This window comes from Silicimonas lutimaris (assembly GCF_047314965.1).
Taxonomy (GTDB): domain Bacteria; phylum Pseudomonadota; class Alphaproteobacteria; order Rhodobacterales; family Rhodobacteraceae; genus JAVJUV01.
In genome coordinates, this window is the sequence record NZ_JBLBVK010000024.1 from 1 (window position 1) to 41,874 (window position 41,874).

Sequence of the window (41,874 nt, forward strand, 5' to 3'; positions counted from 1 at the left end):
CTGGCTCTGGCTCTGGCTCTGGCTCTGGCTCTGGCTCTGGCTCTGGCTCTGGCTCTGGCTCTGGCTCTGGCTCTGGCTCTGGCTCTGGCTCTGGCTCTGGCTCTGGCTCTGGCTCTGGCTCTGGCTCTGGCTCTGGAAGCATCTTCGCCAGCGCCTCCGGCGCAACCTCTTCTTCCGGGGCAGCCGGAGTTGGGTTTTCGGCCGCAATATCTTCGGCGACGCCGCCATCCTCGACAATCGCCTCCAACCCCTCGTCGATCTTCGACGAAGACTTGAACAACCGCTCCTTGAGCTTCGAGAAAAACGCCATGCCGCCTCCTTCGCTAAGCCTCAACTAAGCCGTTGCGAAGCAAGATGGAAGACGCCGATTAACCCGCCAGCTTCATCAGCCGCGACGGCAGGTTGTTGGCCCATGCGCTGATCGTGCCCGCGCCAAGGCAGACCACCATGTCGCCCGGCCTGGCCTGTTCGCGCACCAGACGTTCAAGATCGTCCTCGCTGGTCACCGCGCGGGCATGGCGATGCCCGTGACGGATCAGACCGGCCACCAGATCGTCGCGCGAGACACCCTCGATCGGTTCTTCGCCCGCGGCATAGACCTCGGCGATGCCTACGACGTCGGCATCGTTGAAGCAGGTGCAGAACTCTTCGAACAGGTTCGAAAGGCGCGAATACCGGTGCGGCTGGTGCACCGCGATCACCCGGCCGTCCGTGGCCTGCCGCGCGGCTTTCAGCACTGCGGCGATCTCGACCGGGTGATGACCGTAGTCGTCGATGATCGTCACACCGCCCACTTCGCCCACGCGGGTGAAGCGCCGGTTCACGCCCTTGAAATTCGCCAGCGCCTCGCGAATCTCGGACCCCTTCATCCCGAGATGCCGCGCGACGGCGACAGCGGCCAATGCGTTGGACACGTTGTGATCGCCGGGCATCGGCAGGGCGCAGCCCTCGATCACCATCTCGTCGGCCGACAGCGCCACATCGAAATGCGCGACACCCTTCTCGTAGCGCAGGTTCACCGCCCGCACGTCGGCCTGCGCATTGAACCCGAAGGTGACGACGCGGCGGTCGGTCACGCGCCCGACCAGCGCCTGAACTTCCGGGTGATCGGTGCACAGCACCGCAAGGCCATAGAACGGGATGTTCGAGACGAAATCGGTGAAACCCTGGCGCAGGTTCTCGATCGTGCCCCAATGCTCCATGTGCTCGGGGTCGATATTGGTGACGATCGCGATCGTCGCGGGAAGCCGGTTGAAGGTGCCGTCCGACTCGTCGGCCTCGACCACCATCCACTCACCCGCGCCAACACGGGCGTTCGAGCCATAAGCATGGATGATGCCGCCGTTGATCACGGTCGGATCGATGCCGCCCGCGTCCAGCAGAGCTGCGACCATCGTGGTCGTGGTGGTCTTGCCATGCGTGCCCGCCACCGCAACGTTCGAGCGCAGCCGCATCAGTTCCGCCAGCATCTCGGCCCGCCGTACCACCGGCAGACCCATGCGCCGCGCTTCGTCCAGTTCCGGGTTGCCCTTCTTGATGGCGCTCGAGATCACGATTACCTCGGCCCCCTCGAGGTTCTCGGCCCGCTGACCCTCGAATACGGTCGCGCCCTTTTCCTCCAGACGATCCGTGATCTTCGATCTCTTCAGGTCCGAACCCTGCACGGTGTAGCCGGCTTCGATCAGAACCTCGGCGATCCCCGACATGCCGATACCCCCGATCCCCACGAAGTGGATCGGACCCATCTCGGTCGGAAGCTTTGTGACGGCGGCGGCGTTCATGTTCTTTTCTCCGCTAACTGCTCGACAAGGGCGGCCAGCCTGTCGGCCGCATCGGGAATACCCTGGGCCAGCGCGTTCTCGCGCATCCGCGCGGCGGCTCCGGGGTTGGTCAGAATGGCGAGGATCTGCTCCGATAGAGAGCCGGGGTCAAGCGCCGATTCAGGGATCAGGACCGCGGCGTCGGCATTGACGAGGCCGCGGGCGTTGGCGGTCTGGTGGTCCGCGGTCGCGGCCGCATAGGGGATCAGGATCGACGGTCTCCCGATCACGCTGATATCGGCCACCGACGAGGCGCCCGACCGGCTGATGACAAGCTGCGCCTCGGCCATGCGGCCGGGCACATCGTCGAAGAACGGCTTCACCTCGGCGGGTACCTCCGCCTTGTCATAGGCGGCGATCACGCGGGCCATGTCCTCGTCGCGCGCCTGATGACTGACGCGAAGGTTGGCGCGCAAGGGCCCCGGCAGACGCCCGATGGCCTCCGGAACGACATCGGAGAGAATGCGCGCGCCCTGCGATCCGCCGATCACGAGGATCGACATGGGAATGTCCCCGGGCGAGATATAACTCGCCCCTGCCCGCTTCAGGATCGTTCCCCGCACTGGGTTGCCCGTGTGGAGACCCTCGACACCCTCGGGCAAGTCCGTCGGCCATGTGCCGCAGGCCACCGCGTCCACCCGACGCGCGAACACCGCGTTAACGCGCCCAAGCACGCCGTTCTGTTCATGGATCATCCGCGGCACGCGCAACGCCCACGCGGCGGCCAGCGCGGGGATCGAGGGATATCCCCCGAAGCCAGCCACCACGGTCGGGCGATCGACAATGAACCGAACCAGCGCCGCGAAACCTCCGGCAAGAATACGGACAGGAACAAGCAGCTTGGCCACCAAACCGCCCCGCGCGAAGGTCGCGCTGGCAACCTGGCGGATGGCGACAGCGTCGGGAAAACCGCCGGTATAGCGCGCGCCGCGCGCATCGGTCGACAGCGTCACGCGCCAGCCCTTCTCCAGCATCGCCTCGGCCAGCGCCTGGGCCGGGAACATGTGCCCGCCCGTGCCGCCCGCGGCGATGACCAGATGCGGCTGTTTCACCTTCCGCTCCTGACGAGATAGTCTCGAATTTCACCCTGCGGCCGCACCCGCGTCAGCGCCAGCAGCATGCCCACCAGGATACCGCCCGCGATCAATGATGATCCGCCGTAACTGACGAAGGGCAGCGTCATGCCCTTGGCCGGCAAAAGCCGCACGGCCACGCTCATGTTGATCATCGCCTGCACGGCAAAGGTGCAGGCCAGCCCCGTGCCCGCCAGACGGATGAACGGATCGCGCTCACGCATCAGCCGGAACAGCGAGCGCAGGACGATCGTGGCGTAGAGAAGGATGATCACCAGAACCAGCAGCAGTCCGTATTCCTCGGCCGCAACCGCGATGATGAAATCCGTATGCGCGTCGGGCAGCGACCATTTCACCGTGCCCTCGCCCACGCCCACGCCAAAGAAACCGCCTTCGCGGATCGCGTTCGCTGCATAGCCAAGCTGGGTGGTCGGATCGACCTCGGCCGACAGGAACCCGTCGATGCGGCGCGCGAAATGTTCGGAGTTCTGATAGGCCACCCCACCGCCGACCACGGTCAGGCCAGCAATCGCGGACAGGATGTAGAACGGAGCCCCGCCTACGAAATACATCACGCCCCAGGCGAAAAGGATCAGGCACGCCTGCCCGAAATCAGGCTGCAGGGCCAGAAGCATCGCGATGAAAAGCGCAAGACCGAAGGAATAGCTCTTTCCCGGCGGCCCGGCGATCTCGTTCGACGCCGCGATCATCCAGCCCGCCACGACGATGAAACCGGGTTTCAGGAATTCGGACGGCTGGAACGAGCCGAAGCCCAGCGAGTACCAGCGCACGGCGCCTTTGCCATAGTCCGTTCCGAACAGCGGCAGGAACAGCAGCGCAACGAAGGAGAGCGCGAAGCCGATAACCGCCAGACGGCGGATCGTCCGGGGCGACATCAGCGTGAACGCGAACATGGTCACGATCGCCATGCCCCCGAACGCAACCTGGCGCTCGACGTAATGGAACGCACCGAACCCGTTGCGCTCCGCCAGGGGCGGCGATGCGGCCAGCCCAAGAAGCAGGCCGATCCCGAACAGGATCAGCACGCAGCACATCGACCACTTGTCGATGGTCCTCCACCATCGCGGGATAATCGGCTCTCCGTCCCGTGTGGGGACAGAGCCATATACCATTTCCGTCATGGAACCTGCTCGTCTGCCTCGTTCCGCCCGTTTTCCGGGTCTGAAAGTGATTCTAGCGAATCAGGGCCGATGTTGCCAGCGAAACATGGCAAACCGGATGGAAGCCCACCTCCGCCCGGGGAAACGTCTCGGCGGTTTCCCGCACAGCTTCATTTTCAGGTCGGGAACAATGCAAACCCGCCTTGCCGATTGGTGCCACCAACCTTGAACAACCTGCGCACGGCCCGGCCTCCGGACAAAATGTTGACAAAATCACGCCATTTTTCGGCATCAGCCTGAACGCAATAAAAAAGCCGCGCCGACCATTTTCGGGACCGCGGAAGAAATTGCCGAGGACAGGATGGACCAGACCCTGCTGAACGATGCCGCGCGCGCCCTTCACCTTCTGGGCCTCGCACTGGGCTTCGGGGTGGCCATCGTCGCGGACATGTCGGCCGCCCGGCTTTTCATCAGGCCGCTCGACGCCCGCGAAATCGCCACGCTGCACCGCTTCCACCGGATGGTCGCGCTTGGCCTCGTGCTGTTCTGGATCAGCGGGCTTGTCCTCCTCTGGCTTCGCACCGGGTTCGATGTCGCGAACTTCTCGCCGAAGCTCCTGACCAAGCTCGGAGTCGTCACCTTCCTGACCGTGAACGCCATACTGATCGGCCGCCTCGGCCTGCCCGTGATCGAGGCGTTGCAGGGCCGCCGGTTCGGCGCGCTGGCCGCGGGCCCCCGAATCCAGATGGCCGCCCTCGGCGCACTATCGACAGCCGGATGGATCAGCGCCCTCGCGCTCGGCGTTTTCAGCCATCTGAAGAAGATGGAGTGGAGCCTGCTCAGTGAGATCGTCGGGATGATCTATCTGATCGCCCTGACATGCGCCTTCATCGCCGCCTGCGCCGCCCCCATTGTCGACAGGTTCCTGCAAACCGCGGGCCCGATGGAACCCGCCACCCGCGGCTAGCCTGTCCCGGTCTCCATGCGGTGTGCGAATTCCTGCATGCGGGATTTCAGGCGCCCGTTCAGCCTGGCCTTGGCCAGCCGCAGGGATTGCACCAGCAGCCGGGACGACAGGGTCGTCGGGCGCAACTCCATCGACACCAGCAGCCGGGTTCGCGTTCGCGAGAGGGCCACCATGTCGACAACCGTCATGCAGACAACGCCGCCCGAACTCGACTCGATGGCATAGCCTTGCCCTTCGTCGACAGAGACAAGCTCCGAGAGAATGACATGCTCGCGCCCGCGCCAGTTCGCCCGGGCCGTCCAGCGCTTGCCGGGGCCTGTGTCGGGCGCGTCGGGATCCCGCTCGACCGCAACACCACGCTTCTCGACCTGTCGTTCGATGGCGGGAAAATTGCTGGCGGCGGCATAGACCGACTGGATCGGCGCTTCGATGTCCTGGCGGTTCGAGAGTTTCATGCCGCAGAATGTGGGTCAGCGATGCGTATCGGCAAGCCAGCGCTCGATCAGAAACCGGGCGATGGCCCCTTTGCGGGCCGGTTTCATCTCGGGATGCCGGCCGGCGAAGGCCTCCAGCATGTCCTCGCGCGTCACCCAGCGGGCATCCTCGATCTCGGCAGGATCGATCTCGATCTCCGCGCTCACGGCCTCGCCATGGCACCCGAACATCAGGGACGACGGAAACGGCCAGGGCTGCGACGCCAGGTAGTCCACCTGCCCCACCTTCACGCCCGCTTCCTCGAAAACCTCGCGGCGCACCGCCGCCTCGATGGTCTCGCCCGGCTCCACGAAACCGGCCAGAAGCGAGTACATGCCCTCGGGCCAGAACGGCGCGCGGCCCATCAGAACCGAATTCCCGCGCGTGATCAGCATGATCACCACCGGATCCGTGCGTGGAAAGTGATGCCGGTCGCAAGCGGGGCAATCGCGCTGCCAGCCGCCCATGGCGATCATCGTTTTCGCGCCGCAATAGGCGCAGAACCCATGCGTCTCGTGCCAGCCCAGGATCGCCTTGGCCGTCGCCACCAGTTCCGCGCCCCGCGGCGTCAAGGCCGTCATATTGGCGCGCAGTTCGGCAAAGACGGCGCCCTCGACCTCGGGATGCGCCTGCTCCGAGGCATCGACGAAGGCGCCCAGCGTGTCCGGCACCTCGGTCGGCTCCCAGTTCGAGATGTCCCGTGCAAAGCACGGCCTGGTCTCGTCTAGCCCGAGGAAGACCGGAGCTTCGTCCGCCGTGCTGAACGCCGGGTGATCGGATGCCAGGAACACCGGAGCACGGGTCTCCGAATTCAGAAGCGGCTTCCCGCGCCAGACCGGCAACACTCCTGCCTCCGCTCCATTCAGCATCGCCGCCAGTTCCTCTGGCTTGCTCCGCAGATGCGCCGCCCGGTCCAGCCCCGAGCCTCCGAATGTCACTGATTCTGCCAGTCTCATGCACCGATCCGCCCTTTGCCAAAACGATGTGCCACGCGCCGTCGGGATTGGCAAACAGGGGATTTCCTCGCAGTTTCAGGCGAGTTGCCGACCATGGCCCGGCAGGACAGGATGGGTCACCAAAGATTCCGTTATGTGTTACACCGCTGTCATGCTCCCATCGCACCATAGTTCAGAACTCTCAGGGAGCCTGTCATGCCGCATTTCCGTGTTCCGGCCATGAGCCGCCGTTCATTTCTCAGCACCACCGCCGGCGCATCGCTTGTCGCACTACATCCGTTTTCCGCCCGCGCCGCCGCCGGTCAGGCGCATCTCAGGATCATGGAGACGACCGACCTGCACGTCCATGTGTGGCCCTACGACTATTACTCCGACCGCGCCGTCGACACCGTGGGGCTTGCCCGCACCGCCGCCCATATCGCCGACATCCGCGCCGAGGCCACGAACAGCCTCCTCCTCGACAACGGCGATTTCCTTCAGGGCAACCCGATGGGCGACTACATCGCCTATGAACGGGGCATGAAGGACGGCGACATGCACCCGATCATCACCGCGATGAACACCGTGGGCTTCGACGCCTCGACACTGGGCAACCACGAGTTCAACTACGGGCTCGACTTCCTGATGAAATCGCTGGCCGGGGCGAATTTCCCCATCGTCAGCGCAAACGTGGTCAAGGAGCGCGGCGCCAGTCCCACCGCCGACACCACGCTGATCAAACCCTATGTCATCCTTGACCGTGAACTGACCGACGGCGCCGGCGAAAGGCACCCGATCAAGGTTGGCCTCATTGGCTTCGTGCCGCCCCAGATCATGAACTGGGACCGCAAGCATCTCGAAGGCAACGTCACCGCCCGCGACATCCTCGAGACCGCACGCGCCTATGTGCCACAAATGCGCGAGGAAGGTGCCGATATCATCATCGCGCTCTCGCACTCCGGCATCGGCTCGGCCGATGAGACCGACCTGATGGAGAACGCCTCGGTTCCCCTCGCAGCAATCGACGGTATCGACGCGCTGGTCACCGGACACAGCCACCTCGTCTTCCCCTCGCCCACCTATGCCGACTATGCCGCCGTCGACGCCGAGACCGGCCTGATTCACGGAAAACCCGCCACGATGGGCGGTTTCTGGGGCTCGCATCTCGGCGTGATCGACCTGATGCTGGAACGCGAGGCCGGCGAATGGCGCGTCGTCAACCAGTCGGTCGAGACGCGGCCCATCTCCAAACGCAACGAAGACCGCTCGATCACCGCGCTGGTCGAAAGCGAGCAATCCGTGCTCGACGCCACGGCAAAGGATCACGAGGAAACGCTCGCCTACGTCCGCCGCGCCGTCGGCAAGACCGCCGCGCCGCTACACTCCTACTTCGCGCTGGTGGCCGACGACCCTTCGGTCCAGATCGTGAGCCAGGCCCAGACCTGGTACATCTCCGAGATGATGAAGGGCACGCCATACGAAGGCCTGCCCATCCTCTCCGCCGCCGCCCCCTTCAAGGCCGGTGGCCGGGGCGGACCCGACTATTTCACCGACGTTCCCGCCGGCGACGTGGCGATCAAGAACGTGGCCGACCTCTACCTCTACCCCAACACCGTGCGCGCGGTGAAAGTCACCGGAGCAGAGGTGAAGGACTGGCTCGAACGCTCGGCCGGCATGTTCAACCAGGTGACGCCTGGCAGCACGGACCAGGCGCTTCTGAACCCCGAATTCCCGTCCTACAATTTCGACGTGATCGACGGGGTGACCTACCAGATCGACCTCAGCCAGCCCTCGAAGTTCGGTCCCAAGGGCGAGCCCCTGAACCCTGACGCCAGCCGCATCGTGAACCTGATGTACAACGGCCAGCCGGTGACCGCCGACATGGAGTTCATCATCGCCACCAACAACTACCGCGCCTCGGGCGGCGGCAGCTTCCCCGGCGCGATGGGCGACACGATCATCTTCGAAGGGCCCGACACCAACCGCGACGTGATCGTCCGCTTCATCGTCGACCAAGGCACGATCCAGCCCTCGGCCGACGCCAACTGGACTTTCGCCCCACTGCCCGGCACCGAGGTTCTGTTCGAGACCGGCCCGAAGGCGGCGGACTATGTCGATGACGTCAAGGGCGCCGACATCGCACCTGCGGGCGACGGCGCCGACGGCTTCGCGCTCTACCGGCTGAAGCTCTGAAACACCGGGCGGGGGCAACCCCGCCCGATCCGCAAGGCGCGTTCAGCCCGACAGAAACTCTGTCAGTGTCTCGATATAGGTCTCCCACACCTTATTGCCGGGGTAAGGGAAATGGTTGGCCGTCTCCAGGATGACCAGTTCGGCATCCGGGATACCGGCCGCCAGCTTTCGCGCCTCGGACAGGGGATGCACCGCGTCGCCCCGCGCATGCAGGATCAGCGTCGGACATTTCACCTGGCTCAGCAGGTGCGCGACCGACGCGTTGTTGATCGCGTCCCGGTCCTTCAGCATGACATCCGGCGGGCAAGCCGCCTGCATGTGTCGCACGATGCGCCGGACATCCTCCAGCGGACCTTCCGGAAAATAGGACGTGATGAACGCCGTCGCGAAGGCGCTCTGGCTCTCGGCCCAGCCTTCGGCGACCATCGACTTCAACGCCTCCGGCCCTTCTGTCTGGCCGCGCCGCGACCGTCCGTCGGCATAGCCGCCGACGATCGCAAGCCGGGACAGCCGCTCGGGATAGCGGGCCGCGAACTCGATCGCGGTCAGCACGCCACCTGACATCGACACGCCCGCGAACCGGTCGAACCCTGCGGCATCCGCGACTGCGGCGGCATCGTCGGCCTGCACGCCGAAATCGTAATTCGGCTCCACCCGCTCCGACTGGCCCGACCCAAGCCCGTCGAACCGCAGCAAACGGAACCGGCCCGACAACTCGTCCACGAACGCCCTCTCGGGCGGGTTGCTCCACTCGAATTCCAGATCCATCGTCAAGGGCGGCGGAAACCGGATCAGCGGGGGACCTTCGCCACTGATCGCATAGGCCAGCTGGTGTCCATCCCGGTTGCGCGCATAGCGAATCCGCTGAACGCCCGGACTGGCCGCTTTGGGAACGGGTCTCACCTCCGGGGCGCTCGCCTCCGCGACCAGCATCAGCCCCCGCCGTGAAACCGTCTTGATAATTGCCTGCTGCTTCCCGTCATCACCAACGGCCTTACGCGCCGCCGCGATACAGGCCGAAATGGCGGACTCCGAAATCGCACGCCCCTGCCACAGCGCTTCAACCAGTTGGTCGCGGGTTACAAGCTCCCCGGCATGATCGGCCAGAAGCCGAAGCAGGTCGAACACCAGCGGCTCGACGGGAACGGCGTCCTGCCCCCGCGTCAGCGTGTGACGCGAAACATCCAGCACGCAATCGGCAAAGCGATATTCCATGAAAGCCACTCTACAGAACAATTTCCGCACGTCTTCCCGGAAATCACAGGGAAAAGACAGGGTTTTCCCAAGGGTTTGGTCAAGCGGGGCTTTCCCGCGCCCGCTACACCTCGGGTATCAACCAAGGAGACGCGCCATGATGCCCCCGATGAACACCGATCTCTTGAAGCATCTGCCCGAAAGTCACCGCATCCGCACGACGCACACGCGCGAGGCGCTCCGCCTTGCCCGCAAAGCCCGCCGCGCGAAATGGGCCGAATGGCTCGCCACGCTTGTCCGCCTGCGCAAAAAGGCCCGCCAGCCGCTCGTTTCGCTCAACGGACAGACGGCGTCCCGCTAAGCTCCGCACCGATCCAGCCTGGCCTCATCCGATCCACCTCGTTCAACGTAACAGGGAAAAGGGAGACGATGATGTACCGCACACTTGCATTTGCCGCAGCGCTCGCCACCTCCACGGCGGCCACTGCAAACCCGATCACAGGCACGTTCGCCTCGATCGACGGGGGCGAGATCCACATCGAGGACTGGCGCGGCCAGCCCGTTCTCGTGGTCAACACTGCATCGCTTTGCGGCTTCACCTACCAATACGACGACCTGCAGGCGCTCTACGACGACTACCGCGACCGGGGCCTCGTCGTGCTGGCCGTCCCGTCCGGCGATTTTCGGCAAGAACTCGAGAGTGAAGCCGAGGTCAAGGAATTCTGCGAGGTGAATTTCGACCTCGACCTGCCGATGACCGAGATCACCTCGGTTCGGGGCGACAGCGCCCACCCCTTCTTCGCCGCCGTTCGCGAGGCAACAGGGTTCGAGCCCGCATGGAACTTCAACAAGATCCTGATCTCGCCCAAGGGCGAAGTCGTCGGAACATGGGGCTCGCTCGCCAAGCCGCAAAGCCCCACAATCACCCGCGCAATCGCCCCCTATCTGGACTAGTCCCGCCGTCCGTTAATCTTCTGAAAACCTTCGAAGGGAAAAAGCAACGCGCGCACCGTTCATCCTCGCCTGCCCGACAGTTTGCCATACGTTTTGCCGACGCTTTGCCGACCGCGCAAAACGCCAGAGTCTCAGAGGATTAGTGCCAGGCACCCCTGCGGTGGCGTCAGGCGCCGAACGGCGCCCACCGAACGTTGCGCGCCACGAAAAGAAACCTCTTGACCTCAACTGAACTTGAGGAACTACGAAGTCGCGGCAAACTCGCGAAAAGGAGATGCCTGAATGGCCGCCGCAAGACTTGAACACGTCAACATGACCGTCACCGACCCCAAGGCCACAGCCGCCTGGATAGAACGGGTTTTCGGCTGGAAAATCCGCTGGGAAGGCCCCGGCATGACAACCGGTTACACCGTGCACATCGGAGATGACGACAGCTATGTCGCCCTGTTCACCTACCCGGAAACCCCTGAGCCGAAGAAGAATTCCTACGTCACCAAAGGTGGCCTGAACCACTGGGCCGTGGTGGTCGACGATCTCGACGCCGTCGAGGAACGGGTCAGGGCCGAAGGCTTTTCACCAAAGAACCATGCCAGCTACGAGCCGGGCCGACGGTTCTACTTCGACGACGCCGACGGCATCGAGATCGAAGTCGTCCAGTACGGCTGATTTCATTTGCCCGAGCGCCCGGCGCGGATCTATAGCGGCGGAATGCACACCGTTGCCACCCCTCCCACGCCGCGCGCCAGCGTCGGCGGTCAGGTCCGCTCTTTACTGAGCCTGGGCCTGCCGCTGATCGGCAGCCATATCGCGCAGGTGCTGATCGGCGTCACCGACACGGTGATGCTGGGCTGGTACGACATCATTGATCTTGCAGCACTTTCCGTGTCTGCACCCATCTTCTACATCGTTTTCATCTTCGGATCGGGCTTTGCCTGGGCGGTAACGCCCATGGTCGCTTCCGCCCTTGCCCAGAACGACGAACGCCAGGTCCGCCGCGTAACCCGCATGGGCCTCTGGCTTTCGGTGTTCTTCGGCATCCTCGTGATCCCGGTGTTCTTCTTCGCCGAAGCAATCCTTCTTGCCATCGGGCAAGAGCCCGACGTGGCCGGGCAAGCGGGAATTTACATGCCGTTTCTTGGCCTGGGCCTGATCCCCGCCCTGATGGTGCAGGTCCTCAAGAGCTATCTCTCCGCGCTGGAACTGACCCGGGCCATCCTGCTGGCCGTCATCGGGTCCGCCCTCCTGAATGCCGCCGCCAACTACCTGTTCATCTTCGGAAATTTCGGCGCCCCGGAACTGGGAATCGCAGGCGCCGGCATCGCGTCGCTCGTCAGCCACATCACCAGCCTTGCTGCTCTTTGCATCTATGCGGTTCTCAAGCGCCCCGATCATTCGCTCTTCCGCAATCTGCACCGCCCGGACCCCGAGATCCTTCGCGCCGTCTTCACCATCGGCCTGCCCATCGGATTCACGCTTCTGGCCGAAGTTGGTCTCTTCGCTGCCTCCAGCATCATGATGGGCTGGCTGGGCGCCGTCTCCCTTGCCGCGCACGGGATCGCACTTCAGATCGCCAGCCTCACTTTCATGATTCCCCTCGGCCTAAGCCAGGCCGTCACCGTACGCGTCGGCCGCGCCTGGGGACGCAACGATCTGGCGGAAATGCGCGCCGCCGCCCTTGCCGGCATGATCCTTGCCGGTATCGCCGTCGTGATCACCATCTCCGCCTTCCTCCTCATTCCCGAGCTCCTGATCGGCCTGTTCATCGATCCGGGCGATCCCGCGCGCCCGGCGATCCTGGCCACAGGCATCTCGCTTCTGGCAATGGCCGCTCTCTTCCAGCTTGTGGACTTCGGGCAGGTGATGGGGCTGGGCATGCTTCGCGGTGTTCAAGACACCCGGGTGCCGATGCTGATGGCGATCGTCAGCTACTGGCTGATTGGCCTTCCCGTCAGCTATGCGATGGGCTTCACCGCGGGTTGGGGCGGCGTCGGCATCTGGCTGGGACTTTCGATCGGGCTGGCTGCAGCCTGCGTCGGAATGCAGACCAGGTTCTGGCGCAGATACGGGCTCAGTCGGCCTTCGTCCTGAGCCATTCCATCACGTGTCCGCGCACCGATTGCTCGCCGCTCTCGCGGGCGACATCGATAAGCTTCCGCACCTCTTCCAGATTGACCCTGCGGATCAGATGCTTGACCGGCCCGATCGATGCTGGCCGCATCGACAGGGACCGCAGCCCCATGGCCGCAAAGCACATGGCCTCGATCGGCCTGCCAGCGTCCTCGCCGCAAAAGCTGACCGGCGTGCCCGTCTGGTCGCAGCGGCGCACGATCTGTTCGATCAGGCTGAGATAGCTCACGTTCAGCGTGTCATAGCGCCGCCGGACGCGTTCGTTCTCGCGGTCTGCGGCAAAGAAGAACTGCTTCAGGTCATTGCCGCCAATCGAAATGAAATCGGCCATTTCGTAGAACTGGCGCGGTGCGAAGGCCAGACTTGGCGTCTCCAGCATCGCACCGATCTCAAGCTTTTCGGGCAGCACATGCCCCAGTTTGCGTTCGCGTTCGATCTCGTCCAGAAGATGCTGCCGCGCCGCCTTGAACTCGTCGAACTGCGCGATGAAGGGGAACATGACCGTCAGCGGACGGCCATTGGCGGCTCGTATCAGCGCCTGCAACTGCATGCGCATGACACCCTTCTTGTCCAGCCCCACGCGGATCGCGCGCCAGCCCAACGCCGGGTTCGGCTCGTCCTCGCGCTTCATGTAGGGCAGCACCTTGTCCGACCCGATATCCAGCGTCCGAAAAACGACGCGCTTGCCCTTTGCCGCGTCCAGCACGCGCGAATAGATGGCCGCCAGCTCGGCCCGTCGCGGCACGGTGTTCCGCGCAAGGAACTGCAGTTCGGTCCGGAACAGACCAACGCCTTCAGCCCCCGAATTCGCCAGCGAAGGAAGCTCGGCAATCAGGCCCGCGTTCATCTGAAGCGAGACGACAACGCCATCGGTCGACTCCGCCGGCAGGTTCCGAAGACCCGCATACCGCTCCTGAGCCTTTGCCTGCATCGCGATCTTGTCGCGGAAGGCGGAAACCACGGTATCGTCAGGACGCAGGTGGACCACGCCCTGATCTCCGTCGACCATGATCGGATCGCCGTTCAATGCCTCTGACGTGATCCCCTCGGCATGGACGACAAGGGGAACCGCCCACGCCCGGGCGACGATGGCGGCATGACTGCCCACCGACCCCTGCTCCAGAACGATCCCCTTCAACTGACCCCGGCCATATTCCAGAAGCTCAGCCGGTCCGATGTTGCGGGCGACAAGGATCGGATCCTCCGGCATTTTCGCGCCGGTGTCCGAGCCCTGCCCGGTCAGGATTCTCAGCAATCGGTTCGACAGGTCATCCAGATCCTGCAGCCGTTCCCGAAGGTAAGCGTCCGCAGCCTGCCCCAAGCGGCGCCGCGCGGTGGACTGCTCCTTTTCGACGGCGGCTTCGGCTGACAGGCCCGCCCGGATGTCTTCTTCCATCCGCTTCAGCCAGCTGCGGGAATTGGCCATCATCTGATAGGCCTCCAGCACCTCACGATGGTCACGATCGGCGGCGTCGGTACCGACCTTGTCCAGCATGTCCCCGACGGAAACCCGCAACTGGTCCACCGCCGCCTGCAGACGTTCGACCTCGACGTCGGGATCGTCGGCAACCGGGTTCGCGACAACGACACGCGGCTCGTGCAGCCAGACATGGCCTTCCGCGACGCCTTCCTGCCCGACGCCGCCCCGGAACATTCCTGGATTCGTGTGCCGCGCGCGCAGGGCTTCGCCTTCGCCGACGAAGGCGCCAAGTTCAGTCATCTCGGCCAGCACCATGGCCACGACTTCAAGCGCATAGACTTCGTCTTCAGAGAACGCCCGCGCTTCGCGCGACTGCACGACCAGAACGCCCAGCTTGTCGCCCAGCCGCTGGATCGGCACGCCGCAGAACGACGAAAAGACTTCCTCGCCCGTCTCCGGCATGTACCGAAAGCCCTTGGCCGAAGGGGCGTCCGCCTCGTTCACCACGCGGCCGTCTCGCGCCACGCGACCCACAAGGCCTTCGCCCAGCCGCATGCGGGTCTGGTGAACGGCGGCGGCCTTAAGGCCTTCCGTCGCACAAAGCTCCAGAGTATCGGCATCCCGGAACAGGTAGATCGAGCAGACCTCGGTGCGCATCGAGTGCGCGATCAACTTGGTGATACGGTCAAGCCGGGCTTGGCCTGCGCTGGATTCGGCCAGCGTGTCTTTCAGCCTCCTGAGAAGCTTGCGGCTTTCACTATCGCCCGTCTCCGACATTCGTCCGCTCTGTTCACCCCGATGCGTTCTGCACCAATACTTTCACTAGATCACATGCTGGACCGAAGCAAAACGTGAAACCCGAGGGATTCACACAAGTCATCGACTAGCTTTCGCCTAAAAACCGGGCGAGAACGCTTTTTCGCGAGATTTGGCCAAGCGCCTGGCCGTTCTCGACCACGGCGACGGGAACGCCGCTTTCCAGAACGGAACGGATCACTTCATGGATCTCGTCATCGGGACCGATTGCACCGGTCGCGCGCTCGTCAACCGGCTCCATCACGTCGCGGGCGCAGAGAACCCCAAGCGGGTTCATGTGGCGCACGAAATCCGCCACGTATTCGTTTGCGGGGTTGGTGTAGATGTCGCGGGGTGTGCCCCATTGCACGATACGTCCGCCTTCCATGATGGCGATCTTGTCACCAAGCTTGAACGCCTCGTCCAGGTCGTGGCTCACGAAGATGATCGTCCGGTTCAGGCGGTCTTGCAGCTCCAGCAACTCGTCCTGAAGGCGCGTGCGGATCAATGGGTCCAGCGCCGAGAATGGTTCGTCCATCAGCAGAATGGGAGCCTCGGTGACAAAGGCCCGCGCCAGCCCGACGCGCTGCTGCATGCCACCCGAAAGATCGCCCACCTTGCGGTCGGCCCAGTCCGAAAGGCCGACGAGTTCGAGCTGCGCATCCACCTTGGCTCGGCGCTTGTCCGCTGGCATGCCACCCAGTTCCAGGCCAAGCCCGACGTTGTCACGCACCGTCCGCCAGGGCAGCAGGCCGAATTGCTGAAAGACCATGGCGATCTGCGTCAACCTGATATGGCGCAGGGTCTTGGTGTCGGCATTGGTCACGTCCACCTGCCGCTCGCCGTCTGCAACGATGACTTTGCCCCGAGCGACCGGATTTAGCCCATTGACGGCCCGCAACAGCGTCGACTTGCCCGACCCGGAGAGGCCCATCAGCACAAGAATCTCACCCGGTTCCACGCTCAGCGAGCAATTGTGCACGCCCAGAACCTGCCCGGTTTCCTGCTGGATTTCCCCACGATCCTTCCCCTGATCCATAAGGGGAAGCGCCAGTTCCGGCCGATCTCCGAAGACGATCGAAACGTTATCGAATGTGACGGCGCTCATTTCTTTTCAACCCTCAGCATCCGATCCAGAACGATCGCGACCACGACGATGATAAAGCCCGACTCGAAGCCCAATGAGGTATTCACCTGGTTCAGAGCCCGCACAACGGGCACGCCCAGCCCGTCTGCTCCCACCAGTGCAGCGATAACAACCATCGACAGAGACAGCATGATCGTCTGGTTCAGCCCCGCCATGATCTGAGGAAAGGCATAGGGCAGCTCGACCTTCCACAATGTCTGCCGCCCTGTCGCGCCAAACGCCTGCGCCGCTTCCAGAAGCGGTTGCGGCGTAGAAGACACCCCGAGATGCGTCAGCCGGATCGGCGCGGGAAGTACGAAAATCACCGTTGCGATCAGCCCCGGCACCAACCCGATGCCGAAGAACACGATGGCCGGGATCAGGTAGACGAAGGTTGGCAACGTCTGCATCAGGTCCAGAACCGGCCGCATCGCCGCATAGAGCCTGGGCCGATGCGCCGCCGCGATACCGATCGGCACGCCGATCCCCATGCAGACCACGCAGGCCGACAGCACCAGCGTCAGGCTCTCCGTCGTCTCTTCCCAATAGTCCTGGTTCAGGATGAAGAGAAACCCGAAAAAGGTCAGCAGGGCCGGTTTCCAGCTGCGTTGCAAGAAATAGGTCAACGCCGTGAAGGCAAGGACGACGACCAATGGATGCGGCGTCTGCAGAACCCAGAGAATGCCGTCGATCAGCGCCTCGAGGAAATCCGACATGGCGTCGAAAAAGAAAGCCCCGTTGATCTGCAACCAGTCGAAGGCGGTCTCGGCGACATCTCCGACGGGAATCTTGTTCTCGGTCAGCCATTCCATGTTCTTGAAATCCACCCCTGTCCCGCGAACGCAGCGTGTCGGACCGGGACCCGCCGCCGCGCTTCAGGCCCATCCTGTGGCATTCCGCGGATCGGGTCTACCCACGAATTACCAGAGCAGTTTGTGGGTCTTCGCGTCCCGACCGTGAGATCCCCAACCCGGGGATCAAAAGGCGCCTGCAAACCCCCAGCAAAGCCAGATCAGACCGACGGCCAGTGAAATGGCGCCAATGACATACAGAACGAAACCTGCCCGGTTCGCCGTCGCCCCCGAGAATGAGAAGCCGCTCTCGCCGGACAAGGCCCTAAGCAACATCGCCAGCGTCGACGCCCAGACGAAGAGGACGACCAGCCCGGAAGCCACCCAGGCATGGGTCGGAGAAAGAGAAGACAGATGCACTGTTCCCCCAAGTGCGATCAGGAAAATCCCCCGTGCGGAGCCTCCCGCATGCAGCAGGTGCCAGTCGTGCGGATCGCCGTCCCGGATCAAAACGCGATAAAGCGCGAGCCCGCCAACCGAGCTGATAAAGACGATCAGCAGCCCATTCAGAACCAGAAAAGCGCCAAGGGAGGCCATTGTGCGAATTCTCCGCAAGTCCCGCCGGACAACATGATGGTCCATGAAGCCTAGTATTCGCGCCGAAGACCTCGTTGACGCAGATCAACCCGGTCGAGTGGGACAGCGCTTGCCCGGCCCGCCCCCAACGTAAAGGGCCGGGAACGATGCCCGGCCCTTCACAAGTCAGAGGTGCGGCATCAGAGACCGAGCGCAGCCTTCACAGCCGCCATTGCGTCGCCGCCATCTTTCGTGGTCACGCCATTCAGCCAGCCATCCAGCGTGCCGGGATTGGCCTTCAGCCATTCCGTTGCCGCCTCGGCCGGGTCTTTCCCGTCGTCAAGGATCGCGCCCATGATCTCGTTTTCCATCGCAAGCGAGAATTCCAGATTGCCCAGCAACGCACCGACATTCGGGCACTCGCTCACATAACCGGCCGCCGTGTTCGTATAGACCGTCGCGCCGCCGAGGTCAGGACCGAACCAATCGTCGCCGCCTTCAAGATAGGTCAACTCGAAGTTGGCGTTCATCGGGTGCGGCTCCCAGCCCAGGAAGACCACCGGTTCACCGCGGCGATCGGAGCGGGCAACCTGTGCAAGCATACCCTGCTCCGACGACTCGACCACTTCGAAACCGTTCAGATCGAAAGCGTTCTGATCGATCATGTCCATGATCAGACGGTTTCCATCGTTGCCCGGCTCGATGCCGTAAATCTTGCCTTCAAGCGCATCCTTCTGCGCGGCGATTGCGCCGAAGCTGGTGATTCCAAGGTCGGCGGCAGCCTTGTTCACGGCCAGCGTGTACTTGGCGCCTTCGAGGTTCGCGCGCACCGTGTCGACGGTTCCCGCATCGCGATAGGGCGCGATGTCGGCTTCCATGGTCGGCATCCAGTTGCCCAGGAAGACGTCCACGTCCTTGTTCGCAAGCGATGTATAGGTCACAGGCACGGACAGAACCTTGATGTCGGTCTCATAGCCCAGCGCTTCCAGAACTACCGTCGTGGCCGCCGTCGTGGCCGTGATGTCGGTCCAGCCCACATCCGAAAACGTAACCGTGTCGCAATCGGCAAAGGCCGGTGCCGCCGCCATGATCGCCAGAGCGGACAGAGTTGATTTCAGGCGCATCTTGCACTCCCTGTTTTGTTGATTGACGAGTCAATTAAAAACCCAGATACCCCATGTGGGGCAGCTGTGGAAAGAAGAACATGCCGAAGCTCGGAATGGAACCGATAAGACGCGCAGCGCTGATCGACGCGACCATCGCCGAGATCGGCGCGGCCGGCTCCCTGGATGTCACCGTATCGCAGATCGCCAAGCGTGCCGGCATGTCGTCCGGCCTTGCCCACCACTATTTCGGCGGCAAGGACGACATCCTTCTGGCCGCGATGCGCCGGATCATGGCCGACTATGCGCGCGAGGTACTCGGACGGCTTGCAGCCGCCCGCACACCCGAAGACCGCCTTGCCGCGATCGTGGTAGGCAGCTTCGCGCCATCGAACTTTCGCGCCGACGCCGTCTCCGCGTGGCTGAATTTCTACGTTCTGGCCCTGTCTTCCGACGACGCGCGCCGCCTGCACCGGATCTATGCCGGACGGCTGCGTTCCAACCTCCGCCACGCCCTGCGCCCGCTCGTCGGCGATCTGGCTTCTGATCTGGCCAATCGTACGGCGGAACTGATCGACGGTGTCTACCTGAACCAAGGCCTCAGCGCCGCCGAGCCGAACAGTACGGCGGCCGCCGCGACGGTGATGGCCTCCCTGAAGGTTGCGCTGGAGGCACAGGCCAGATGATCGCCGACTACGTCATCGTCGGTTCCGGCTCTGCCGGTTCCGCACTTGCCTACCGGCTGTCCGAGGCCGGACACACCGTTATAGTCGTCGAATACGGCGGAAGCGATGCCGGACCCTTCATCCAGATGCCCGCCGCCCTCTCCTACCCGATGAACATGGCGCGCTACGACTGGGGCTTTCAAAGCGAACCCGAACCGCATCTGGGAGACCGCCGCCTTGCCTGCCCGCGCGGCAAGGTGATCGGCGGCTCTTCCTCGGTCAACGGCATGGTCTATGTGCGCGGACACGCCCGCGACTTCGACACCTGGGCGCAGATGGGTGCCGGCGGCTGGTCCTACGGCGACGTGCTCCCCTATTTCAAACGCATGGAATCCTGGCACGGCGGCGAAGCCTCCGATTGGCGAGGCACCGGTGGCCCGCTCCATGTGACGCGCGGTCCACGGAAGAACCCGCTCTACCACGCCTTCGTCGAAGCCGGCCGCCAGGCCGGGTACCAGGTCACCGACGACTATAACGGTGAGAAGCAGGAAGGCTTTGGCGCCTTCGAGCAGACCGTCTGGAAAGGGCGCCGCTGGTCGGCGGCCAATGCCTATCTGAAACCCGCGCTTCGCACCTTCAACTGCCGTCTCGTGAATGGTCTGGCCGAACGGGTCATCATCCAGAACGGCGTCGCCACTGGCGTCGCCGTACGGCAGGGCGACAGCGTCACAGAGGTAAGCGCCCGCCGCGAAGTCGTCATCGCGGCATCCGCCATCAACTCGCCCAAGCTGCTGATGCTGTCGGGGATCGGACCCGCCGAGCACCTGCGGCAGCACGGCATCGACGTGGTGGCCGACCGTCCCGGCGTCGGCGGCAATCTTCAGGATCACCTCGAGGTCTATTTCCAGGTCAAGTCGAAGAAGCCGGTCACACTCTACCGCCACTGGAACCCGGTCTCGAAGGCCCTGATCGGGGCAGAGTGGCTGCTGACACGCCGCTGGCTGGGCGCATCGAACAACATCGAGTCGACCGGTTTCATCCGCTCCCGCGCCGGCGTGGAATATCCCGACATCCAGTTCCACTTCCTGCCCATCGCGGTCCGTTACGACGGCAAGGTCGCGGCCGAGGGCCACGGCTTCCAGGCCCATGTTGGCCCGATGCGCTCCAAGTCGCGGGGGGCGATCACGCTGAAATCAGCCGATCCCGCCGCCGCGCCTTCGATCCGGTTCAACTACATGTCCGATCCCTCGGACTGGGAAGATTTCCGGACAGCGATCCGCCTGACCCGCGAGATCTTCGCACAGCCCGCCTTTGAGGAATATGCAGATCACGCCATCCAACCGCCCGATAGCGCCACTTCGGACGAAGCGCTCGACGACTTCATCCGTGAGCATGCCGAAAGCGCCTATCACCCCTGCGGAACCTGCCGGATGGGTACCGCCAACGACCGGAACGCCGTGGTCGACCCCGACTGCCGTGTCATCGGCGTGAAAGGGTTGCGCGTCGCCGACAGTTCGATCTTCCCGCAGATCACCAATGGCAACCTGAACGCGCCATCGATCATGATCGGAGAAAAAGCCGCCGACCATATCCTGGGCCGGCGGCTTCCGAAAGACGAAGCCCAGCCCTGGATACATCCGGACTGGGAGAGGTCTCAGAGGTGATCAGACGATGATTAGGGTCTCGTCAATTACCATCAGGTCCGCATCGCCAAGCACAACGTCATCCAGAATAATGCCTCCCGAAAGCGTATTTTCACCGACCTCTTGTGATAGAACGACCGTTGTGTAACCGATGTCGTTCAGCGACATGAGCGTCCAGTCCGCCAGATACGGGTCCGGGTCCCGCACAAGCAGGCTGTCCCCGTAAAGAAGGCCTGTCATCAGCTCATTCGAATAGGCCGCCTCGTCCCAGTGTCCGAATGCCGTGCCATCGCCGAAATCAGTTTCGACGATGATCCACCCCTCGCCGCCCTCTGATTTGTACTCTGCATTCCCAGCCGCACCAATGTACTCAGCCGTCGAGTAATCGTCGTTCTTGCGCTTTGTATTGGCTCCGAATTCCTCGACAACGAGTAGACGTAATTCATCCCAAAGCGTTCCGATGCCCAGAACGTGCAGCATTTCGTGCAGAACCACCGCGTCCCAGTTGCCATCTGTATAAAGCTGCTCGGCATCGGCGACATCGAACATCATCAGTCCCAGGGACGGCGTGCCGTCGTCTCGCTGCGAAAGATCGTCAAAACCGGCACCACCAAGGATGTTTCCCGCTCCGTCGATGGCCGGAAGATAGGCCTCGATCAGCAGGTCATCGATGTCCACGGTTAAGCTGGCATCGTAGGTGTAAGAAACACCGAGCATATTCTCCAGGTCGTTCAAGATAATCGAACTCAGGAAGTCAGCAGCCGCCCCGAAGGCGTCCATCAGGTACCGCGGCCATTCATCGTAGAACTCGATGACAATGTTGAAACCTGATCCGTCCTCGCTGCCGCTCGTATATGTCGCGGCAAGGGTGGGAGGAACAGTTTCAACGGGTGGTTCTTCCGGCTTTGGTTTTCCCCCTGGGGTACCATCCGGCTTGGCAAACGTCAGCTCGTCGGTACTGGACAGGGCATCCCTAACCGCCGCAGTCGCATTGCCACCCGGCACGGAAACGGCCGCATGGGCGACAGCACTTTCTGAAATGAACTCGAAGACATCCACCGGCAATTCCGGCATCGACGCATTCGTCGGCGGAGTTTCCAGGTCCGGCGGAACATCGTCGGGCGTATCCTGCGCCTCGACCACCCCCTGCGGATCAGGAATCTCACCCGAACGCGACGGAAAATCCTCGAAATGGACGCTCAACACATCCTCGAATACGCGCGCAAAATCAGCGGAAAATACACCTCGGCTCATGACCACATCCCCTTGCAGATCTTCTGAGAGAAGAGTTACCCCAAGGTCACTTTAGGCCAATTGATGCCATTTACCTAATTTTTTGCGGAAATTGATCGTTTCCGTATTCAGGCTGCCTTGTCCAGGCCGAACGCGTCATGCAGCGCCTGGACCGCCAGTTCCATGTACTTGCGGTCGATCAGGACAGAGACCTTGATCTCGGACGTCGTGATGACCTTGATGTTGATGCCCTCGTCGCGCAGGGCCGCGAACATCTTCGAAGCCACCCCCGCGTGGCTGCGCATCCCGATGCCCACGACCGAAACCTTGGCGACATCCTCGTCTGTGACCAGCTCGGAATAATTCACCTCGCCCTTGGCCTTGACGTCCTCCATCGCCTTCTTGGCGCGCGCCACCTGGTTGACCGGCAGCGAGAAGGTCATGTCGGTGCGCCCATCCTCCGAGATGTTCTGCACGATCATGTCCACGTTCACGCCGGCATCCGCCAAGGGGCCGAAGATCGCGGCGGCGACGCCCGGACGGTCGGCGACCGACAGAAGCGTCATCTTGGCTTCGTCGCGGCTGAAGGCGACCCCGGCGACCACGTTGCTTTCCATGATGTCCTCCTCGTCGCAGACCAGCGTGCCTGCGCTCCCGTCGATATCGTTGTCCTCGAAGCTGGACAGAACCCGCAGCTTGACCTTGTAGCGCATCGCCAGTTCTACCGACCGCGTCTGCAGAACCTTGGCACCCAGCGAGGCCAACTCCAGCATCTCCTCGAAGGCGATCCGGTCCAGCTTGCGGGCTTTCGACGTGATCCGCGGGTCTGTCGTATATACCCCGTCCACGTCCGTATAGATGTCACACCGCTCGGCGCCGAATGCCGCGGCAAAAGCCACCGCCGTCGTGTCCGAACCGCCTCGGCCCAATGTCGTCACTCGGCCTTCCGGGCTGATGCCCTGGAAACCTGCGACCACGGCAACCTTCATGCCCTCGCCGAACTTGGCGTTGATGTTGTCCGTACCGATCTCTTCGATCCGGGCCGATGCATGGGCGCTGTTCGTCTTCAGAGGCACCTGCCAGCCGGCCCAGGACCGCGCCGGGATGTCCATCTCCTGAAGTGTCAGCGCCATCAGGCCCGCCGTCACCTGCTCGCCCGACGAGACCACCGCATCGTATTCGCGCGCATCGTAGAGCTTCGAGGTCTCCTCGACCCAGCCCACAAGCTCGTTCGTCTTTCCGGCCATCGCCGAGACAATGACGATCACGTCATAGCCATTGGCAACTTCGCGCCCAACGCGCTTGGCGGCACGGCGAATGCGGTCAAGATTGGCGACGGACGTACCGCCGAATTTCATGACGAGAAGCGGCATGTCCGTCCTCGGGTGGGCGTTTCAAATATCGCCTGCCTCTTAAGGCCGGGCCGTCCGGTACGCAAGATGCAGCTTCCGCCGCCGCCCCGCGTCAAAACGCGCGACCGGCTGGTATGGAAGTTATTCACCATCATGCATATGTTGTCCGCGAATTCGGCAGAAAGGTTCCAGTATGATCCGCTTTATTGCGCTTGCCCTGTCTCTCGCCGCCGCTCCGGTTTTCGCGGGTGAGATCACGGTCGAAGATGCCTATGCCCGTGCCTCGCGCCCGGGTGCGCCAACCGGCGCGATGTTCATGACCATCCGCAATTCCTCGGATACAACCGACCGACTGCTTGCGGCCCAAAGCCCCGTCGCGCAACTCGTCGAACTTCACACGCATATCGACGACAACGGCATCATGCGGATGCGACCGGTCGAAGACGGCTTCGAGATTCCGGCTGACGGCGAGCATATGCTGATGCGCGGCGGCGACCATGTGATGCTCATGGGGCTCACGCAACCGCTTGAAGACGGAAAAACCGTGCCCCTGACCCTCGTCTTTCAGAATGCAGGCGAGATTTCCGTGGATGTCATTGTCGACAATTCACGTCAGCAGGGCCAGCACGGGATGGGGCATGGCATGGGCCAGGGGAACTGACCCTCAGCCCTGAAGCAACCCGTCAACCCACCTGGGCACCACTTCGGTGGCCGGGCCCACAATATGCTCGTCGAACAGGTCGGAAATATCCGAGGCAAGAAGGTTGATCTCGACGGTACGCGCGCCATGGCGCTTGGCCTCCGATACAAACCCCGCCGCGGGGTAGACCTGTCCGCTTGTCCCAATCGCCGCGAACAGGTCCGCCGACGCCAGGTGCCGCGCGATTTCATCCAGGTATTGAGGAATCTCACCGAACCAGACGATGTCCGGGCGGGTCGTCGTAGAGCCGCAGGATGGGCACTGATCGGCCGAAGACATCTCGTCCGGCGCGTCCCAGCGGGCCTCGCATGTCCAGCAGCAGGCAAGGTCGTGCCGTCCATGCATGTGAAGCGCCTCGGATCCTGCCGCGGCGTGCAGACGATCGACATTCTGAGTGATGATCAGAACCGGCCCGTCGTGTTCGGCCTGCAGCCTTGCCAGTGCAAAATGCGCTGCATTTGGTTTGGCTGCGCGCGCATTCTTCCTGCGCATATTGTAGAAGGCATGCACCTTGTCGGGGTCTTTGGCAAAGCCTTCGGGTGTGGCCACCTCTTTCAGATCGACTTTGGTCCAAAGACCGTCCTTGTCCCGGAATGTTCCAAGCCCGCTTTCGGCAGACACACCGGCGCCTGTCAGAATGACAATCTTCATCCCTGATTTCCCTGTTCGTTCTCCCATGTTAATCGGAGAAAAACGATGGAGGAAGCCTGTGCGCGTACTTTGCGTCTGCCTCGGAAACATCTGTCGCTCTCCGACCGCCGAGGCCGTCCTGCGTTCAATGGCCCCGGACCTCGTGCTCGATAGCGCGGGGACCAGCGGATGGCATATCGGCGACCCGCCCTATGGGCCCGCGATCGAAGCAGCGGCCAAACGCGGATACGATCTGACCCCCCTTCGCGCACGGGCTTTCGTCGCCGAGGATTTCACGCGGTTCGACCTGATACTCGCGATGGACTCGAATAATCTTGCGGACATCGAACGGCTCCGCCCGACCGGATCGCCGACGAAGGTCAGCCTCTTCCTCGACTATGCCGACGGCCACCAGGGTCAGGATGTGCCGGACCCCTACTACACGCGGGATTTCGACGGCGCGCTGGATCTCGTGGAACTGGCGGCAGAAGGCCTGCTTCGGTCTCTCTCCCGATCCTAGCGGCGGCAGAGTGTCTCTGCGGCCAAACCGAAATTCTCGTACCGCTCCCAGAAGACTTCGTCCCGGCGATTGCGCGACTGTCGCACTTTTTGGGCCCGGTTTGGATCTGAAAAAAACGTCGCGGCAAGCCGCTGGTCGCGCGGTGTCAGGGTCATGTTCGCCGCGTCCTGAATGCATCGGCACAAGGCGCGCTGTCCCAATGCCCGATCCGAATTCAGACAGGCTTGCTCGATCAGGCTGGCCGACGCGGGCAACCCCGAGAGGATTCCCGCCAACGCAACCCCAAGAACGACCCGACGCTGCATCCCTACCCCTTGGAACTCAAAGTCCTTGGCACAAAATCGTCTTCCGGAGCGAGGGTGCCAAAATCCGAGGCCACGGTCGAGTATTTTTGCTGAAATTCAGCTCGATCAAAGGCAAAACGCCCAATAAGCAGTTCGCCCTCAATGCGACTTTACGGAAACACAATTTCCACAAAATTCTTTGCATAATATCACCGCTCCCCTTCGATGGGGGCTTTTGAAGTAACCAGTGCCCCAGTCCGATGTGCGATTGGGCCGGAATTGAGACTGAAAATGAATAGACGTGCGGTACTGGTTGCAGGTTTTGCGACGTTCTTCCTTGGCGCCTGCAGCGGCAGCTGGGGGGTAAAGTACTCCGGCGCGCCCGACAAATCGCAAACACGAGGCTGGAAGCTCTCCACCGTGAAAGTCGTTGTTCCCGACACTCTGACCGTCAGCGAAGACAACACCTTTGCCCCAAACGCAGATATCGTCTGGCACGGCGAGGAGTTCGGAGACCGGAAGGCTCAAGTCCGTGCCATAATGAAGGAAGGCCTCTCGAAAGGCGCGCGCGGCCTGAAAGGGAATCGACCGGTTGTCTTCTCGGTGCGGGTCATCCGGTTTCACGGCGTAACCCCCATAGCAGTCGACCGGGCGCCCGGGGCCGTCCACAATATCAAGTTCGCCTTGCAAGTGCTGGATGCCCGAACCGGACAGCCGTTGACCGAGGCGGAACTTATATCGGCCGACCTCGAAGCCAACGTCGGCACCGCCGCAGTGGTTGCCGCGATCGAGGGAAACACCCAGCGGGTGCGGATCGTGCGCCACCTGGCTGCCGTCACCGAAGGCTGGCTCGGCCTCGGTCCCGATCAGCGTCGCACGTTTGAAGGTTTCGGCCGTTAGGTCCAGACACCATCCGGCTCGCTTGAAGACGTCCTGGTCCGGCGATAGTGTCCGTGCGACATGAAGCTCTTCGTCGGCCTAGGAAACCCCGGCGCGAAATACGCGCAGAACCGCCATAACATCGGGTTCATGGCGGTGGACCGCATTGCATCCGATCACGGCTTCGGCCCATGGCGCTCCAAGTTTCAGGGTCTGGTCAGCGAGGGCCAGCTGGGCGGGGAAAAGGTTACGCTCCTGAAGCCCGAGACCTTCATGAACCGGTCCGGTCAATCCGTCGGCGAGGCCATGCGCTTCTACAAACTTGCACCCGAGGACATCGTCGTCTTTCACGACGAGATCGATCTCGCGCCCGGCAAGTTGCGGGTCAAGCAGGGTGGAGGCCATGCTGGTCACAACGGATTGCGATCCCTGCATGGCCACATTGGCGACGCTTACGGACGGGTGCGCATGGGCGTCGGCCATCCCGGCCACAAGGACGCGGTGCCGACCTTTGTGCTGAAGGATTTTCCCAAGGCCGACCAGGACTGGCTCGACGACATGCTGCGCGGCATCTCCGACGGGGCCGAGGCGCTCGCCAAGGGGGATACCGGCAGGTTCCAGAACGCCGTCGCCCTGCGGCTGAACCCGCCCAGGTCTTCGAATACACCATTGCAGAAACCCGAACCAGCACCAGCGCTGGATGCGAGTGCCGAGACGGCACCGGAAGACACCCGTTCTCCGCTCCAGAAACTCGTCGACAGGTTCAGGTGACGGTCCGCGACGCCTTCCGTAACCAGGCGTCGCACTGCGCGGCACTTGGTTCTCCGTTCATGGCGCGCCTGATGACCCTTGCCGCAGACCGGCTGCAACCCGGCACGCCTGTCACGGACCGCATCTTCAGCTGGCCCGGCGACGCATCCGCAAACGCGGACAACGTTCCGCTGCGGCTGGGCGGGGCGCTTCATGCCCTTCGGCTGCAGGGCAAGGCGCTCGCCGAGGTCTACCCTCCCGGCACGCCGGACGACGACAGGCTCTGGGGCGAAATCGAAAGCGCCATGTCGGAACACGGCAACACCATCCTCGGATGGCTCGACAATCCGCCTCAGACGAACGAAGTGCGCCGCGCGGCCGTCATTCTTCCCGCTCTCGCAGTTCTGCACGACGCTTTCGGCCTTCCCGTGGAGCTGCTCGAACTGGGCACCAGCGGCGGGCTGAACCTGCGTGCGGACTTGTTTCGCCTGAACCTTCCTGACGTCTCCATCGGCCCATCCGACGCACAGGTCGTGCTGTCCCCAGAATGGCGGGGCGGGACGCCACCCACGAAACTGCCCCCGATCATGCGCCGTGCCGGCGTAGACCTGTCTCCGCTCGATCCTGCCAAACCCGGCGACCGGCTTCGGCTGCTCGCCTACCTGTGGGCGGACCAGCCCGAGCGGCTGACGCGCACCCGCGCCGCCATTGAAATCGCCCGGACCACGCCCGCCGAAATCTCCGCCGGCGATGCTGGCGAATGGCTGGAGTGCGAACTTGCCTCGCCTGCGAAGGATCGCCTGCGCGTCGTCCTGCACACGGTTGCCTGGCAATACTTCCCGTCGGAAACCCGGGTCCGTGCCGAAGCGGCAATGCGATCCGCGATCGGCCCGCTTGCCCGGATCTCGATGGAATACGACGGCGGAATAGGGGCCGGGGTGACATTGACGACTTGGCCCGATGGCGTGTCGAAACAGATTGCGCGCGCGGACTTTCACGGACGATGGGTCGAATGGATGGTGTAAGGCCAGCACAGCGTGCTGGACCAAAGGGCCGCCCGCACTAGTTGCAATCTCAAACAAGGGAGCAATCAGGTGGAAAGAGACCCCTCGATCAACGTGCTGGGTGAGCGGCTGGAGCCATGCTCGACCAAGCCGGTTACGGGCTATTACCGTGACGGATGCTGCAACACGTCGGCCGATGATCATGGAAGTCACACTGTCTGCGCGGTCATGACGGCCGAGTTCCTTGCCTACTCGAAATATGTCGGCAACGACCTATCAACCCCGCGCCCGGAATACGGCTTCGGTGGCCTCAAACCGGGTGACAGGTGGTGCCTTTGTGCGTCCCGGTTTCTGCAGGCGGCTGACGAGGGGGCTGGCCCAAAGGTTCACCTCGCCTCAACCCACAGGCGCGCGCTGGACATCGTTCCACTGGAAGTCTTGATGGATCACGCCTGCGAGGACTGAGCGTCCGGTTCATCCTCGACAAGCTCATCGATGAACAGGCTCAGCAATTGCGAGCGCCCCGACACGCCGGCCTTTCGATATATGGCGTTCGTCTGCGCCTTGATCGTCCCCTCGCTCACACCGCGAAAATCGGCGATATCCTGGGTTGAGAATCCCTTGATCGCGAACATCGCCACATCTCGCTCTGCCGGAGTCAGCCCCCATTCGGCGAAACGCTCGTCAAGAATGTCACGAAATGCGCTGCGCGCCCTCCGCAGGGCTTCCTCGGCTTTTGCGCTTCGAGCTCGGGCCTGCTGCAAAGCCATGGCGCCTACGATGACACCCAGAAGAAGACCGACAGCGGCACCGATTTCGATCAACTCCACGAAAGTCCAACTGATCGGCGCGATTGGAAGACCAAGCACCGAAATGACGATTTCCGATACGAAAAAGGCGGCACACAGAACCTGGACCACGAGAACGGAGGCGACGAAATATCGATTGTTCACGCGCCGTCTCCGCGTTGTCCTATAGCCTTCGTCATCTGCGGCCCGAGCCGCTGGAATAGGCTCTGCAGTTGATCCTGTCAGTCATCGTCGTCCGAGTCGGACGAGCCCGAGCCGCTGTTGTCCGATTCGTCGTCATCCGAACCGCTGCCCGAGTTCGACGACCCGGACCCGCTGTTGTCTGACTCGTCATCGTCGTCGTCGTAATCATCATCGTCGTAATCATCATCGTCATAATCGTCGTCGTCCCTGTCGTCCCGTCTGTCATCGTCACCGCCTTCGCTGCGGCGCAGGAAACGGATGTAGTCGCGAAGAATGACCCCGGTATTGGGATTGATGACGATCTCGCGCTCGGCATCCGGACGCTTGGCGACAAAACGCATGCGTCCAAGAAGCGTTCGACTGATACGAATTTCCGAGTATCCGTCATCTCGCAGAAGTGTGACGATGCGGTCGCGCGCTCCGGCGGCGTCCGCCAGCGCTGGCGCGGGTGCAAGGGCAATCGCAATTATGAACAAAAGGCGTTTCAGCATCGTCTGGGAACCATCTGCGGGCCCAGCCCAAAAGGCAAGGCCCGCGCTTGTTTATCGGCCTAGCTTTTCCACTCAGTCTTCGTCGTCTTCGTCGTCATCGGAGCCCGATGACCCCGAACCGCTATTGCTCTCGTCGTCGTCGCTTTCATCGCTATCGTCTTCATCGTCATCCTCATCATCGTCCGAACCACGTCCACTGTTGTCTTCGTCGTCGTCCTCATCGTCCGAACGTCCGCTGCGGTCGCTTTCATCGTTCTCATCGTCATTCAGGAAATCGCGGCTGCGGGTGTCGATCTCGACACCGCTCCGCCCGGCCTCGGAAGCGCTCGCCGCCTCGACCTCGCGTTTCAGAAGCTCGCCTGTTTCCCTGTCGTAAATGAGTTCAAGCTTCTCCGTGCCACGGATCGCCTCGACCTTGACTTGCGTCGGACCGTTCTTGATTTCGATGAAATCATAACCTTCGGCCTGCAGAGTAGCGACGATCTCGCGGTTGAAAGCGCTGTTGGTCGCGGGAACTGCGCTCACGTCCAAAAAGTTACGGTTCCTGTTGCGGACCTGCACGCCACTGCGCCCAATTTCGTCTGCTTCCGCCCGCTCGCGCTCCTGCTTCAGAATGCGGCCCGTGGAGCGGTCATAGATGACCTCCAGCTTGTCTGTGCCGCGAATAGCCTCGACCTTGACCTGTCCGATCCCGTCCTGGATCTCGATGAACTCATAGCCAAGGTCCTGCAGGTTCGAAACGATCGAATCCGTAAAGCTGTCAGCATACGCGGCACCCACCAGTGTGGTGAAGGCGGCAGCAAGGGTCAGTTTGCGATGCATGTCATGTCTCCTCGTAAAGGTTTGGATCATTGGATTTGAACGCAATCCTTCAAACCCGCACCTTCGACATCCACCATTCTCCCCAGGTTTAATCCCGGCGCTATAAACTCGGGGACCACGCCCATAAACCTCGGTTATAGGCCCCCAAAAAACTAGAAAGCCCGGCCTTGGGCCGGGCTTTCCTTCAGAATTTTCCAGAGATCAGTGCAGTTTGGCCTGAACAACCTTGATCGCGTCGTCCACCAGCGAACCGGCCTTGGCAGGCGTCATCTCTTTCGCGATGACTTCACCAGCAGCAGCGACGGCGATACGGGCGGCCTCATCGCGAACCTTCTTGATGGCGGCGGATTCGGCCGAAGCGATCTGTCCCTCAGCCGCCTGAACCCGGCGCTCGATCGATGCCGCAAGGTCCTTCTTGGCCTGCTCAGCCGCCTCGGTAGCGCTTTCCTTCGCAGCCTCAACGATCCGGTTGGCCTGTTCCTGAACTTCACGCTGCTTGCGCTCGTAGCTGGCCAGCAGAGACTGGGCTTCCTCGCGAAGCGCCCGCGCTTCGTCAAGTTCCGACTTGATGCCTTCGGCGCGCTTGTCCAGAAGCCCGCCGAGAAGGCCGGGCACCTTGAAGTAGAACAGTACGCCAATGAACAGGAAGAACGCGATCGCGACAATGAAATCCGTGTTCGACAGCTTGTAGAAATCAGCCGAGAACGGGTTCTTCGATGCGGCCAGAACCGGCGTAGCGGCCGTCATGGCGATCAGGGCAAGTATGTTTCTCATCATGCTCACCCCTTCACCCGCGCTTCGACAGCAGCCGTGATCGCGGCTTCGTCTGCATCGACGCCCAGAGCGGCGACGACTTCTTTGGCGGTATCCTTGGCCACCGTGCGGACGGCTTCGATTGCGCCTGCCCGGATCTCGTCGATCCGCGCTTCGCTCTCTGCGGTGCGCGCGGCGATCTCCGCATCGGCCTTCTTCATCGCCTCGGCGACCTCGGCCTGCATGGCAGCTTTCGCCTCGGCCGCGATCTGGCCGGCCTCGGCGCGTGCATCGGCCAGCGCCTTTTCATAGGCAGCCTCGGCCTCTCCAGCTTTCTGCTTCAGCTCTTCCGCCGCTGCGATATCGTTCGTGATCGTGCCCTGCCGCTCGGCCAGAACCGAAGCGATCCGGGGCAGCGCGATCTTCGACAGCACGAGATAGATCACGACAAGCGTCACCACGAGCCAGAATATCTGGTTCGGGAACGTCGAGAAATCCAGCTGCGGCATGCCCGCGCTTTCGGCCCCGTGCGCTGCGTCGGCAGCGCCGTGTGCGGCCTCTGTTGCTTCTGTCGCCATGGCGACCTCCTCAAACCTTGGTCAGACAACCGGGGTGCCCGCGAAGGGCACCCGGCGCGTAAGGATGGCGAGGTGCCTTAGACGGCGAACATCAGCAGAAGCGCGACGAGGAACGAGAAGATCCCCAGGGCTTCCGAGAACGCGATACCGATGAACATCGTGGCGGTCTGGCCACCGGCTGCCGACGGGTTGCGCAGGGCGCCCGACAGGAAGTTGCCAACAACGTGGCCCACACCAACAGCAGCGCCGCCCATACCCGTACAGGCCAGACCAGCACCAATGTAAGCGCCCATTTGTACGACATCACCTTCCATGTTCTCTCTCCTTACGATGGAATTTCAGTGTTCAGTTGTTCAAGATCAGTGGTGCGGATGCAGCGCATCCTTGAGATACACGCACGTCAGAATTGCGAAGACATAGGCCTGGATGAAGGACACCAGGACTTCCAGTGCATAGATCGCCGTGATCGCGATGATCGACAGCGGCGCGATCGCGACGACCGCGGCGAAGGCCGCGAACACCTTGATCACCGCGTGACCGGCCATCATGTTGCCGGCAAGTCGGATCGAGTGGCTGACCGGCCGCACGAAGTAGCTGATGACTTCGATGAGCGCCAGGATCGGCCGCAGAACCAGCGGGGCCGAAGAAATCCAGAACAGGCTCAGGAAGCCCGCACCGTTCTTCACGAAACCGATGACGGTCACGGTGATGAACACGGCCATGGCCATGACAGCGGTCACGGCGATGTGGCTGGTGGTCGTGAACGACAGAGGCAGAAGGCCAAGGAAGTTCGAGAAGACGATGAACATGAACAGCGTCATGATGTACGGGAAGTACTTCAGACCATCCTTGCCCGCCACGTCCTCTACCATCTTGAAGATGAAGCCATAAGCCAGTTCCGCGATCGACTGGATGCGGTTCGGCACAATGGCGCGGCCGCGCGTGCCCAGAACCAGCAGACCGACGATACTCAGGATGGCCAGCGCCATCCAGAACGTCACGTTGGTAGGCGTGTACCAGCTGATCGGACCGTCGCCGAACAACGGCTTGACGATGAACTGATCCATCGGGTGGAAAACCAGCCCGCCTTCTTCCGCTCCGTGCGCTTCTTCCGCCACGTCAGTCCCTTTCACTCTCGCGCCCGGACGTCTCCGGGGCATTCATCTCTCTGGCCGAGCGCAGCATCACGTTGACGCCAGCCGCAAGGCCCAACAGGGTGAACAGGATCATCATCCACGGCGCGCTGCCGAAAACCTTGTCCAACCCGAACCCGACGCCGAACCCGATCAACAGGCCCGTAACCAGTTCGATCACCAGTCGCCACGCCATCTGCGCTTGACTGTAGTGCTCGTCCTGGTGGCGCTTCGGCGTCTCGACTACGCGCTTCTCGGCAAGCTTTGCCTCAAGCGCTTCCAGTCTAACCTTCCGATCCTGATCGGTCTCGGACATGCCAAAGCCCCGCATTGAGAACTTCGCGTGGTGTCTATGTCGGAGACTTCAAGGAGTCAATCGCGTGAATATTGGATTAAGTGACTGTTTTAATTCAGGTATCCAATATGCGCCCCAATGTCGCGCCGCCATGTATATTCAACCTTTCAGTTGAGCTTCGGCCTGAACAGGCGACCGTCCACAAGCAAAAGGCCCAGAAAGATCGATGCCATTCCAAGAAAATGCGCGAGGCCCAGCGTTTCGTCCAGCACCAGCCAGCCTATCAGCAAGGCCGAGACCGGCGCCACGAAGGTGACCGTGGATGTCTTCGTGGCTCCCGCCCTCGGCATGATGGTGAAGGCGACAATGAATGACACGCCGGTTAGGAACACGCCCAGGATAAGGATCGAGATCCAGGACGAGGTCTGTATGCGATCCGGGACGCCCTCGATGACCAGGACCAGCGGGCTGAGCATCAGGGCCGCGAAGGTAAACCCCCACGTGGCCACCACCGACATCTCGATCCCGCGCAGGATCCGCACCCAGTTCATCGCGCAAGCAAAGCTGACCGGGGCAAGCACGATCACCAACGTTCCAAACAGGACGGACTCTTGGGTGGATTTCATCGCCGGGAATGTCAGGAACACGATTCCCAGGAATCCCGCCAACACGCCCAGCGACTTCAATAAAGTCGCGCGTTCGCCCCCAGGCCAGAAATGGGAAATGACGACGACCATTACCGGCGTCAGGGCATTCACGATCCCGGCCACGCCGGACGCGACATACTGTTGTCCCAAGGGGTAGATCGCGAATGGTATCGCGAACATCAGCGCCCCCAGGACCATCAGCGCAGCAAGGTCCCGCGGCAAAACCGCGCCGCTCCGGCCGGTCGCCAAAAGATAGGCCCAACCCGTCACTGCCGCCACCGACACCCGTGCCAGCGATACGGAAAGGGGACCAAGGTCACGCAAGAGCATATCATTGAAAAAGAACGTGGTGCCCCAGGCGACGCCGAGGGTCAGGATGATGATCCAGTCGCGATCCATTTCGAACCCCCGGTCAAGCCGCTCCACCAATACACGTCCCCCCGCACCCCGCAACGCATTTCCGCCGGACGCGCCGGAGGGCCGAGCCCGGCGAATAATCCGTTGACCGGTTGATTTCCCGCCGCTACGCGAAGACATGCCCGCAGGCCCGACACTGGACACAGTCTTCTCGGCTCTGGCCGATCCAACCCGACGCCGCATCCTGACGATGCTGCTTGAAGACGACATGGCCGTCACCGACGTGGCGGACCCCTTCGAGATGTCGCTGGCCGCGATCTCCAAGCACCTTGGCGTCCTAACCCGCGCCGGACTGATCAGCCAGGAACGGCGGGGCCGCGTCACATGGTGCAAACTCGAGCCCGAAGCCATGCGCGAAGCATCCATCTGGATGCAAAGCTTCGGCCAGTTCGAGGCAATGGACCTCGACGCGTTCGAGCTGTTCCTCGCCCGCGAGCTGTCCGGACAGGGTGAGGACAGCGCCTGAAACTGCGTTGCCGATCGGACACGGCGCAGCGGCATCAGGCGCGGACCTATCCCTGCAAGGCAGGCTTTTCTGCTAAATCATCGCCGGGGGGCGGACAGAAGGATGTGCGCATGCGCAAACTATTGGCTTTTATTCCCCTCGGTCTCTTCGGCGTCGCCGGCTATGCCATTGCCTTCCGCGCAATCCCGCCTGGCAACCTTGCCGCGACAGTGGACGAAATCACCCCGATTCTCGGACGCGGACTGACGGGCGCACTGGTTCTTTGCATCGGCATCGTCCTGACCTGGCTCATGTTCCGGAAGCACGGGCAACCGGGCTAAGCCGGCCCTCGCGTAACAGGATCAACAAGGCGATCACCGTCAAGCCGATCCCCGGCAAGACCGTGCCCGACGGCAAGGCGCCGGCCAGCATCACTTCCCACAGGATCACGAAACTTGGCGTGAGATAGGTGTAGGCCATGACCTTCGCCGCCTTCAGCCGCATCGAGGCATATTGCAGAAGGCTGATCGAAGCGAAGGAGGCGAAGACGACCAGATAGCCCAACCCGACCCAGACCAGCCAGGGCAAGTCGCTCCAGTCTGTCGCTGCGATGCGTGTCATGCCGATCACCAGCAGCAAGGCCGCGCCAATGCTCAGCGTTCCGAAAGCGAAGGCGAAGACCCCCTCGCCGCGCCCAAGCTTCTGTACGATCGGTATATAAAGCGCATGCGAGATGCAGCCGACGAAGTAGATCACCTCGCCCCGACCGATCTCCAACGAAAGGAAAGCCCCCAGGTCGCCGCGAAAGATCACCCAAAGCGCACCGATACCGCCAAGGATCAGCGCGACCAGTATCCCCGAAGTGGCCTTCTGCGACATGACCCACCAGCCGAACCCGGCCGCCATCAGCGGTGTCAGCGTAAAGACCGCCGCCGTAGACACCGGTGCCGCAGTCTTCAGCCCCTCGAACATCATGACGAAGTAGAAAGCAAACAAGCCGCCCGTCACCGCATACCGCCACGGTGCCCGGAAGGTGCCTCGCGGCATCGCCCCCATCGCCAGGGCCGCGCCGCCCATAAGACCGGCGGCCAGCACGAAACGCACAGCCGTCAAGGCGACCGGATCGATGTCGTTGGCAATCCTCGCGCCCAGCGAAAACGAACCCGCCACAAGCGCCGAGAACAGCAGCATGGCAAAGTGACCGCGCAACTCGTTTCCGCGCGGCGATAGCGACCCATTCACCAAGTCTTGGCTTCTTCCTTCAGGAACTTCAGAAACGCCTGTACCTTGGTGGTGCGGTGCAGATCAACATGCGTCACCAGCCACAGAGGCGCCGACCATTCCTTTTGCGGCGGAAACAGGCGAACAAGATCATCCCCGCTGTCGTCCCAGCAGGACACGAAACCAATACCGACACCGGCCGCGATCGCGTCCTTGACCACCCGGTTGTCCGTTGCCCGGAAGACCATTTGTTCCGGCGACACGCGCGCCATTAACCAACGGAAGTAAGGCGCCCTCGAGTTAAGGTTATCGTAACCGATGAACGCGTGTCCCGAGAGATCGTCCAGCGTTTCCGGCCGCCCGTTCTTCTCGATATAGGCCTCGGAGGCATAAAGCGAAACGCACAGAGACTGGAATGGCTGCACCACGTTGTCCGGGTTGTCCGGCTTTTCGCCGGCCCGAAGCGCCACATGTGCCTCGCCGTATTCCAGCCGAAGAACCTCCTCACCAGTCAGGAATCGTACCATCAGGCCGGGATAAAGCGCCTGGAACTTCGCGATGGTCGGCGTCAGTCGCGGCGAGGCTGCGGACAGCGACGTGACCACCAGTTCTCCCGAAACCTCGTCGCCGCGTCCCTTGATCCGCCCGACCAGCTGGGTGAACTGGTCGTCGGTGGCCTGCGCGACCTGAAAGAGATCCCGTCCGGCTTCCGTCGAGGTATATCCCCGGGCATGGCGCTGAAACAATTTCACGCCAAGACGGCCCTCCAGCGAGTCGATGTGACGGATGACGGTTGCATGGTGAACGCCAAGCGCATCCGCCGCGCCGCTGACCGTGCCCATACGGGCAACATGATAGGCTGTTCTGATTTCATCCCACGTGCTGATCGACACTCCATCCACTCCCGAAATGCTGTCTGGCCGGTCCTGGCCGCGATTATCGACTGGGCCATGTTTTAGTGCGAAAACGCAGTAATACGACAGTAAAATTCTCGCATCACGCAAATTTGCACAGAACCGGTTTGAAAATTGCGAATTCTCACGCCGTGGAGAGCACTTAAGTCTGGGATCATCCAAATTGAAGGACACGAGGACCATGACCACCAGCATATTGAGGATCGACGCATCCGCACGGTTGCAAGGATCCGTTTCACGGGAACTGAACGACCGCATTATCGAACGCTTCACCGCGCAGGGCCCCGTCGACGTCGCCACACGCGATCTCGCGAAATCGGATCTGCCGCTTCTGGATGCCGCCTGGATCGGTGCCAATTTCACTCCCCCGGCGGACCGTAGCGAGGAACAGGCCAAGAAGCTCCACCTCTCCGACACGCTGATCGCCGAGATCAAGGCAGCGGACGTGCTCCTGATCGGCCTGCCCATCTACAACTTCGGCGTTCCCGCCGCCTTCAAGGCCTGGGTCGATCTCGTCGCCCGCGCGGGCGTCACCTTCGCGTACAGTGAGACCGGACCGAAGGGACTTCTCGAAGGCAAGCGCGCGATCGTCACGGTCGCCTCAGGTGGCACCGAGATGGGCTCCGACATCGATTTCGCGACCGGCTATGTCCGGCATGTCCTCGGTTTCATCGGGATCACGGACGTCGTCTTCGTTTCCGCCGACCGGCTGGCGCTCGACGCCGAAGGCACGCTTCGGAAAGCGTACCGCTCGATCGAAGCGCTGCCGCTGGCGGCCTGACAGGGAGACCGGACATGAAATACGCAATTCTCGGCATCAAGGCGCTTCTGACGCTGGCATTCGTCGCCGCCGGCGTCGCGAAACTCATGGGCGCCGAAATGATGGTAGGGACATTCGAAGCCATCGGCGCCGGACAATGGTTCCGCTATGTCACCGGCGCCATCGAGATCGGTGCCGCAGCGCTTCTCTGGGTCCGTGGCCGCGAAGCCATCGGAGCGGCTCTTTTGGTGGCGACGATGTTCGGCGCGGTCCTGGCCCATCTCCTGGTCCTCGGCCCCTCCGCGGTTCCGGCACTCGTGCTCGGCGTTTTGGCCGCGTTCATCGCCTGGACGCACAAGGAGCAGGTTCTTCCCGCCTGACCGCTTCTTCTTTTCCAAAATACTCCGAGGGGGTCCGGGGGAGCAGCGCTCCCCCGGGCAGTCGCCGCCCGCACCGCGCCGCGAACCCCGTTTCAGACCGCCTTGCCGTTGGCTCCGAAGAAGCGCAGCCGTTCCTCCGGCGCGATCAAGCCGATCCGGTCGCCCTCCCTGATCGCGGTATCCCCGTCGGTCCGCACCGTGACCTGCCCAAGAGAGCCCGCATCGACAATCAGGTAGGTGTCGGCGCCAAGATACTCCATCACGTCCACCGTCCCATCCAGCATGCCCTCGCCCTGGGCACCGACATGCATGTGCTCCGGCCGAATCCCCACCTTTGCCGCACCGGGATGGGGTGCCAGCCGCAGACCCGCGCTGCCGACATCGAGGATGTTCATCTTGGGCGAGCCAATGAACTCCGCCACGAACAGGTTTGCCGGGTTTTCGTACAACTCTCTCGGCGTTCCCACCTGAGCGATCACACCGAACTCCAGCACCACGATCCGGTCAGCCAGCGTCATCGCCTCGACCTGGTCATGGGTCACATAGATCATCGTGCGCCCCAGCGCCTTGTGCAGCTTGGCGATCTCATAGCGCATCTCCACCCGAAGCGCGGCATCGAGGTTGGACAGCGGCTCGTCGAACAGGAACGCGGTCGGATCCCGCACGATCGACCGCCCGATCGCGACCCGCTGCCGCTGACCGCCCGACAGCGCCTTGGGCCGCCGGTCGAGATAGGGCTCCAGCTTCAGCACCTCCGCCGCATGGTTGACCTTGGCTTCGATCTCCGCCTTCGGCGCACCCGCCGTCTTCAGCGAGAACCCCATGTTGTCCCGGACCGACATATGCGGGTACAGCGCATAGGACTGGAAAACCATCGTCAGGCCCCGCTTGGACGGAGGATCGGCCGTCCTGTCGTCCCCGTCGATCAGAAGTGCCCCCCGGCTGATCTCCTCCAACCCGCCGATCATGCGCAGAAGTGTCGATTTCCCACAGCCCGACGGCCCCACGAAGACCACGAACTCACCGTCACCGATCTCCAGGTCGATCCCCTTGATCACCTGAACCTCGCCAAACCATTTTTCCACGGATTGCAGCGATATCGCGCCCATCACACGGCCTCCCCTGCGCTGGGACTGGCCCAGCCCAGCCAGATGGCCGCGGTCCAGGTGAAATTGTGTCCGCCGGCCGGCGCGCCTGTCATCGGGTCGAAATACTCGGCAAAGCCGTTGACCTCGATCAGCCGCCGCGTGGCGGCGCGCACGCGGTCGGCCTCCTCGGCATGGCCACAATCGGCCAGACCGATCCCGGCCAGCGTGTTCATCATCCCCCAGACCGGACCGCGCCAGTAGCGACGGGCGTCGAACTTCGGCCCCTCGGGATCGTAGCTCGCAATCGCGTGGGGCGCGGCATTCATCACCCGGCGCAGAACCGGCAGCATGCGCGGGTTGTCCACCCCGCCCCACCAGCACAGGAACGAGGCATTCGAGATGGACTGCCCCCACTCGCCCGACACCACGTCGCGGCTGTCATAGCTGCCAAGCGCCTCGTTCCAGAGCGTGTCCGCACCTGCCTCCAGCCGCACCGTCCATCCGTCGATCTCGCGACGGTTGACGCCAAGAACCCCGGCCATCTCCGCCAGATCCCGGTTCGACCGCAGCAGCGTGAAGGTCATCGTCGGATCCGCCACGAAGAAGGGCCGGTCCTCGGCCATCCGGGCCTCGTCCCATCCCAACCGGCGGCCACGCTGCACCAGCCAGATGTAGCGATCATAATCTTCTTTCGTCGGCCGCATCGAGGGATCGACATGGCTTGTATCGCGCCGGGTGTATGTGCCCACGCCTTCAGGGTTCAGAGCGGCCATCGCACCATCCCAGTCCGGCGCGTTGTCGCGTCCCGATTCCCAGGGATGCGTGATGCACACCGCGTCACGATCTGTGCGCCATTCCATGAACCAGCGGTGGCTTTCGACAATCTTCGGCAGAAGGGCCGCCATCCGCGCGCGCCCGGCAACGGGATCGGCTTCGTAGATGCGCCGGGCAAAACTCGCCGCGACCGGCGGCTGGCTAATTCCCGACGACGGAATGGGCCCGTGTCCTTCGGTTCCCCAGACGTCAGGGCCCGGGAAATAGCCGGGATCGGCCTTGTGAAACAGGATATGTGGAACCATTCCGTTCGGCCACTGACCCGAGAACAGGGTTTCCAGTTCGGTCCAGGCGCGGTCCACGTCGAACGCGGCGAACCCCCAGGCGGCGAAGGCCGAATCCCAGTTCCACTGGTACGGATAAAGCCCCGCTGTCGGCAGCGTATACCCGCCCCGGTCGTTTGCCCTCAGAATGGCGCGCGCCTGCTCATCCAGCGCTATGTGATCCATCGTCGTCATCCTTTGACCGACCCCGCTGTAAGTCCCTTGGTCATGAAGCGTTCCAGCCCCAGGAACAGCACCATGATCGGCACGGTCGCGATCACCGCGCCCGCCATCAGGTGCTGCCTGGGAATCTCGGAAGAGTTCAGCGACGCGATCCCCCGCGTCAGAGTGAATTTGGACGGGTCGTCCAGCAGCATGAACGCCAGCAGGAACTCGTTCCAGGCGATCATGAAGACATAGAGCGACACCGAGGCAAGAGCAGGCAGGCTGAGCGGCAGCGTGATCTTCCAGATCACCGCCATCCGCGACAGCCCGTCCATCAGCCCCGCCTCCTCGACTTCCGCGGGAAGACCGCGGAAATAGCCCTGAAGCATGTAAAGCGCGACCGGGATCGTGGTAACCGGGTAGATCAGCACGATCCCGACAATCGTGTTCCTCAGACCCGCCATCGAAAACGCGATGTAGATCGGCAGCGCCAGGACGATCATCGGCACCATGTAGATGAGAAGGATCGAGCGTGAAAACGCCGCCCGCCCCCTGAATCTCAGGCGCGCAACCGCATAGGCGCCGGGGATCGAGAAAGCCAGGGTCAGAAGCACAGTCAGCACCGAGACGAAAAAGGATGTCCAGAGGTAGCTGCCGAAGTTGAAGTCGGTGAACAGCTCCTCGTAGCTTCTGAACAGATCCCAGCCCTTCGAAAGGTCTACGGAGAAATCCAGCGGGTTCTGGATCAGCTCCGACTGGTTCTTCAGGCTGGTCATCACCATCACGTAGAACGGGATCGCGACGATGGCGGTGAAGAAGATGTAGCCGAACCCGGTCAGGAAGCGGATCGCCGCATCCTCGAATTCGTGCCGCGTGGCCGACGCAAACGGCAATGGGCGCAGCATCTTCTCCAACGGCCAGACCGTCGCGGCGGCGAACAGAACCCAGGTCGCCACGACAGTCGCCAGCCCCGCGCCCTCGGCGCTCACGATCGCGGGCGCGACGAACAGAAAGGCCAGCGCCGGAAAGACGGCAAGCCCCGCACTCCAGAGAATGCGCGACGACCGCGCTCGCCCGCCGTCGGGCAACCAGACGAAGCCCAGCCAGGCACCAAAGACAAGGCTGGAGATCAGCACCGGTTTCAGCCCCTCGCCGGTCGCGAAGCTCGTCGCGATGCAGACTACAACCGCCATGATGAAGGTCCACAGCGCCCCGATCAGCGGACCCGCGACATATCCGAAGCGGAGCGCCCTCATGCCGCCGCCCCCTTCCTCTTGGCAAAAATACTTCGGAGGGGTCCGGGGAGGCAGAGCCTCCCCGGCCGGGTGGTACCCAGGGAGGGGGAAA

The 41,874-nt window shown here is 62.6% G+C and carries 47 protein-coding genes and 1 pseudogene; 18 read left to right on the plus strand and 30 right to left on the minus strand.

Going from position 1 to position 41,874, the window contains the following annotated elements:
• From ACKLNI_RS01315 to ACKLNI_RS01330, 4 genes and pseudogenes are all read right to left on the minus strand, one after another.
• Nucleotides 1-310: pseudogene (locus ACKLNI_RS01315) on the minus strand (signal recognition particle-docking protein FtsY); the annotation flags it as partial.
• 58 nt (nucleotides 311-368) lie between these two features.
• Entirely contained in the window at nucleotides 369-1,781 is a 1,413-nt protein-coding gene (gene murC, locus ACKLNI_RS01320) for a UDP-N-acetylmuramate--L-alanine ligase (protein WP_413717187.1), read from the minus strand.
• Nucleotides 1,778-2,872, minus strand: coding sequence for a UDP-N-acetylglucosamine--N-acetylmuramyl-(pentapeptide) pyrophosphoryl-undecaprenol N-acetylglucosamine transferase (locus ACKLNI_RS01325; RefSeq protein ID WP_413717188.1), 1,095 nt, complete (start codon nucleotides 2,870-2,872; stop codon nucleotides 1,778-1,780). The genes murC and ACKLNI_RS01325 overlap by 4 nt, the downstream gene beginning before the upstream one ends.
• Nucleotides 2,869-4,035: a peptidoglycan glycosyltransferase FtsW gene (locus ACKLNI_RS01330; RefSeq protein ID WP_413717189.1), complete on the minus strand. Its 1,167-nt coding sequence runs from the start codon at nucleotides 4,033-4,035 to the stop codon at nucleotides 2,869-2,871. The genes ACKLNI_RS01325 and ACKLNI_RS01330 overlap by 4 nt, the downstream gene beginning before the upstream one ends.
• A gap of 340 nt (nucleotides 4,036-4,375) precedes the next feature.
• Between ACKLNI_RS01330 and ACKLNI_RS01335 the strand changes: the two genes are divergently transcribed.
• Nucleotides 4,376-4,981, plus strand: coding sequence for a hypothetical protein (locus ACKLNI_RS01335; RefSeq protein WP_413717190.1), 606 nt, complete (start codon nucleotides 4,376-4,378; stop codon nucleotides 4,979-4,981).
• On the opposite strand, the gene ACKLNI_RS01340 is transcribed toward ACKLNI_RS01335, so the two are convergent.
• Nucleotides 4,978-5,436 (minus strand): SRPBCC family protein, encoded by a 459-nt coding sequence (locus ACKLNI_RS01340; RefSeq protein WP_413717191.1) that lies wholly within the window; start codon nucleotides 5,434-5,436, stop codon nucleotides 4,978-4,980. The two genes, ACKLNI_RS01335 and ACKLNI_RS01340, sit on opposite strands and share 4 nt — an antisense overlap.
• Before the next feature lie 15 nt (nucleotides 5,437-5,451).
• Entirely contained in the window at nucleotides 5,452-6,411 is a 960-nt protein-coding gene (gene nudC / locus ACKLNI_RS01345) for an NAD(+) diphosphatase (RefSeq protein WP_413717192.1), read from the minus strand.
• Nucleotides 6,412-6,606: 195 nt separating this feature from the next.
• On the opposite strand from nudC, the gene ACKLNI_RS01350 reads away from it, so the two are divergent.
• Complete coding sequence (locus tag ACKLNI_RS01350; RefSeq protein WP_413717193.1) at nucleotides 6,607-8,583, plus strand: bifunctional 2',3'-cyclic-nucleotide 2'-phosphodiesterase/3'-nucleotidase; 1,977 nt, start codon at nucleotides 6,607-6,609, stop codon at nucleotides 8,581-8,583.
• 42 nt (nucleotides 8,584-8,625) lie between these two features.
• Here the strand turns inward: ACKLNI_RS01350 and ACKLNI_RS01355 are convergent, their stop codons facing one another.
• Nucleotides 8,626-9,798, minus strand: coding sequence for an alpha/beta hydrolase (locus tag ACKLNI_RS01355; protein ID WP_413717194.1), 1,173 nt, complete (start codon nucleotides 9,796-9,798; stop codon nucleotides 8,626-8,628).
• 136 nt (nucleotides 9,799-9,934) lie between these two features.
• Between ACKLNI_RS01355 and ACKLNI_RS01360 the strand changes: the two genes are divergently transcribed.
• The 4 genes from ACKLNI_RS01360 to ACKLNI_RS01375 all read left to right on the plus strand — a co-directional run bounded on the left by ACKLNI_RS01360 (nucleotide 9,935) and on the right by ACKLNI_RS01375 (nucleotide 12,819).
• Nucleotides 9,935-10,138 (plus strand): hypothetical protein, encoded by a 204-nt coding sequence (locus ACKLNI_RS01360; protein WP_413717195.1) that lies wholly within the window; start codon nucleotides 9,935-9,937, stop codon nucleotides 10,136-10,138.
• A gap of 71 nt (nucleotides 10,139-10,209) precedes the next feature.
• On the plus strand, nucleotides 10,210-10,731 hold the full coding sequence (locus ACKLNI_RS01365) for a glutathione peroxidase (protein ID WP_413717196.1): 522 nt from the start codon (nucleotides 10,210-10,212) through the stop codon (nucleotides 10,729-10,731).
• 282 nt (nucleotides 10,732-11,013) lie between these two features.
• Nucleotides 11,014-11,397: a VOC family protein gene (locus ACKLNI_RS01370; RefSeq protein WP_413717197.1), complete on the plus strand. Its 384-nt coding sequence runs from the start codon at nucleotides 11,014-11,016 to the stop codon at nucleotides 11,395-11,397.
• 42 nt (nucleotides 11,398-11,439) lie between these two features.
• Entirely contained in the window at nucleotides 11,440-12,819 is a 1,380-nt protein-coding gene (locus tag ACKLNI_RS01375) for an MATE family efflux transporter (protein ID WP_413717198.1), read from the plus strand.
• Here ACKLNI_RS01375 and ptsP read toward each other — a convergent pair.
• The 5 genes from ptsP to ACKLNI_RS01400 form a co-directional block, all read right to left on the minus strand.
• Nucleotides 12,800-15,055, minus strand: a complete 2,256-nt coding sequence (gene ptsP, locus ACKLNI_RS01380) for a phosphoenolpyruvate--protein phosphotransferase (RefSeq protein WP_413717199.1) — start codon at nucleotides 15,053-15,055, stop codon at nucleotides 12,800-12,802. The genes ACKLNI_RS01375 and ptsP overlap by 20 nt on opposite strands.
• A 106-nt stretch (nucleotides 15,056-15,161) precedes the next feature.
• Complete coding sequence (choV, locus tag ACKLNI_RS01385) at nucleotides 15,162-16,181, minus strand: choline ABC transporter ATP-binding protein (protein WP_413717200.1); 1,020 nt, start codon at nucleotides 16,179-16,181, stop codon at nucleotides 15,162-15,164.
• The gene (gene choW / locus ACKLNI_RS01390; RefSeq protein WP_413717228.1) at nucleotides 16,178-17,011 is read right to left on the minus strand and encodes a choline ABC transporter permease subunit; all 834 of its coding nucleotides are present in this window, start codon (nucleotides 17,009-17,011) and stop codon (nucleotides 16,178-16,180) included. The genes choV and choW overlap by 4 nt, the downstream gene beginning before the upstream one ends.
• A 165-nt stretch (nucleotides 17,012-17,176) precedes the next feature.
• Nucleotides 17,177-17,587, minus strand: a complete 411-nt coding sequence (locus ACKLNI_RS01395; protein WP_413717201.1) for a styrene oxide isomerase — start codon at nucleotides 17,585-17,587, stop codon at nucleotides 17,177-17,179.
• Nucleotides 17,588-17,766: 179 nt separating this feature from the next.
• On the minus strand, nucleotides 17,767-18,690 hold the full coding sequence (locus tag ACKLNI_RS01400) for a choline ABC transporter substrate-binding protein (protein ID WP_413717202.1): 924 nt from the start codon (nucleotides 18,688-18,690) through the stop codon (nucleotides 17,767-17,769).
• Between the two features lie 80 nt (nucleotides 18,691-18,770).
• Between ACKLNI_RS01400 and betI the strand changes: the two genes are divergently transcribed.
• Both betI and betA read left to right on the plus strand, forming a co-directional pair.
• The gene (gene betI, locus ACKLNI_RS01405; RefSeq protein WP_413717203.1) at nucleotides 18,771-19,355 is read left to right on the plus strand and encodes a choline-binding transcriptional repressor BetI; all 585 of its coding nucleotides are present in this window, start codon (nucleotides 18,771-18,773) and stop codon (nucleotides 19,353-19,355) included.
• Nucleotides 19,352-20,998, plus strand: coding sequence for a choline dehydrogenase (gene betA, locus ACKLNI_RS01410; protein WP_413717204.1), 1,647 nt, complete (start codon nucleotides 19,352-19,354; stop codon nucleotides 20,996-20,998). The genes betI and betA overlap by 4 nt, the downstream gene beginning before the upstream one ends.
• On the opposite strand, the gene ACKLNI_RS01415 is transcribed toward betA, so the two are convergent.
• Both ACKLNI_RS01415 and ACKLNI_RS01420 read right to left on the minus strand, forming a co-directional pair.
• A complete protein-coding gene (locus ACKLNI_RS01415) occupies nucleotides 20,999-22,231 on the minus strand; it encodes a hypothetical protein (RefSeq protein ID WP_413717205.1) in 1,233 nt (410 codons plus the stop codon).
• A 107-nt stretch (nucleotides 22,232-22,338) separates the two neighbouring features.
• Complete coding sequence (locus ACKLNI_RS01420; RefSeq protein WP_413717206.1) at nucleotides 22,339-23,583, minus strand: aspartate kinase; 1,245 nt, start codon at nucleotides 23,581-23,583, stop codon at nucleotides 22,339-22,341.
• 172 nt (nucleotides 23,584-23,755) lie between these two features.
• Here ACKLNI_RS01420 and ACKLNI_RS01425 point away from each other — a divergent pair, with 172 nt between their 5' ends.
• Nucleotides 23,756-24,223 (plus strand): copper chaperone PCu(A)C, encoded by a 468-nt coding sequence (locus tag ACKLNI_RS01425; protein WP_413717207.1) that lies wholly within the window; start codon nucleotides 23,756-23,758, stop codon nucleotides 24,221-24,223.
• Between the two features lie 3 nt (nucleotides 24,224-24,226).
• On the opposite strand, the gene ACKLNI_RS01430 is transcribed toward ACKLNI_RS01425, so the two are convergent.
• Nucleotides 24,227-24,913 carry an NAD-dependent deacylase gene (locus ACKLNI_RS01430; protein ID WP_413717208.1) on the minus strand — a complete coding sequence of 229 codons (687 nt, stop codon included), beginning with the start codon at nucleotides 24,911-24,913 and terminating at the stop codon, nucleotides 24,227-24,229.
• Between the two features lie 58 nt (nucleotides 24,914-24,971).
• Here ACKLNI_RS01430 and ACKLNI_RS01435 point away from each other — a divergent pair, with 58 nt between their 5' ends.
• Nucleotides 24,972-25,412, plus strand: a complete 441-nt coding sequence (locus ACKLNI_RS01435) for a low molecular weight protein-tyrosine-phosphatase (protein WP_413717209.1) — start codon at nucleotides 24,972-24,974, stop codon at nucleotides 25,410-25,412.
• On the opposite strand, the gene ACKLNI_RS01440 is transcribed toward ACKLNI_RS01435, so the two are convergent.
• A complete protein-coding gene (locus ACKLNI_RS01440) occupies nucleotides 25,409-25,717 on the minus strand; it encodes a hypothetical protein (protein ID WP_413717210.1) in 309 nt (102 codons plus the stop codon). The two genes, ACKLNI_RS01435 and ACKLNI_RS01440, sit on opposite strands and share 4 nt — an antisense overlap.
• A 270-nt stretch (nucleotides 25,718-25,987) precedes the next feature.
• On the opposite strand from ACKLNI_RS01440, the gene ACKLNI_RS01445 reads away from it, so the two are divergent.
• From ACKLNI_RS01445 to ACKLNI_RS01460, 4 genes are all read left to right on the plus strand, one after another.
• Entirely contained in the window at nucleotides 25,988-26,596 is a 609-nt protein-coding gene (locus tag ACKLNI_RS01445) for a DUF6778 family protein (RefSeq protein ID WP_413717211.1), read from the plus strand.
• A gap of 60 nt (nucleotides 26,597-26,656) precedes the next feature.
• A complete protein-coding gene (gene pth / locus ACKLNI_RS01450) occupies nucleotides 26,657-27,346 on the plus strand; it encodes an aminoacyl-tRNA hydrolase (RefSeq protein WP_413717212.1) in 690 nt (229 codons plus the stop codon).
• Nucleotides 27,343-28,350, plus strand: a complete 1,008-nt coding sequence (locus ACKLNI_RS01455) for a DUF2332 domain-containing protein (RefSeq protein ID WP_413717213.1) — start codon at nucleotides 27,343-27,345, stop codon at nucleotides 28,348-28,350. Before pth ends, ACKLNI_RS01455 begins: the two co-directional genes overlap by 4 nt.
• Before the next feature lie 69 nt (nucleotides 28,351-28,419).
• Entirely contained in the window at nucleotides 28,420-28,794 is a 375-nt protein-coding gene (locus ACKLNI_RS01460) for a DUF2237 family protein (RefSeq protein WP_413717214.1), read from the plus strand.
• Here the strand turns inward: ACKLNI_RS01460 and ACKLNI_RS01465 are convergent.
• The 9 genes from ACKLNI_RS01465 to ACKLNI_RS01505 all read right to left on the minus strand — a co-directional run bounded on the left by ACKLNI_RS01465 (nucleotide 28,776) and on the right by ACKLNI_RS01505 (nucleotide 34,439).
• The gene (locus tag ACKLNI_RS01465; protein ID WP_413717215.1) at nucleotides 28,776-29,282 is read right to left on the minus strand and encodes a helix-turn-helix transcriptional regulator; all 507 of its coding nucleotides are present in this window, start codon (nucleotides 29,280-29,282) and stop codon (nucleotides 28,776-28,778) included. The genes ACKLNI_RS01460 and ACKLNI_RS01465 overlap by 19 nt on opposite strands.
• A gap of 77 nt (nucleotides 29,283-29,359) precedes the next feature.
• Nucleotides 29,360-29,812 carry a hypothetical protein gene (locus ACKLNI_RS01470; RefSeq protein WP_413717216.1) on the minus strand — a complete coding sequence of 151 codons (453 nt, stop codon included), beginning with the start codon at nucleotides 29,810-29,812 and terminating at the stop codon, nucleotides 29,360-29,362.
• 72 nt (nucleotides 29,813-29,884) lie between these two features.
• The gene (locus tag ACKLNI_RS01475; RefSeq protein ID WP_413717217.1) at nucleotides 29,885-30,634 is read right to left on the minus strand and encodes a hypothetical protein; all 750 of its coding nucleotides are present in this window, start codon (nucleotides 30,632-30,634) and stop codon (nucleotides 29,885-29,887) included.
• 201 nt (nucleotides 30,635-30,835) lie between these two features.
• A complete protein-coding gene (locus tag ACKLNI_RS01480; protein WP_413717229.1) occupies nucleotides 30,836-31,408 on the minus strand; it encodes a F0F1 ATP synthase subunit B in 573 nt (190 codons plus the stop codon).
• 5 nt (nucleotides 31,409-31,413) lie between these two features.
• Nucleotides 31,414-31,965, minus strand: a complete 552-nt coding sequence (locus ACKLNI_RS01485; protein ID WP_413717218.1) for a F0F1 ATP synthase subunit B' — start codon at nucleotides 31,963-31,965, stop codon at nucleotides 31,414-31,416.
• 77 nt (nucleotides 31,966-32,042) lie between these two features.
• Complete coding sequence (locus ACKLNI_RS01490) at nucleotides 32,043-32,279, minus strand: F0F1 ATP synthase subunit C (protein ID WP_085799500.1); 237 nt, start codon at nucleotides 32,277-32,279, stop codon at nucleotides 32,043-32,045.
• A 45-nt stretch (nucleotides 32,280-32,324) separates the two neighbouring features.
• Nucleotides 32,325-33,032, minus strand: coding sequence for a F0F1 ATP synthase subunit A (locus ACKLNI_RS01495; protein ID WP_413717230.1), 708 nt, complete (start codon nucleotides 33,030-33,032; stop codon nucleotides 32,325-32,327).
• A 52-nt stretch (nucleotides 33,033-33,084) separates the two neighbouring features.
• Nucleotides 33,085-33,414 carry an AtpZ/AtpI family protein gene (locus ACKLNI_RS01500; protein ID WP_413717219.1) on the minus strand — a complete coding sequence of 110 codons (330 nt, stop codon included), beginning with the start codon at nucleotides 33,412-33,414 and terminating at the stop codon, nucleotides 33,085-33,087.
• A gap of 146 nt (nucleotides 33,415-33,560) precedes the next feature.
• Entirely contained in the window at nucleotides 33,561-34,439 is an 879-nt protein-coding gene (locus tag ACKLNI_RS01505) for a DMT family transporter (RefSeq protein ID WP_413717220.1), read from the minus strand.
• Nucleotides 34,440-34,575: 136 nt separating this feature from the next.
• Here ACKLNI_RS01505 and ACKLNI_RS01510 point away from each other — a divergent pair, with 136 nt between their 5' ends.
• On the plus strand, nucleotides 34,576-34,923 hold the full coding sequence (locus ACKLNI_RS01510; protein ID WP_413717221.1) for an ArsR/SmtB family transcription factor: 348 nt from the start codon (nucleotides 34,576-34,578) through the stop codon (nucleotides 34,921-34,923).
• 110 nt (nucleotides 34,924-35,033) lie between these two features.
• Nucleotides 35,034-35,243 (plus strand): hypothetical protein, encoded by a 210-nt coding sequence (locus ACKLNI_RS01515; protein WP_413717222.1) that lies wholly within the window; start codon nucleotides 35,034-35,036, stop codon nucleotides 35,241-35,243.
• Here ACKLNI_RS01515 and ACKLNI_RS01520 read toward each other — a convergent pair.
• Together ACKLNI_RS01520 and ACKLNI_RS01525 are read right to left on the minus strand one after the other, a co-directional pair.
• Nucleotides 35,212-36,144: a DMT family transporter gene (locus ACKLNI_RS01520; RefSeq protein ID WP_413717223.1), complete on the minus strand. Its 933-nt coding sequence runs from the start codon at nucleotides 36,142-36,144 to the stop codon at nucleotides 35,212-35,214. The two genes, ACKLNI_RS01515 and ACKLNI_RS01520, sit on opposite strands and share 32 nt — an antisense overlap.
• Nucleotides 36,141-37,010 carry a LysR family transcriptional regulator gene (locus ACKLNI_RS01525; protein ID WP_413717231.1) on the minus strand — a complete coding sequence of 290 codons (870 nt, stop codon included), beginning with the start codon at nucleotides 37,008-37,010 and terminating at the stop codon, nucleotides 36,141-36,143. The genes ACKLNI_RS01520 and ACKLNI_RS01525 overlap by 4 nt, the downstream gene beginning before the upstream one ends.
• A 208-nt stretch (nucleotides 37,011-37,218) precedes the next feature.
• On the opposite strand from ACKLNI_RS01525, the gene ACKLNI_RS01530 reads away from it, so the two are divergent.
• Nucleotides 37,219-37,818 carry an FMN-dependent NADH-azoreductase gene (locus tag ACKLNI_RS01530; RefSeq protein ID WP_413717224.1) on the plus strand — a complete coding sequence of 200 codons (600 nt, stop codon included), beginning with the start codon at nucleotides 37,219-37,221 and terminating at the stop codon, nucleotides 37,816-37,818.
• Between the two features lie 14 nt (nucleotides 37,819-37,832).
• The gene (locus ACKLNI_RS01535; RefSeq protein ID WP_413717225.1) at nucleotides 37,833-38,177 is read left to right on the plus strand and encodes a DoxX family protein; all 345 of its coding nucleotides are present in this window, start codon (nucleotides 37,833-37,835) and stop codon (nucleotides 38,175-38,177) included.
• A gap of 92 nt (nucleotides 38,178-38,269) precedes the next feature.
• Here the strand turns inward: ACKLNI_RS01535 and ACKLNI_RS01540 are convergent, their stop codons facing one another.
• Genes ACKLNI_RS01540 through ACKLNI_RS01550 form a run of 3 tightly spaced genes read right to left on the minus strand, consistent with a single transcriptional unit; the run spans nucleotide 38,270 to nucleotide 41,783 of the window.
• Nucleotides 38,270-39,286 carry an ABC transporter ATP-binding protein gene (locus ACKLNI_RS01540; protein WP_413717226.1) on the minus strand — a complete coding sequence of 339 codons (1,017 nt, stop codon included), beginning with the start codon at nucleotides 39,284-39,286 and terminating at the stop codon, nucleotides 38,270-38,272.
• Nucleotides 39,286-40,557 carry an MGH1-like glycoside hydrolase domain-containing protein gene (locus tag ACKLNI_RS01545; protein WP_413717227.1) on the minus strand — a complete coding sequence of 424 codons (1,272 nt, stop codon included), beginning with the start codon at nucleotides 40,555-40,557 and terminating at the stop codon, nucleotides 39,286-39,288. The genes ACKLNI_RS01540 and ACKLNI_RS01545 overlap by 1 nt, the downstream gene beginning before the upstream one ends.
• Nucleotides 40,554-41,783, minus strand: a complete 1,230-nt coding sequence (locus ACKLNI_RS01550) for a carbohydrate ABC transporter permease (RefSeq protein ID WP_413717232.1) — start codon at nucleotides 41,781-41,783, stop codon at nucleotides 40,554-40,556. Before ACKLNI_RS01550 ends, ACKLNI_RS01545 begins: the two co-directional genes overlap by 4 nt.
• Nucleotides 41,784-41,874: the final 91 nt, after the last annotated feature.

Excerpts from the sequence above, each read along its gene's own strand:
- murC (WP_413717187.1), bottom strand. The coding sequence starts at position 1,781 with ATGAACGCCGCCGCCGTCACAAAGCTTCCGACCGAGATGGGTCCGATC.
- ACKLNI_RS01330 (WP_413717189.1), bottom strand. The coding sequence starts at position 4,035 with ATGACGGAAATGGTATATGGCTCTGTCCCCACACGGGACGGAGAGCCG.
- ACKLNI_RS01335 (WP_413717190.1), top strand. The coding sequence starts at position 4,376 with ATGGACCAGACCCTGCTGAACGATGCCGCGCGCGCCCTTCACCTTCTG.
- ACKLNI_RS01340 (WP_413717191.1), bottom strand. The coding sequence starts at position 5,436 with ATGAAACTCTCGAACCGCCAGGACATCGAAGCGCCGATCCAGTCGGTC.
- nudC (WP_413717192.1), bottom strand. The coding sequence starts at position 6,411 with ATGAGACTGGCAGAATCAGTGACATTCGGAGGCTCGGGGCTGGACCGG.
- ACKLNI_RS01350 (WP_413717193.1), top strand. The coding sequence starts at position 6,607 with ATGCCGCATTTCCGTGTTCCGGCCATGAGCCGCCGTTCATTTCTCAGC.
- ACKLNI_RS01355 (WP_413717194.1), bottom strand. The coding sequence starts at position 9,798 with ATGGAATATCGCTTTGCCGATTGCGTGCTGGATGTTTCGCGTCACACG.
- ACKLNI_RS01360 (WP_413717195.1), top strand. The coding sequence starts at position 9,935 with ATGATGCCCCCGATGAACACCGATCTCTTGAAGCATCTGCCCGAAAGT.
- ACKLNI_RS01365 (WP_413717196.1), top strand. The coding sequence starts at position 10,210 with ATGTACCGCACACTTGCATTTGCCGCAGCGCTCGCCACCTCCACGGCG.
- ACKLNI_RS01370 (WP_413717197.1), top strand. The coding sequence starts at position 11,014 with ATGGCCGCCGCAAGACTTGAACACGTCAACATGACCGTCACCGACCCC.
- ACKLNI_RS01375 (WP_413717198.1), top strand. The coding sequence starts at position 11,440 with ATGCACACCGTTGCCACCCCTCCCACGCCGCGCGCCAGCGTCGGCGGT.
- ptsP (WP_413717199.1), bottom strand. The coding sequence starts at position 15,055 with ATGTCGGAGACGGGCGATAGTGAAAGCCGCAAGCTTCTCAGGAGGCTG.
- choV (WP_413717200.1), bottom strand. The coding sequence starts at position 16,181 with ATGAGCGCCGTCACATTCGATAACGTTTCGATCGTCTTCGGAGATCGG.
- choW (WP_413717228.1), bottom strand. The coding sequence starts at position 17,011 with ATGGAATGGCTGACCGAGAACAAGATTCCCGTCGGAGATGTCGCCGAG.
- ACKLNI_RS01395 (WP_413717201.1), bottom strand. The coding sequence starts at position 17,587 with ATGGCCTCCCTTGGCGCTTTTCTGGTTCTGAATGGGCTGCTGATCGTC.
- ACKLNI_RS01400 (WP_413717202.1), bottom strand. The coding sequence starts at position 18,690 with ATGCGCCTGAAATCAACTCTGTCCGCTCTGGCGATCATGGCGGCGGCA.
- betI (WP_413717203.1), top strand. The coding sequence starts at position 18,771 with ATGCCGAAGCTCGGAATGGAACCGATAAGACGCGCAGCGCTGATCGAC.
- betA (WP_413717204.1), top strand. The coding sequence starts at position 19,352 with ATGATCGCCGACTACGTCATCGTCGGTTCCGGCTCTGCCGGTTCCGCA.
- ACKLNI_RS01415 (WP_413717205.1), bottom strand. The coding sequence starts at position 22,231 with ATGAGCCGAGGTGTATTTTCCGCTGATTTTGCGCGCGTATTCGAGGAT.
- ACKLNI_RS01420 (WP_413717206.1), bottom strand. The coding sequence starts at position 23,583 with ATGCCGCTTCTCGTCATGAAATTCGGCGGTACGTCCGTCGCCAATCTT.
- ACKLNI_RS01425 (WP_413717207.1), top strand. The coding sequence starts at position 23,756 with ATGATCCGCTTTATTGCGCTTGCCCTGTCTCTCGCCGCCGCTCCGGTT.
- ACKLNI_RS01430 (WP_413717208.1), bottom strand. The coding sequence starts at position 24,913 with ATGAAGATTGTCATTCTGACAGGCGCCGGTGTGTCTGCCGAAAGCGGG.
- ACKLNI_RS01440 (WP_413717210.1), bottom strand. The coding sequence starts at position 25,717 with ATGCAGCGTCGGGTCGTTCTTGGGGTTGCGTTGGCGGGAATCCTCTCG.
- ACKLNI_RS01445 (WP_413717211.1), top strand. The coding sequence starts at position 25,988 with ATGAATAGACGTGCGGTACTGGTTGCAGGTTTTGCGACGTTCTTCCTT.
- pth (WP_413717212.1), top strand. The coding sequence starts at position 26,657 with ATGAAGCTCTTCGTCGGCCTAGGAAACCCCGGCGCGAAATACGCGCAG.
- ACKLNI_RS01470 (WP_413717216.1), bottom strand. The coding sequence starts at position 29,812 with ATGCTGAAACGCCTTTTGTTCATAATTGCGATTGCCCTTGCACCCGCG.
- ACKLNI_RS01475 (WP_413717217.1), bottom strand. The coding sequence starts at position 30,634 with ATGCATCGCAAACTGACCCTTGCTGCCGCCTTCACCACACTGGTGGGT.
- ACKLNI_RS01480 (WP_413717229.1), bottom strand. The coding sequence starts at position 31,408 with ATGAGAAACATACTTGCCCTGATCGCCATGACGGCCGCTACGCCGGTT.
- ACKLNI_RS01485 (WP_413717218.1), bottom strand. The coding sequence starts at position 31,965 with ATGGCGACAGAAGCAACAGAGGCCGCACACGGCGCTGCCGACGCAGCG.
- ACKLNI_RS01490 (WP_085799500.1), bottom strand. The coding sequence starts at position 32,279 with ATGGAAGGTGATGTCGTACAAATGGGCGCTTACATTGGTGCTGGTCTG.
- ACKLNI_RS01495 (WP_413717230.1), bottom strand. The coding sequence starts at position 33,032 with ATGGATCAGTTCATCGTCAAGCCGTTGTTCGGCGACGGTCCGATCAGC.
- ACKLNI_RS01500 (WP_413717219.1), bottom strand. The coding sequence starts at position 33,414 with ATGTCCGAGACCGATCAGGATCGGAAGGTTAGACTGGAAGCGCTTGAG.
- ACKLNI_RS01505 (WP_413717220.1), bottom strand. The coding sequence starts at position 34,439 with ATGGATCGCGACTGGATCATCATCCTGACCCTCGGCGTCGCCTGGGGC.
- ACKLNI_RS01510 (WP_413717221.1), top strand. The coding sequence starts at position 34,576 with ATGCCCGCAGGCCCGACACTGGACACAGTCTTCTCGGCTCTGGCCGAT.
- ACKLNI_RS01515 (WP_413717222.1), top strand. The coding sequence starts at position 35,034 with ATGCGCAAACTATTGGCTTTTATTCCCCTCGGTCTCTTCGGCGTCGCC.
- ACKLNI_RS01530 (WP_413717224.1), top strand. The coding sequence starts at position 37,219 with ATGACCACCAGCATATTGAGGATCGACGCATCCGCACGGTTGCAAGGA.
- ACKLNI_RS01535 (WP_413717225.1), top strand. The coding sequence starts at position 37,833 with ATGAAATACGCAATTCTCGGCATCAAGGCGCTTCTGACGCTGGCATTC.
- ACKLNI_RS01540 (WP_413717226.1), bottom strand. The coding sequence starts at position 39,286 with ATGGGCGCGATATCGCTGCAATCCGTGGAAAAATGGTTTGGCGAGGTT.
- ACKLNI_RS01545 (WP_413717227.1), bottom strand. The coding sequence starts at position 40,557 with ATGACGACGATGGATCACATAGCGCTGGATGAGCAGGCGCGCGCCATT.
- ACKLNI_RS01550 (WP_413717232.1), bottom strand. The coding sequence starts at position 41,783 with ATGAGGGCGCTCCGCTTCGGATATGTCGCGGGTCCGCTGATCGGGGCG.